The 57,508-nt window shown below is 71.6% G+C and carries 50 protein-coding genes and 1 tRNA gene (2 of these 51 running past the window's edge); 39 read left to right on the forward strand and 12 right to left on the reverse strand.

Annotation, left to right across the window (positions count from 1 at the left end):
* The 3 genes from ACFYL4_RS22460 to ACFYL4_RS22470 form a co-directional block, all read right to left on the reverse strand.
* Positions 1-478, reverse strand: the 5' portion of a protein-coding gene (locus ACFYL4_RS22460; RefSeq protein WP_387520644.1) for a hypothetical protein. 248 nt of this gene lie to the left of the window's left edge; only the first 478 of its 726 coding nucleotides appear in the window; the start codon lies at positions 476-478; its stop codon lies off the left edge, out of view.
* Positions 479-602: 124 nt separating this feature from the next.
* On the reverse strand, positions 603-1,256 hold the full coding sequence (locus ACFYL4_RS22465; RefSeq protein ID WP_387520647.1) for a phosphotransferase: 654 nt from the start codon (positions 1,254-1,256) through the stop codon (positions 603-605).
* A gap of 17 nt (positions 1,257-1,273) precedes the next feature.
* On the reverse strand, positions 1,274-1,681 hold the full coding sequence (locus tag ACFYL4_RS22470; RefSeq protein ID WP_387520650.1) for an RNA-binding S4 domain-containing protein: 408 nt from the start codon (positions 1,679-1,681) through the stop codon (positions 1,274-1,276).
* Positions 1,682-1,780: 99 nt separating this feature from the next.
* Here ACFYL4_RS22470 and ACFYL4_RS22475 point away from each other — a divergent pair.
* Both ACFYL4_RS22475 and ACFYL4_RS22480 read left to right on the forward strand, forming a co-directional pair.
* Positions 1,781-1,855 (forward strand) — tRNA-Asp (locus ACFYL4_RS22475).
* A gap of 67 nt (positions 1,856-1,922) precedes the next feature.
* On the forward strand, positions 1,923-2,654 hold the full coding sequence (locus ACFYL4_RS22480; protein WP_387520652.1) for an rRNA methyltransferase: 732 nt from the start codon (positions 1,923-1,925) through the stop codon (positions 2,652-2,654).
* A gap of 193 nt (positions 2,655-2,847) precedes the next feature.
* Here ACFYL4_RS22480 and ACFYL4_RS22485 read toward each other — a convergent pair whose 3' ends face one another.
* The gene (locus ACFYL4_RS22485) at positions 2,848-4,041 is read right to left on the reverse strand and encodes a nitrate/nitrite transporter (RefSeq protein ID WP_387520655.1); all 1,194 of its coding nucleotides are present in this window, start codon (positions 4,039-4,041) and stop codon (positions 2,848-2,850) included.
* A 162-nt stretch (positions 4,042-4,203) separates the two neighbouring features.
* On the opposite strand from ACFYL4_RS22485, the gene ACFYL4_RS22490 reads away from it, so the two are divergent.
* From ACFYL4_RS22490 to ACFYL4_RS22580, 19 genes are all read left to right on the forward strand, one after another.
* Positions 4,204-7,887, forward strand: coding sequence for a nitrate reductase subunit alpha (locus tag ACFYL4_RS22490; RefSeq protein WP_387520657.1), 3,684 nt, complete (start codon positions 4,204-4,206; stop codon positions 7,885-7,887).
* Positions 7,887-9,674 carry a nitrate reductase subunit beta gene (gene narH, locus ACFYL4_RS22495; RefSeq protein WP_387520660.1) on the forward strand — a complete coding sequence of 596 codons (1,788 nt, stop codon included), beginning with the start codon at positions 7,887-7,889 and terminating at the stop codon, positions 9,672-9,674. The genes ACFYL4_RS22490 and narH overlap by 1 nt, the downstream gene beginning before the upstream one ends.
* On the forward strand, positions 9,671-10,498 hold the full coding sequence (gene narJ / locus ACFYL4_RS22500; RefSeq protein WP_387520662.1) for a nitrate reductase molybdenum cofactor assembly chaperone: 828 nt from the start codon (positions 9,671-9,673) through the stop codon (positions 10,496-10,498). Before narH ends, narJ begins: the two co-directional genes overlap by 4 nt.
* A 95-nt stretch (positions 10,499-10,593) precedes the next feature.
* Complete coding sequence (gene narI, locus ACFYL4_RS22505; protein WP_357760421.1) at positions 10,594-11,322, forward strand: respiratory nitrate reductase subunit gamma; 729 nt, start codon at positions 10,594-10,596, stop codon at positions 11,320-11,322.
* A 74-nt stretch (positions 11,323-11,396) separates the two neighbouring features.
* Entirely contained in the window at positions 11,397-12,335 is a 939-nt protein-coding gene (locus ACFYL4_RS22510; RefSeq protein WP_357760221.1) for a DUF5996 family protein, read from the forward strand.
* Positions 12,336-12,441: 106 nt separating this feature from the next.
* Positions 12,442-12,729, forward strand: a complete 288-nt coding sequence (locus ACFYL4_RS22515) for a GNAT family N-acetyltransferase (RefSeq protein WP_387520665.1) — start codon at positions 12,442-12,444, stop codon at positions 12,727-12,729.
* Positions 12,730-12,869: 140 nt separating this feature from the next.
* Positions 12,870-14,369, forward strand: a complete 1,500-nt coding sequence (locus ACFYL4_RS22520; RefSeq protein ID WP_357760218.1) for an alanine/glycine:cation symporter family protein — start codon at positions 12,870-12,872, stop codon at positions 14,367-14,369.
* A 241-nt stretch (positions 14,370-14,610) separates the two neighbouring features.
* Positions 14,611-15,210: a GNAT family N-acetyltransferase gene (locus ACFYL4_RS22525; RefSeq protein WP_387520669.1), complete on the forward strand. Its 600-nt coding sequence runs from the start codon at positions 14,611-14,613 to the stop codon at positions 15,208-15,210.
* Positions 15,211-15,641: 431 nt separating this feature from the next.
* Complete coding sequence (locus ACFYL4_RS22530; RefSeq protein WP_357760213.1) at positions 15,642-15,851, forward strand: cation transporter; 210 nt, start codon at positions 15,642-15,644, stop codon at positions 15,849-15,851.
* A gap of 1 nt (position 15,852) precedes the next feature.
* The gene (locus ACFYL4_RS22535) at positions 15,853-16,056 is read left to right on the forward strand and encodes a hypothetical protein (protein WP_357760210.1); all 204 of its coding nucleotides are present in this window, start codon (positions 15,853-15,855) and stop codon (positions 16,054-16,056) included.
* Between the two features lie 16 nt (positions 16,057-16,072).
* Complete coding sequence (locus ACFYL4_RS22540; protein WP_387520672.1) at positions 16,073-18,361, forward strand: heavy metal translocating P-type ATPase; 2,289 nt, start codon at positions 16,073-16,075, stop codon at positions 18,359-18,361.
* A gap of 265 nt (positions 18,362-18,626) precedes the next feature.
* On the forward strand, positions 18,627-19,916 hold the full coding sequence (locus tag ACFYL4_RS22545) for a cytochrome P450 (protein WP_387520792.1): 1,290 nt from the start codon (positions 18,627-18,629) through the stop codon (positions 19,914-19,916).
* Complete coding sequence (locus ACFYL4_RS22550; protein ID WP_387520674.1) at positions 19,913-21,010, forward strand: cytochrome P450; 1,098 nt, start codon at positions 19,913-19,915, stop codon at positions 21,008-21,010. The genes ACFYL4_RS22545 and ACFYL4_RS22550 overlap by 4 nt, the downstream gene beginning before the upstream one ends.
* Before the next feature lie 237 nt (positions 21,011-21,247).
* Positions 21,248-22,969 carry a serine/threonine-protein kinase gene (locus ACFYL4_RS22555; RefSeq protein ID WP_387520677.1) on the forward strand — a complete coding sequence of 574 codons (1,722 nt, stop codon included), beginning with the start codon at positions 21,248-21,250 and terminating at the stop codon, positions 22,967-22,969.
* Between the two features lie 574 nt (positions 22,970-23,543).
* Positions 23,544-24,101 carry a YqcI/YcgG family protein gene (locus ACFYL4_RS22560; RefSeq protein ID WP_387520680.1) on the forward strand — a complete coding sequence of 186 codons (558 nt, stop codon included), beginning with the start codon at positions 23,544-23,546 and terminating at the stop codon, positions 24,099-24,101.
* 20 nt (positions 24,102-24,121) lie between these two features.
* Positions 24,122-24,460, forward strand: coding sequence for a hypothetical protein (locus ACFYL4_RS22565; protein WP_357760196.1), 339 nt, complete (start codon positions 24,122-24,124; stop codon positions 24,458-24,460).
* A 46-nt stretch (positions 24,461-24,506) separates the two neighbouring features.
* Positions 24,507-25,847, forward strand: coding sequence for an acetyl-CoA carboxylase biotin carboxylase subunit family protein (locus ACFYL4_RS22570; protein ID WP_387520683.1), 1,341 nt, complete (start codon positions 24,507-24,509; stop codon positions 25,845-25,847).
* A gap of 33 nt (positions 25,848-25,880) precedes the next feature.
* Entirely contained in the window at positions 25,881-27,113 is a 1,233-nt protein-coding gene (locus ACFYL4_RS22575; protein WP_357760190.1) for a multidrug effflux MFS transporter, read from the forward strand.
* Between the two features lie 259 nt (positions 27,114-27,372).
* A complete protein-coding gene (locus ACFYL4_RS22580; RefSeq protein ID WP_357760188.1) occupies positions 27,373-28,005 on the forward strand; it encodes a LuxR C-terminal-related transcriptional regulator in 633 nt (210 codons plus the stop codon).
* 199 nt (positions 28,006-28,204) lie between these two features.
* On the opposite strand, the gene ACFYL4_RS22585 is transcribed toward ACFYL4_RS22580, so the two are convergent.
* The 3 genes from ACFYL4_RS22585 to ACFYL4_RS22595 form a co-directional block, all read right to left on the reverse strand.
* Positions 28,205-29,617, reverse strand: a complete 1,413-nt coding sequence (locus ACFYL4_RS22585) for a glutamate decarboxylase (protein WP_387520686.1) — start codon at positions 29,615-29,617, stop codon at positions 28,205-28,207.
* Between the two features lie 97 nt (positions 29,618-29,714).
* Positions 29,715-30,410, reverse strand: a complete 696-nt coding sequence (locus ACFYL4_RS22590) for a response regulator transcription factor (protein WP_357760182.1) — start codon at positions 30,408-30,410, stop codon at positions 29,715-29,717.
* Complete coding sequence (locus ACFYL4_RS22595; RefSeq protein ID WP_387520689.1) at positions 30,407-31,582, reverse strand: sensor histidine kinase; 1,176 nt, start codon at positions 31,580-31,582, stop codon at positions 30,407-30,409. The genes ACFYL4_RS22590 and ACFYL4_RS22595 overlap by 4 nt, the downstream gene beginning before the upstream one ends.
* Positions 31,583-31,759: 177 nt before the next feature.
* On the opposite strand from ACFYL4_RS22595, the gene ACFYL4_RS22600 reads away from it, so the two are divergent.
* Both ACFYL4_RS22600 and ACFYL4_RS22605 read left to right on the forward strand, forming a co-directional pair.
* Positions 31,760-32,002, forward strand: coding sequence for a hypothetical protein (locus ACFYL4_RS22600; protein ID WP_357760176.1), 243 nt, complete (start codon positions 31,760-31,762; stop codon positions 32,000-32,002).
* A gap of 93 nt (positions 32,003-32,095) precedes the next feature.
* Positions 32,096-32,911 (forward strand): NAD(P)H-binding protein, encoded by an 816-nt coding sequence (locus ACFYL4_RS22605; protein ID WP_357760173.1) that lies wholly within the window; start codon positions 32,096-32,098, stop codon positions 32,909-32,911.
* Between the two features lie 99 nt (positions 32,912-33,010).
* Here ACFYL4_RS22605 and ACFYL4_RS22610 read toward each other — a convergent pair whose 3' ends face one another.
* On the reverse strand, positions 33,011-34,165 hold the full coding sequence (locus ACFYL4_RS22610; protein WP_387520692.1) for an acyl-CoA dehydrogenase family protein: 1,155 nt from the start codon (positions 34,163-34,165) through the stop codon (positions 33,011-33,013).
* 134 nt (positions 34,166-34,299) lie between these two features.
* On the opposite strand from ACFYL4_RS22610, the gene ACFYL4_RS22615 reads away from it, so the two are divergent.
* The 4 genes from ACFYL4_RS22615 to ACFYL4_RS22630 all read left to right on the forward strand — a co-directional run bounded on the left by ACFYL4_RS22615 (position 34,300) and on the right by ACFYL4_RS22630 (position 39,833).
* The gene (locus ACFYL4_RS22615; protein ID WP_357760168.1) at positions 34,300-34,992 is read left to right on the forward strand and encodes a helix-turn-helix domain-containing protein; all 693 of its coding nucleotides are present in this window, start codon (positions 34,300-34,302) and stop codon (positions 34,990-34,992) included.
* 88 nt (positions 34,993-35,080) lie between these two features.
* A complete protein-coding gene (locus ACFYL4_RS22620; protein ID WP_357760165.1) occupies positions 35,081-36,706 on the forward strand; it encodes a peptide chain release factor 3 in 1,626 nt (541 codons plus the stop codon).
* A 768-nt stretch (positions 36,707-37,474) separates the two neighbouring features.
* Positions 37,475-38,761 carry a citrate synthase gene (locus tag ACFYL4_RS22625; RefSeq protein WP_357760161.1) on the forward strand — a complete coding sequence of 429 codons (1,287 nt, stop codon included), beginning with the start codon at positions 37,475-37,477 and terminating at the stop codon, positions 38,759-38,761.
* A gap of 223 nt (positions 38,762-38,984) precedes the next feature.
* A complete protein-coding gene (locus tag ACFYL4_RS22630) occupies positions 38,985-39,833 on the forward strand; it encodes an HdeD family acid-resistance protein (protein ID WP_357760158.1) in 849 nt (282 codons plus the stop codon).
* Between the two features lie 43 nt (positions 39,834-39,876).
* On the opposite strand, the gene ACFYL4_RS22635 is transcribed toward ACFYL4_RS22630, so the two are convergent.
* Positions 39,877-40,194, reverse strand: a complete 318-nt coding sequence (locus tag ACFYL4_RS22635) for a putative quinol monooxygenase (RefSeq protein WP_357760155.1) — start codon at positions 40,192-40,194, stop codon at positions 39,877-39,879.
* A gap of 201 nt (positions 40,195-40,395) precedes the next feature.
* Between ACFYL4_RS22635 and ACFYL4_RS22640 the strand changes: the two genes are divergently transcribed.
* Complete coding sequence (locus tag ACFYL4_RS22640) at positions 40,396-41,628, forward strand: macrolide family glycosyltransferase (RefSeq protein ID WP_387520696.1); 1,233 nt, start codon at positions 40,396-40,398, stop codon at positions 41,626-41,628.
* A 168-nt stretch (positions 41,629-41,796) separates the two neighbouring features.
* Positions 41,797-42,336 carry an AAA family ATPase gene (locus ACFYL4_RS22645; RefSeq protein WP_357760149.1) on the forward strand — a complete coding sequence of 180 codons (540 nt, stop codon included), beginning with the start codon at positions 41,797-41,799 and terminating at the stop codon, positions 42,334-42,336.
* 6 nt (positions 42,337-42,342) lie between these two features.
* Here the strand turns inward: ACFYL4_RS22645 and ACFYL4_RS22650 are convergent, their stop codons facing one another.
* On the reverse strand, positions 42,343-42,540 hold the full coding sequence (locus tag ACFYL4_RS22650) for a hypothetical protein (protein WP_357760146.1): 198 nt from the start codon (positions 42,538-42,540) through the stop codon (positions 42,343-42,345).
* Between the two features lie 209 nt (positions 42,541-42,749).
* Here ACFYL4_RS22650 and ACFYL4_RS22655 point away from each other — a divergent pair, with 209 nt between their 5' ends.
* From ACFYL4_RS22655 to ACFYL4_RS22700, 10 genes are all read left to right on the forward strand, one after another.
* Positions 42,750-44,003, forward strand: a complete 1,254-nt coding sequence (locus ACFYL4_RS22655; protein ID WP_387520701.1) for a hypothetical protein — start codon at positions 42,750-42,752, stop codon at positions 44,001-44,003.
* Positions 44,004-46,517: a tetratricopeptide repeat protein gene (locus ACFYL4_RS22660; protein ID WP_387520704.1), complete on the forward strand. Its 2,514-nt coding sequence runs from the start codon at positions 44,004-44,006 to the stop codon at positions 46,515-46,517. It abuts the gene before it with no gap.
* 17 nt (positions 46,518-46,534) lie between these two features.
* Positions 46,535-47,953, forward strand: a complete 1,419-nt coding sequence (locus ACFYL4_RS22665; protein ID WP_387520707.1) for a PP2C family protein-serine/threonine phosphatase — start codon at positions 46,535-46,537, stop codon at positions 47,951-47,953.
* On the forward strand, positions 47,937-49,286 hold the full coding sequence (locus ACFYL4_RS22670) for a VWA domain-containing protein (RefSeq protein ID WP_387520710.1): 1,350 nt from the start codon (positions 47,937-47,939) through the stop codon (positions 49,284-49,286). Before ACFYL4_RS22665 ends, ACFYL4_RS22670 begins: the two co-directional genes overlap by 17 nt.
* Before the next feature lie 8 nt (positions 49,287-49,294).
* Positions 49,295-50,017, forward strand: coding sequence for an FHA domain-containing protein (locus tag ACFYL4_RS22675; RefSeq protein WP_357760134.1), 723 nt, complete (start codon positions 49,295-49,297; stop codon positions 50,015-50,017).
* A gap of 9 nt (positions 50,018-50,026) precedes the next feature.
* Complete coding sequence (locus ACFYL4_RS22680; protein ID WP_387520712.1) at positions 50,027-51,604, forward strand: hypothetical protein; 1,578 nt, start codon at positions 50,027-50,029, stop codon at positions 51,602-51,604.
* Positions 51,605-51,663: 59 nt separating this feature from the next.
* Positions 51,664-52,545 (forward strand): transporter substrate-binding domain-containing protein, encoded by an 882-nt coding sequence (locus tag ACFYL4_RS22685; RefSeq protein WP_387520715.1) that lies wholly within the window; start codon positions 51,664-51,666, stop codon positions 52,543-52,545.
* A gap of 115 nt (positions 52,546-52,660) precedes the next feature.
* A complete protein-coding gene (locus ACFYL4_RS22690; protein WP_357760126.1) occupies positions 52,661-52,960 on the forward strand; it encodes a DUF6221 family protein in 300 nt (99 codons plus the stop codon).
* A 166-nt stretch (positions 52,961-53,126) separates the two neighbouring features.
* Positions 53,127-53,606 (forward strand): hypothetical protein, encoded by a 480-nt coding sequence (locus tag ACFYL4_RS22695; protein WP_387520718.1) that lies wholly within the window; start codon positions 53,127-53,129, stop codon positions 53,604-53,606.
* 92 nt (positions 53,607-53,698) lie between these two features.
* Entirely contained in the window at positions 53,699-55,867 is a 2,169-nt protein-coding gene (locus ACFYL4_RS22700; protein WP_387520720.1) for a tetratricopeptide repeat protein, read from the forward strand.
* Between the two features lie 46 nt (positions 55,868-55,913).
* Here the strand turns inward: ACFYL4_RS22700 and ACFYL4_RS22705 are convergent, their stop codons facing one another.
* Complete coding sequence (locus tag ACFYL4_RS22705) at positions 55,914-56,603, reverse strand: haloacid dehalogenase (protein ID WP_387520723.1); 690 nt, start codon at positions 56,601-56,603, stop codon at positions 55,914-55,916.
* A 55-nt stretch (positions 56,604-56,658) separates the two neighbouring features.
* A protein-coding gene (locus ACFYL4_RS22710; protein ID WP_387520726.1) for a helix-hairpin-helix domain-containing protein crosses the window boundary here: on the reverse strand, positions 56,659-57,508 show its 3' portion. The gene runs 71 nt beyond the window's last position; only the last 850 of its 921 coding nucleotides appear in the window; its start codon lies off the right edge, out of view; it ends in the stop codon at positions 56,659-56,661.

The raw sequence follows: 57,508 nt of genomic DNA on the forward strand, positions 1-57,508 counted from the left end.
ACCGGTGCGCGTGGAGGGCCAGGGCCGTCCCCAGGGCCAGCACGGAGCCGCCCGTGACACCGGAGGCGAGCATGGCGGGCGCGGAACCGGTGTCGGCCGAGGTGATCAGGGGGAGAAGCAGGCCCAGTACGACACCGAGCCCGATGACCAGGGCGCCGGTCCCCATGACGACCATGCTCATCCGGAACGAGTCGTTCGCGTGGCGCAGCGCCTGTTCGTTGACACTGACCAGGAAGTCCTGGGCACGGCGCCGCCGGTCCGGGGGTGGTTGACCGGGCATGGCGAGGCTCGGTCCGTAGCTGAAGTAGACGTTTCCGTGCACGTCGCCCACGCTGGTCTGTGCGAAGGTGCCCGACCCGTCTCGTACGCGGGGCGCCCGCTCGGGACCCGACGCGGTCGTGTCCGGGGCGGGTGCGGCGGGCGGGCGGTGGGAGGGGAGGTTCTCCGGGGGGTGTTCGGGAGGATCTTGTCTGTCCACGGCTCCTGGCTTCCGAAGGGAGTCCTTCTCATCCTGACTCAGGGACCCGGGTGACACCAGGCCTTTCCGAGCGGATGGACGCCACGGCGCGGGCGAGGTGGTGGCGGGCGACCGGGTCCTTCGCTCAGGCGCGTACCGGAACCGCCCGGACGAGGGCGGCGGCCCGGGGCAGCCGGGCGACCTCCTCCGCGGTCAGGTGCGGGTCGTCCGCGCGCAGGGCGACGGCCGCGTCGACGAACCTCCCGGGCCTGCCGCCGGTGTGCCGGACGTAGGGGGCCAGACACGCCTCGGCCAGGGGAGCGAGGTCGGGCGGTCCGCACAGCCCGGTCAGCGCCAGCAGGAGCGCGGTGACGGCCAGGTCCAGCCCCGGGTCGCCCTCACGCGCGTTGGTCCAGTCCACGACCATCGGGCCCCGACGGGTGAGGATCACGTTGCCGGGGTGCAGGTCCAGGTGCAGCAGGCGGCCGCCGGACCCTTTGGGGACCGCGTGCAGGCGCCCGTGGAGCCGTGCCAGCTCCCTGCCGGTCTCCTCGGGGGTGAGGCGCTCCTCCGACGCGGCGTCGAGCATCGTGGGCCCGTGCAGCCGCTCCATCTCCAGTTCGCCGTGGACGGCCCGGTACACCCTGGGCACGGGGTAGCCGTCGTCCGCGGCGCGGGCCATGGCGGCGGCCTCGGCGGTGGTGTCGCGCGCGTGGCGGTAGCGGCGCAGCACCCGGGCGCCGTCCAGGGCGAACACCTCGGCGTCGCGCCCGGAGGCCAGGGGGACGGGGGTGGTCACCGGGCCTCCTGTGGTTCTCAGGCCTGGGGCGGGAACTCCGTGCGGAGCCGGTCCAGCTGCCGGCGGTCCCGCTTGGTGGGCCGTCCCGCGCCCCGGTCCCGGCGAATCACCGGTGCGGTCGCCTGGGTCGGCTGCGCGGGGGTGCGGTCCACGTAGCAGCGGACGGCGACGGGGGCGCCGACCCTCTTCGCGATGACGTGGCTCACGTCGACCACGCGGGTGGTGCCGTGCAGGCGCACCCTGACCTGGTCGCCGACCGTCACCGCCGTGGCGGGTTTGGCCGGGCGGTCGTTGACGCGCACGTGCCCGCCCCGGCAGGCCTGGGCGGCGTCGGCCCGGGTCTTGGTGAGGCGTACCGCCCACAGCCAACGGTCGACCCGTGTGGAGTCGGGGCCGGAGGGCAGGGGGGCGGACGAGTCGCTCACGCGGGGGTCCTCTCACGGGTTCGGGTGCGTCGTGAGCCACTCTAGGTCGCTTCCGGTACGAAGTGCTCCGAAGTCGCGCTACAGTTGTTCTTGCAACGAGGTCCTGTGGAGCAGTTAGGAGTGCTCGCCACCCTGTCAAGGTGGAGGCCGCGGGTTCAAATCCCGTCAGGACCGCATCATCGAAGGCCCGGTGTCCCCGACACCGGGCCTTCGGCGTTGTCGCGTGACAGGGGAGACGGTTGTGAGTTACCGGTATGCCACGGAGCGTGCGGACCACTCGGCTTTGGCCAGCGGACAGGTGCTGCGGTCCGCGCCCGGATACCCCGGTTTTCCGGTGCGGTTGGCGAGCGAACTCCTCCAACGGGCGATGGTGCACGTGGAGGGCGACCGGGTCCGCCTGTGGGACCCCTGCTGCGGCAGCGGGTACCTGGCGGCGGTGCTCGGGCTCCTCCACCGCGAACACCTCACGCACGTGCGCGCCACGGACGTGGACGGGGACGCGGTGGCCATCGCCGCCCGCAACCTGGAGCTGTTGACCGCCGAGGGGCTGGCCGAGCGGGAGCGGGAGCTGCGCCGGTCGGCCCGCGACTTCGGCCGGGTGGCGTTCGTGGAACGCGCCGAGGCCGCGCGGGACCTGGCCGCCGGGCTGGCCGCCACGGGCGGAGACCTCCCGCACGAGGCCGGTGTGGCCGACGTCTTCACGCTGACCGACCCGGTGGACGCCGACCTCGTGGTCACCGACGTCCCCTACGGGGAGATGACGCACTGGGAGGGCAGCGTCCCCGAGGGCGACCCGATCCGGGCGCTGCTCGCCTCGATGGGTCGGGTCCTGCCGCGCCACGCGGTGGCGGTCGTGGCGGCGCGGACCCGGCGGGTGCCGCTGCCGGAGGGGGTGCGGGCGTTGGAGCGCGTGAGGGTCGGCAACCGGTCGGCGGTGCTGGTCCGTGCCAGGGACCTCGCCGCCGCGCTGTGAACCATGGGGGCGGGGCCGTCCACAGCCTGTGGACGGCCCGTGCCACCCGCACGGAGGGCCGACCCGGACACGGACTTCCCTGACACGGGCGCCCCGAGCGCCCCTGACACGGACTTCCCTGACACGGGCGCCCCGAGCGCCCCTGACACGGACTTCCCTGACACGGGCGTCCCGGACGACCGCCCGCCCACGCTCAGGTGACGTCGCGGAAGGCCTTGGTCGTGTACAGCGCCACGACCAGAGCGATCACGGCCAGGAGGACGAACCCCAGCGTGTAGGCCCCGGTGGCCTGGTACACCACGCCCATGAGCAGCGGCGGGAAGTAGCCGCCCAGCCCTCCGGCGGCGCCCACCAGACCGGTGAGCGTGCCCACCCGGGACGGGTCGACCAACTTAGCGACGAGGGCGAACACCGCACCGGTGCCCAGGCCCAGGGTGAGCGCGATCAGGACGAACGACAGCCCGGCCGGGAACTCCGCCGGCGGGTGCAGGGCGAGGACCACGGCGAAGACGCAGGTGCCGAAGAACGAGATGAGGCAGACCCGCACCGGACCGATCCGGTCCGACAGGATGCCGCCGACCGGGCGGGCGATCACGGCCGCCACCGCGAACCCGGCGGTGCGCATGCCCGCGTCGGTCTGGGCGTAGTCGTAGGCGGTGGTCAGTAGGGTCGGCAGATAGGTCGAGAAGGCCACGAAGCCGCCGAAGACCAGCGCGTACAGCGCCGAGGCCTGCCAGGTCGCCTTCAGGGCGAGCGCCTCGCGCATCCGCGGCAGGGCGGGCTCGGTCCGGGGCGTCCACCCCGGCGCGTCGCGGGCGAGGAGCCACATGACGGCCGCCATCACCGCGAGGGCCGCGCACATGAGCAGGTGGGTGGTGAGCACGCCCGTCGCCTCGACCAGGCGGGGGGTGAGGAAGGCGGACATCGCGGTGCCGCCCATGCCCGCGCCGAACACGCCGGTGGCGAACCCGCGCCGGTTCGCCTGGTACCAGGCGTTGACGAACGGGATGCCGATCGCGAACGAGGTGCCCGCGATTCCCAGGAAGAACCCCCAGAGCAGCAGCATCGGGTAGGAGTTCGCGGACAGCCCGACCAGCAGGGTCGGCACGATGCTCAGCAGGCTCACGGCCGTGAACATCACCCGCCCGCCGTAGCGGTCGGTCAGCGTGCCCACCGGAATGCGCCCCAGCGAACCCACCAGCACGGGGAAGGCCACCAGGATCGAGGTCTGGGTGGGGGTGAGTCCCAGGTCCTCGCTGTAGCTCCGTGACAGCGGGCCGATGAGGTTCCAGGCCCAGAAGGTCAGCGCGAACGCCGCCGTGGCCAGGGCGAGGTTGCCGCCCGCGGTCCCGGAGCGGGTCGTCCGCTCCCCAACTTCCGCACGCATGAGGGCTCCTTCGTCGGTCGGTCTGCGCCGATTGTCACCCCCAGCGGTGTGGGAAACGTGACATCCGTGCCGGAGCAGGCATATTCATTAACGGAATGTGGTCGGGGTCGGGCTTTTTTCCTGCCCTTCGGGTAACGGGCGGGCAAACGAGGTGTATTCCTTATGGCGGCACGGAGCAAAAGTACGGGGGCCGGGGACGGTCTTCTCCGGCTGGGAAACTACCTGACCCGTTCGGAGCCGCTGGACGGGAACCGTGCCCAGGTCAGACATGGTGGACGTGAGGGTGACGTCTTCTACCGCGACCGCTGGAGCCACGACCGCGTGGTGCGTTCCACGCACGGCGTGAACTGCACCGGCTCCTGTTCCTGGGATGTTTATGTCAAAGACGGAATCATCACCTGGGAAACCCAGGCGACGGATTATCCGTCGGTCGGTCCGGACCGTCCCGAGTACGAACCCCGGGGTTGTCCTCGCGGTGCCGCCTTTTCCTGGTACACGTATTCGCCCACCCGGGTGCGCTACCCGTACGCGCGCGGCGTGCTGGTCGAGATGTACCGGGAGGCGCGGGAGCGTCTGGGCGACCCGGTCCTGGCGTGGGAGGAGATCACCACCGACCCCGAGAAGCGGCGCCGCTACCAGCGCGCCCGGGGCAAAGGCGGCCTGGTCCGCACGACCTGGGAGGAGGCGCTGGAGATCGCGGCCGCCGCGCACGTCCTCACGATCCGCGAGTACGGCCCGGACCGGATCGCTGGTTTCTCGCCCATCCCGGCCATGTCGATGGTGTCCCACGGCGTGGGGGCCCGCTTCGTCAACCTGATCGGCGGCTCCATGCTGTCGTTCTATGACTGGTACGCCGACCTCCCGGTGGCCTCTCCGCAGGTGTTCGGCGACCAGACGGACGTACCCGAGTCCGGCGACTGGTGGGACGCCGCCTACCTCGTGCTGTGGGGCTCCAACGTCCCGGTGACCCGGACGCCGGACGCCCACTGGATGGCCGAGGCCCGCTACCGGGGGCAGAAGGTCGTGGTGGTCGCCCCCGACTTCAACGACGCGGCCAAGTTCGCCGACGAGTGGCTGGCGCCGCACCCGGGTACGGACGGCGCGCTGGCCATGGCCATGGGTCACGTGATCCTGCGGGAGCGCTTCGTCGAACGGCCCACCCCGCGTTTCACCGAGTACGCGCGCTCCTACACCGACCTGCCCTTCCTGGTGTCCCTGGACCGGCGGGACGGCCGGTTCGTGCCCGGCAAGTTCCTCACCGCCGCCGACCTCCCCGGCGGCACAGAGGAGGCCAACCCCGAGTGGAAGCCCGTGTTCTGGCCGGAAGGGGAGGACGGGCCGGTCGCCCCCAACGGCACGGTCGGCCACCGCTGGGGCGAGGACGGCGAGGGGAAGTGGAACCTCGACCTGGAGGGCAGGGTCCCCGAACTCACCTTCTACGCCGAGGGCGCCGAGGCCGCCGAGGTCGCCCTCCCCAGGTTCGACACCCCCGACGGCTCGGCCGAGGTCGACGTCCGGGGCGTCCCGGTGCGCAGGGTCGGCGACCGGCTGGTCACCACCGTGTTCGACCTGGTCCTGGCCCAGTACGGGGTGTCGCGCCCGGGTCTGCCCGGGGTGTGGCCCGCGGGGTACGACGACCCGGACGCGGCCTGCACCCCGGCCTGGCAGGAGACGCTGACCTCCGTGCCCGCCGACCGGGCGGTGCGGATCGCCCGCGAGTTCGCCGACACGGCCGAGGCCAGCGGGGGCCGGGCCATGATCGTCCTGGGCGCGGGGACCAACCAGTGGTTCCACGGGGAGAACGCCTACCGGGCCTTCCTGTCGCTGCTGCTGCTCACCGGCTGCCAGGGGGTCAACGGCGGCGGCTGGGCGCACTACGTGGGCCAGGAGAAGTGCCGCACCGCCACCGGGTGGGCCGCCTACGCCTCGGGGATGGACTGGTCGCGGCCGCCGCGCTTCATGGCCGGGACGGCCTACTGGTACTCCCACACCGACCAGTGGCGCTACGACACCTACCGTGCCGACGCCCTGATGTCGCCGCTCGGCCCCGGCCGGGTCCGGGGGCAGCACACCGCCGACCTGGTGGCGGCCTCCGCCCGCATGGGGTGGATGCCGTCCTACCCGACCTTCAACCGCAACCCGATCCAGCTCGGCAAGGAGGCGGCCGAGCGCGACCGGGACCCCGCCGAGTACGTGGCCGACCAGCTCCAGGACGGCACTCTGCGGTTCGCCGCCGAGGACCCGGACGACCCGAAGAACTGGCCGCGTACCCTCACGCTGTGGCGGTCCAACCTGTTCGGCTCCTCCGCCAAGGGCAACGAGTACTTCCTCAAGCACCTGCTGGGCACGCACTCCAACCTCCAGTCGGAGCCGGCGGGGCCCGACGACCGCCCCGAGGACGTCACCTGGCGGGACGAGGCCCCCGAGGGCAAACTCGACCTGCTGCTCACCCTGGACTTCCGGATGACCAGCTCCACGCTGCTCTCCGACATCGTGCTGCCCGCGGCCACCTGGTACGAGAAGCACGACCTGTCGACCACGGACATGCACCCCTACGTGCACGCCTTCAACCCGGCGATCGACCCGCCGTGGGAGACCCGCACCGACTTCGACACCTTCCACGCGCTGGCGAAGGTGTTCAGCGCGCTGGCCGCCGACCACCTCGGGGAGGTCACCGACCTGGTGGCGGTGCCCCACCAGCACGACACCGAGGGCGAGCTGGCCCAGCCGCGCGGGGTGCCCTTCGACTGGAAGGCGGAGGGGGAGCGGCCGGTCCCGGGCAAGACCATGCCGGGCATCGTCCCGGTGCGCCGCAACTACTCGGCGGTGGCCCAGAAGCTCGCGGCGCTGGGACCGCTGGCCGAGGGGAAGGGGCTTCCGGTGAAGGGGGTCTCCTTCACCCCCGACGAGGAGGTCGAGTGGCTGCGCCAGCGCAACGGCGCCGTGCGCGGCGGGGTCGCGGACGGCCGTCCGTCCCTGGACACCGACGTCAAGGCCTGCGAGACGATCCTCGCGCTGTCCGGCACCAGTAACGGGCGCCTGGCCGCGCAGGGGTTCGAGCGGCTGGCCGCGCGCACCGGCACCGACATGGACGAGCTGATCCACCACGCGGCCGAGCGCAGGGTGGTCTTCGACGACGCCCGGCGCGGGCCGACACCGGTGGGTTCCAGCCCGGAGTGGTCGGGCAAGGAGGCCGCCGACCGCCGGTACTCGCCCTTCACCATCAACGTCGAGCACGACAAGCCCTGGCACACCCTCACCGGCCGCCAGCACTTCTACCTGGACCACGACTGGATGCACGAGTTCGGGGAGGCCCTGCCGGTCTACCGGCCGCCGCTGGACATGGGCCGCCTCTTCGGGGAACCCAGGATCGGTCCGACCGGGCAGCGTGAGGTGGTGGTGCGCTACCTGACCCCGCACTCCAAGTGGTCGATCCACTCCGAGTACCAGGACAACCTCCTCATGCAGACCCTGTCCCGGGGAGGGCCCACGATCTGGATGAGCGTGGCCGACGCCGAGGCGATCGGGGCCGTCGACAACGACTGGGTCGAGGCGGTCAACCGCAACGGGGTGGTCGCCGCCCGCCTGGTGGTCTCGCACCGTATGCCGACCGGGACCGTGTACATGCACCACGCCCAGGAGCGCACCATCGACGTGCCCAGGACCGAGACCACGGGGCGGCGCGGCGGCATCCACAACTCACTCACCCGCCTGATGGTCAAGCCGACCCACCTGATCGGCGGTTACGCGCAGCTCACCTACGCCTTCAACTACCTCGGCCCGACGGGGAACCAGCGCGACGAGGTCACGGTCGTGCGCAAGCGGACCACGGAGGTGCGTTACTGATGACGGAGCGGAGCCCGGACCGGGCGGGCGGCGCGACCAGGGGGTCGGGGGAGCGGCTGATCGGACGGGTCATGGCGCAGGTCGCCATGGTCATGAACCTCGACAAGTGCATCGGGTGCCACACCTGCTCGGTCACCTGCAAGCAGGCGTGGACCAACCGCGGCGGTGTCGAGTACGCGTGGTTCAACAACGTCGAGACCCGCCCCGGCCAGGGGTACCCGCGCACCTACCAGGACCAGGAGCGGTGGAGGGGCGGCTGGGTCCGGCGTCCGGACGGCAGGCTCGTGCCGCGCGCGGGCGGTCGGATCAAACGGTTGGCGACCATCTTCGCCAACCCGGTCATGCCCTCGATCCAGGACTACTACGAGCCCTGGACCTACGACTACGAGACCCTCACGAACGCGCCGCTGGGCGACGACTTCCCCGTGGCCAGCCCGCGTTCGGCGCTCACCGGCAAGCCGATGCGGGTGAGCTGGAGCGCGAACTGGGACGACGACCTGGGCGGCGGCCCCGAACTGGCCTCCCAGGACCCGATCGTGCGCAGGCTCGGGGACCGGGTGAAGCTCTCCTTCGAGGAGACCTTCATGTTCTACCTGCCGCGCATCTGCGAGCACTGCCTCAACCCCACGTGTGTGGCGGCGTGCCCGAGCGGAGCGCTCTACAAGCGGGTCGAGGACGGCATCGTGCTGGTGGACCAGGACCGCTGCCGGGGCTGGCGCATGTGTGTGACGGCCTGCCCGTACAAGAAGATCTACTTCAACCACAAGACCGGCAAGGCCGAGAAGTGCACGTTCTGCTATCCGCGTGTGGAGGTGGGCATGCCCACCATCTGCTCGGAGACGTGTGTGGGGCGCCTGCGGTACCTCGGGGTCGTGCTCTACGACGCCGATCGGGTGGGCGAGGCGGCCTCCGTGGAGGACGAGAGGGACCTGTACGAGGCGCAGCTCGACGTGTTCCTCGACCCGGCGGACCCGGCCGTGCGCGCGGCCGCCCGCCGCGACGGCATCCCCGACCGCTGGGTGGAGTCGGCCGACCGGTCGCCGATCCTGGCCCTGGCCAAGCGCTTCCGGGTGGCGCTGCCGCTGCACCCGGAGTTCCGCACGATGCCGATGGTCTGGTACGTGCCGCCGCTGTCGCCGGTGGTGGACGCGCTCACCACGACCGGGCACGACGGCGAGGAGGCCGACCACCTGTTCGGGGCGATCGACGCCCTGCGCATCCCGGTCGAGTACCTCGCGGAGCTGTTCACGGCGGGGGACACCGGGCCCGTCGACCTGGTGCTGCGCAGGCTCGCGGCCATGCGCTCGTACATGCGCCGGATCAACCTGGGCCAGGAGCGCGACGAGTCCGTCGCCGAGGCGGTGGGGATGACCGGAGCCGAGATCGAGGACATGTACCGGCTGCTGGCCCTGGCCAAGTACGACGAACGCTACGTGGTGCCCACGGCGTTCGGCGTGGACGAGAGCGACCGGGGGGTCATCGAGGAGGTCGGGTGCGACCTCGACTTCGAGGGCGGCCCCGGCATGGGCGGGATGGGTCAGGTGCCCTTCGGGGAGGCCTCGGGGCGCCCGGACGCGGCCACCGTGGAGACCTTCCACGCCCTGCGCGACCGGCAGACCGGTGAGGGCGGCGCCTCCGGGCGGTCCGCCACGGACGGCCGCGTGAACCTTCTGAACTGGGACGGCAACGGCCGTCCGAGTGGGCTCTTCCCACCCCGGCGGGGTGGCGGTAGCGACGGCGGCGACCGGGGCGCGGGCCCCGGACCGCGTGAGGGGGATCGACCATGAGCACCGACACGAACGGCACGGGCGCGGCGTCCGGCGAGGGCGCGGGCTTCCCGGGGGCCGCCTCCGGGGGCGCGCGGGAGGCGACCGATCCGCGCGTGGTGGTTCCGAGCCAGGACGGCCGGGACCCGGACGGTCCGGGGCGGGCCGGCTGGCTCGGCGCGGGCCGGGCCGAACGCAGGGCGCACGCGCTGGCGGTGACCCACCAGGCGGCGTCGGTCCTGTTGGGCTATCCGGACGCGCTGTTCTTCGAGCGGCTCCCGCTGGCCGCGCGGGCCGCCGCGGAGCTGCCCCGGAGCCAGTCGCGCACCCTGCTGCTGGAGTTCTGCGAACACGCCTCCAGCACACCCGAGCTGGAACTGGCCGAGCACTACGTGGAGGTGTTCGACCTGCGACGCCGCCGCGCGCTGCACATGACGTACTACACGGACGGCGACACCCGGCGCCGGGGCCACGCGCTGGCCGAGATCAAACGGGTGTACGCCGAGTCGGGGTGGCGGGTGCACGCGCGCGAGCTGCCCGACCACCTGGCGGTGATGCTGGAGTTCGCGGCCCGGGGGGACGCCGACGCCGGGCAGGAGCTGCTGGTGGACTTCCGGGCGGGGCTGGACCTGTTGTCGCGGTCCCTGGGGGAGCACGGTACGCCGTACGCGCGGGTGGTCGACGCGGTCCGGTCCACGCTGCCCTCGCCTCGGCGCGCGGACGAGGAGCGCGTGCGCCGCCTGGCGCGGGAGGGGCCGCCCGCCGAGGACGTGGGCATGGAGCCCTACGGCGCGCGCCCGAGGATGCCGCTGCCGTTGACCGACGTCACGAGGAGGCCGCGGTGAACCGCGTCGCGGCCGTGAGCGGCGGGGCGGGCGGTGGCGCGTCTCACGCGGCCGCCGAACCGGCGGCGGGGGCGGGCGGGTACGGTCCGGCGGACCTGATCCTGTGGGGCGTGCTGCCCTACGTGGTGCTGGTGCTCGTGGTGGGCGGGCTGGTGTGGCGGTACCGCTACGACCGGTTCGGCTGGACCACCCGGTCCTCGGAGCTCTACGAGTCGCGGTTGCTGCGCGTCGGCAGCCCGCTCTTCCACTTCGGTCTGCTCGTGGTGATCGTCGGCCATGTGGTGGGCCTGCTCGTGCCTGAGGCGTGGACCCGGGCGCTGGGGGTCTCCGACACCGCCTACCACGTGACCGCGCTGTCGCTGGGGATCGTGGCGGGGGTCTGCACGCTCGCCGGTGTCACCCTGCTCATCTGGCGCAGGCGCACGACCGGACCGGTGTTCAGCGCCACCACCCGCAACGACAAGCTGATGTACGTGGTGCTGGTGCTGGCGATCGTGACCGGCCTGGGCATGACCGTCTACTTCGCGGGCGTGGCCCTCGCGGGCGGGCACTCGGGCGACTACCGGGAGACGGTCTCGCCGTGGTTCCGGTCCATCTGGTACCTGCGCCCGGACATCACCGCGATGGCCGCCGCCGAGGCTCCCTACAAGCTGCACGCGCTGATGGGGTTGGCCCTGTTCGCCCTGCTGCCGTTCACCCGGCTCGTGCACGCGTTCAGCGCGCCGGTCGGCTACCTGTTCCGTCCCTACGTCCTCTACCGCACGCGCGACCCGGGCTCGCCCGCTTCTGGACAGGCGGTACGGACCGCCCGCCGGGGCTGGTGAACGCGGCCCGGCCGCGCCACCCGAACCGGCCTCCGAGAACCGTCACCGCGTGACCCGACCAGGAGAACGTCACCATGGAGCTGTTCCCCGCGTTCCCGCTCGACGAGTGGTACGACACGAAACAGACCCTGCACCGCTTCGAGCAGATCGTCGGCAAGGTGCGGCTGGCCCACAGCCCCCGGCGCAACCACTGGTGGAACGTGCCCTTCCACCTCACCGGTTCCGGTATCACGTCCCGCCCGATGGGGTTGTGGGACGGCAACCCGGTCTTCACGGTGGACTTCGACTTCGTCCGCCACGAGCTGGTCGCGTCGAACCTGGAGGGGCACACGGCGGCCTTCCCGCTCCAGGGACACAGCGTGGCGTCGTTCTACCTCCAGTTCCAGTCCGCCCTGGACAGCCTGGGGGTGGACGGCAGCATCCCGCTGGCGACCCCCTTCGACCTGCCGGACACGGGGCGCCCCTTCGCGGAGGACGTCCAGCACGCCACCTACGTGCCCGAGCACGCCAACCGGTACTGGCGTGTCCTGAGCCAGGTGAACCTGGTGCTGGAGGAGTTCGCGTCCTCGTTCTCGGGCAAGACCAGCCCGGTGCACCACTTCTGGCACACCTTCGACATCGCGGTCACCCGGTTCTCACCCCACACGGTGCGGCAGCCGGAGCGGGCGGGCGGTCTGGTGCGCGAGGCCTACTCGCGCGAGGTGGTCAGCTTCGGGTTCTGGTTCGGCGACGACTCCGTTCCCGAACCCTGCTTCTACGCCTACGCGGCACCCGAACCGGAGGGGCTCACCGAGCGGCCGCTCCGTCCCAAGGAGGCGGAGTGGGCGCCCAGTGGTCAGGGGCACCTGGCCCTGTTGCGCTACGCCGACGCGCGAGAACAGCCCGATCCCCGCGCGGCGGTGCTCGACTTCATGGAGAGCGCCTACCGGGCCGGGGCCGAGCGCCTGGGCTGGGACGTCGACGCCCTGGGCTGCCCCGGCGGGATCACCGACCCGTACCTGGCCGGCCGCTGAGTCCCGCCCGAGGGTGCGCGCGGAGCGGGAGCGGGAACATGACATCCTGTGGGGCCCACCGCGCGCACCGGGCGCGCGTGACACGCACCAGGCAGGGGAAGTGGCCATGGAGTTGTCCGTCGTCGACGTGCCCGAACGATCACGCTACGAGGTGAGCGCGGACGGCCGGGTGGTCGGTTTCTCCGCCTACCACCTCATCTCCGAGGGGGTACTGGCCCTGCCGCACGTGGAGGTGGAGCCGGCCTTCGAGGGGCGGGGCGTGGCCAGCGAGCTCATGCGCCGGTCCCTCGACGAGATCCGCGAGCGGGGGCTGCGGATCGTGCCCGTCTGCCCGTTCGCCCAGGCCTTCCTCAAGCGGAACCCGGACTACGCGGACCTCGTGCACCAGGGGTGAGCGGGGGAGGAATCGCCCGGACGATCCAATAACGGAAGCATCACCATCCGAGCACAGTGAGTGCCGGATGGTGTTTCGTGTCCGTTCCGGGGGCATGGGGTGGCGGTTGTCCACGTATGGAGCGAAGGAGCCCCACCCCCGTGATACTGGCAGACGCACCACCCACCCTCGACGCCCGCGTCACGGACGCGATCGGCACCTTCAACGACGACTTCTTCTGGGCCTGGGTGCTCATCCCCCTCCTGGTGGTGGTGAGCCTCTACATCACCGTCCGCAGCGGGCTCGTGCAGTTCCGCCTGTTCCCGGAGATGTTCCGGGTGCTCAGGAGCAAGCCCGAGATCGCCCCCGACGGCAAGAAGGCCGTCTCCTCGCTCCAGGCGTTCTTCATCTCGGCCGCCGCCCGGATCGGTACCGGCAACATCATCGGCGTGTCCATCGCGATCTCCCTGGGCGGCCCGGGAGCGGTGTTCTGGATGTGGGTGATGGCGCTGGTGGTGTGTGCCGCCAGCTTCGTGGAGTCCACGCTCGCGCAGCTGTACAAGGTCCGCCACCCCGCCGGGTACCGGGGCGGGCCCGCGTACTACATCGAGCGCGGCCTCGGCCAGCGCTGGCTCGCGGTGGTCTTCGCGATCATCCTCATCATCACCTTCCCGATGGTGTTCAACGCGGTGCAGAGCAACACCATCACCAACACGATCGCCAACTCCGCCGGTGAGCTCGGTGCCGAGACCAACCTGATGTTCTCGGCGGTCATCGGCGCTCTGCTGGTGGTCCTCACCGGCCTGGTGATCTTCGGCGGCGTGCGCCGCATCGCGCACACCGCGCAGGCGCTGATCCCGTTCTTCGCGGGCCTGTACGTCGTCCTCGGCCTCATCGTCATGGCGCTGAACTGGCAGCTGGTGCCGGGCATGTTCGCCTCGATCGTCCAGAACGCGTTCGGGCTGGGCGAGTTCGCCGCCGCCGCGCTGGGCGTGGTGATCATCCAGGGCGTCCGCCGGGGCATGTTCTCCAACGAGGCGGGTCTGGGTTCGGCGCCCAACGCGGCGGCCAGCGCCTCGGTCACGCACCCGGTCAAGCAGGGTCTGGTGCAGACCCTGGGCGTGTACCTGGACACCCTGGTGGTCTGTTCGGTGACCGCCTTCATCGTCCTGCTCGGCTACCAGGGCACGCTCGACGGCACGATGGAGGGCGACCTCACCCAGCTCGCCCTGATGTCGATGCTGGGGCCGTGGGCGCTGCACCTGATGACGCTCATCATCTTCCTGGTGGCGTTCACCTCGGTGCTGGGCAACTACTACTACGGCGAGTCCAACGTCGAGTACCTGACCTCCAGCGGCAACGTGCTGTTCGGCTACAAGGTGGTCTTCCTGGTCGCCACCTTCCTCGGCTCGCTGGGTTCGATCGACCTGATCTGGACCCTGGCCGACACCACGATGGGCATGATGGCGCTGGTCAACCTGATCGCCATCACCCCGCTCACGGTGATCGCCTGTCGTCTGCTCAAGGACTACACGGACCAGCGCAGGCAGGGTCTGGACCCGGTCTTCACCCGGGACCGGCTGCCGGGCGTGCGCGGGGTGGAGTGCTGGGAGCCCCACGACGAGGCGCAGGCGGCCGAGAGGGACCGGCTCCCCTCCTGACCGGGGCGGGCCCCTGTGCGGGGTCGACGGGGGGCGTGTCCGCGCGGAGCGGACGCGCCCCCCGCGCGTTCGTCACGGGGGTGACGACGGTTCAGGAGGCGCGCGGTTCACACGGGAAAGCACACAAATCGCTAACGGTAGGAGCTTTCAGGCATCCGTGTTCTTTCGGTCACCGCGGATCATCGCTAGTGTGCTGCATCACAGTCGTGGCGGTCAGAGTTGTGTCTCGCGAGGGAGTCCGATGTCCATCGTCTCAATCGAGCCCGCCACCGCCGAGCGGTGGGATGACCTGGAGAACCTGTTCGGACCGACCGGAGCGTACGGGCACTGTTGGTGCACGTTCTTCCGAAGACGCGCCAAGGACCACACGGCGAGCGTCTCCTGCGACCGGTCCACCCGTGGTCTGGACAACAAGGAGGAGTTGCGCCGCTTGACCCTGGACGGGCGCGTGCCGGGGCTGATCGCCTACGACGGGGAGGGGCCGTGCGGGTGGGTCTCCGTGGCACCCAGGGAGGACTTCATCCGCCTGTCCCGCTCGCGGACGCTGCGCCCGGCCGACCCGGAGGAGCCGGGGGTGTGGTCGCTGGTGTGTTTCTGGCTGCCGCCGCGCAGGCGCAAGCGCGGCCTGGGCAGCCGTCTGCTGGACGGCGCGATCGAGTACGCGCGTGCGGGCGGGGCGCGGGTCCTGGAGGCCTACCCCGTGGACACGGCGGGCGGTCGCGCCCCCAGTGCCGAGGTGTACACCGGGACGGTCGAGATGTACCGCCGGGCCGGGTTCGCGCTGGAGGGCCACCACCTGAGTGAGCGGGTCGTGGCCCGGCTGGAGCTGAAGCCGGGGTAGCCCCGCCGCCCTCGTCGCTCCCCTTCTCCTCCTCCCCATCCCCCACCCCTTCCGTCCCGTCACTGTTCTCCGGCCGCCCGAGGTGGAGCCCGGGAACGGGGGGAGGGTATCCGGAGCCCGCCTCCTCCCGGCGCTCACGGGTGTGTCGCCGCCACGGCGGCCCCCGGGTGTCCGATGATCCAAGGGGTCCCCGTGCGTGTCGCGGGGGCCCCGCTCCCGTGGTGCGGCTCACGCGTGTCCGGTGGGGGCGTGTCTGTCCTGTTCTGGTGGGGGCTTTGTCTGCCGTTGGTACCCCCCTGGGGTAATGTGGGCTGCGCGTTCCCGAGTGAAACGCCGTGGGGGTTTGACACCGGCATACCCCAGGGGGGTATATTGAAGCTCGTTGGAACACGGACCGCGCACCGGCGCGGCAGAACCACCAGGAGGCAGGAATGGCCAGCACCGCCGTCTACACCGTCGAGGGCATGAGCTGCGGACACTGCGTCAACTCCGTCACCCAGGAGGTCGGCGGGGTCTCCGGCGTCACCGACGTCAAGGTCGACCTGGAGGCCAAGAGGGTCACCGTCACCGGTGAAGGACAGATCGACGACGCCGCCGTGCGCGCCGCCATCGACGAGGCCGGGTACGAGGTGGCGAGCTGACATGGGAGTGACCACGAAACTCGCGTTGTACGCGGTGGGTCTCGTGGTCGTGTTCGCCACGGCGTTCGGGGTCGGCACACTGGTCGGCCCCGTCCTGCCGGACCAGCCCGGGACGCACGCGGAGAGCGCGGAGCCACCGGCCCACGGCGAGCAGGAGCACGACAGCACCGAACGGGACCGCGTCGGCGACGGCGCCGACCACTAGCCCTCCTGGAGCGGCAATGAGTAGCAGCAAGACGGCGTCCGCCGCGGTGGAGCCGGTGGAACTGGCCATCGGCGGAATGACCTGCGCGGCCTGTGCCAACCGGGTGGAGAAGCGCCTCAACAAGCTGGAGGGCGTCACCGCCACCGTCAACTTCGCGACGGAGAGGGCCCGGGTCGCCTTCGAGGGTGAGACCCTCCCCGTCGAGGACCTGGTCGCCCAGGTCGAGAAGGCGGGGTACACCGCCACCGTCCCCCGTGCCGACCCCGAGGCCGCGGCCGAGGGGGCCGCGCCGGACGACCCGACCCGGGCGCTGTGGAACCGCGCCCTGGTCTCCATGGTGCTGTCCGTCCCCGTCATCGCGATGGCGATGGTCCCCGCGCTCCAGTTCACCTACTGGCAGTGGGCGTCTCTCGCCCTGGCCGCGCCCGTCGTCGTCTGGGGCGCGCTGCCCTTCCACGTCGCCGCGTGGAAGAACCTCAGGCTGGGCACCGCCACCATGGACACCCTCGTGTCCCTCGGCGTCACCTCGGCCTTCCTGTGGTCCCTCTACGCCCTGTTCCTGGGCACGGCGGGCACCCCGGGCATGACCCACCCCTTCGAGTTCACCATCGCCCGCACCGACGGTTCGGCCAACATCTACCTGGAGGTCGCGGCGGGCGTCACCTCCTTCATCCTCCTCGGCAAGTTCTTCGAGGCCCGCTCCAAGCGCCGCGCGGGCGCCGCCCTGCGCGCGCTCCTGGAGATGGGGGCGAAGGAGGTCGCCGTGCTCCGGGGCGAGGGCCCCGCCGCCCGCGAGGAGCTCGTCCCCGTGGACCGGCTGGCGGTCGGCGACCGCTTCGTGGTCCGTCCCGGAGAGAAGATCGCCACCGACGGCACCGTCGAGGAGGGCACCTCCGCCGTCGACATGAGCATGCTCACCGGCGAGTCCGTGCCGGTCGAGGTGGCACCCGGCTCCGCCGTGGTCGGCGCCACCGTCAACGCGGGCGGGCGCCTGGTCGTGCGGGCCTCGCGGGTGGGCTCCGACACCCAGCTCGCGCAGATGGCGCGCCTGGTCGAGGACGCCCAGAACGGCAAGGCCGCCGTGCAGCGGCTCGCCGACCGGGTGTCCGGGGTGTTCGTCCCGGTCGCCATCATGATCGCCGTGGCCGCCCTGGGCTTTTGGCTCGGCACCGGCGACCCCGCCGGAGCGGCCTTCACCGCCGCCGTGGCCGTGCTCATCATCGCCTGCCCCTGCGCCCTCGGCCTGGCCACCCCGATGGCCCTCATGGTGGGCACCGGGCGCGGCGCGCAGCTCGGCATCCTGATCAAGGGCCCCGAAGTCCTGGAGAGCACCCGGCGGGTCGACACCGTCGTGCTGGACAAGACCGGCACCGTCACCACCGGCAAGATGGCCCTGGCCGGGGTCACCGTCGCCGAAGGCGAGCACGAGGACGAGGTCCTGCGCCTGGCGGGAGCCCTGGAGAACGCCTCCGAGCACCCCATCGCCCGCGCCGTCGCCACGGGGGCCGCGGCGCGGGTCGGTGACCTGCCCGTCCCGGAGGACTTCGCCAACGTCGAGGGCCTGGGCGTCCAGGGGGTCGTGGAGGGCCGCGCCGTCCTGGTGGGCCGGGTCGCGCTCCTGGAGGAGTGGTCCCAGCCGCTGACCGACGACCTCGCGCGGGCCATGGCGGCCGCCGAGGCCGAGGGCCGCACCGCCGTGGCGGTCGGCTGGGACGGCCGGGCCCGCGGGGTCCTGGTCGTGTCCGACACGGTCAAGCCCACGAGCGCCGAGGCGGTCCGCCAGTTCCGGGACCTCGGGCTCACCCCGATCCTGCTGACCGGTGACAACGAGGCCGTGGCCCGCTCGGTCGCCGCCGAGGTGGGCATCGACGAGGTCATCGCCGAGGTCCTGCCCAAGGACAAGGTGGACGTGGTCACCCGGCTCCAGTCCGAGGGCCGCACCGTCGCGATGGTCGGAGACGGGGTCAACGACGCCGCCGCGCTCGCCCAGGCCGACCTGGGGCTGTCCATGGGCACCGGCACGGACGTGGCCATCGAGGCCAGCGACCTCACCCTGGTGCGGGGCGACCTGAGGGCCGCCGCCGACGCGGTCCGGCTTTCCCGCCGCACGCTCGGCACCATCAAGGGCAACCTGTTCTGGGCCTTCGCCTACAACACGGCGGCGCTGCCCCTGGCCGCGATGGGCCTCCTGAACCCGATGCTCGCCGGTGCGGCGATGGCCCTGTCGAGTGTGTTCGTGGTGACCAACAGCCAGCGGCTGCGGAGGTTCCGGGCGCTGACCGGAACCGGTCATATCAACACCTAGTAGCGACAATGTGACGCAGGTCTCGCTCGGGGGGCCGAAGGGCCGCTAGGGTTGCGCGGAGCCCCACAGCCGTGGGGCTCCGCGTCGATCCGGGCGGCCCGCCCGTGTGCCGTGGAAGCCGCCGGACCGGTGCCCCGCGCCGCGCACACGAGAGAGGACGTCCGCTCCGCAGCCGCCCCTCCCCGCACAGCCGAGGTACCCCGTGACACCTGGATGCCCCCGCGCGAAGCTGTACCACCACGAACCGCGACCGGACCCCTACGCCGTGTACGCGCGTATGCGCGCCGACCACGGCCCCGTCGTCCCGGTGGAGCTCGAACCCGGTGTGCACGGGTGGCTCGTCACCGACTACACCACCCTCATCTCGTGGTCGCGGGACACCACCACGTTCGGGCACGACGCCCGCCTGTGGAAGGACTTCCACGAGGGTCGGATCAGCGCCGACGCCGCCGTCCTGCCCATGATGGCCCCCCGCCCCAACGCCCTCTTCGTCGACGGCACCGAACACCAGCGCTACCGCCGCGCGATCACCGACAGCCTCGGCGCGATCAGCGCCGAACGGTGGGCCGGGGTCACCGAACGCTACGCCCACGGGCTCATCGACCAGTTCTGCGAGCGCGGCCGGGCCGACGTCCTCAACGAGTACGCGCGCATGCTGCCCCTGCTGGTCATCAACGAACTGTTCGGGTTCGACCGCGACCAGGGCGTGCGGTTCGTGGAGGCCATGCGCAACCTGTGGCTGGGCGTCGACACGGAACGGTCCAACGCCCAGGCCGAGCGGGCGCTGTCCGGGGTGGTCACCGCCAAGCACCGCGACCCCGGCGACGACGTCACCACACGGCTGATCAGCCACCGCGCCGCGCTCACCGACGAGGAGGTGATCATGCAGCTCCTGCTGGTGGTCGCCGCCGCCAACGAGCCGACCGCCAACCTCATCAACGCGGGCGTACGCGAGGTGCTGGCCGACCCCCACCTGCCCACCGACCGGGCGCCCTCGCCCACCATGCTCGCCGACATCGTCGACCGGGTGCTGTGGCACGACCCGCCCATCACCAACTACCCCGTCATCTACCCCCGCGTGGACGTGCCGCTCGGCGGCGGCCGCACCATCGAGGCGGGTTCCCCCATCCTGCTGGGCTTCGCCGCGTCCAACCGCTTCTACATGGAGGAGAACGCGGAACGCATGGAGGAGTCCCGCAACCGGGCCCACGTGGCCTGGGGCGCCGGGCCGCACCGCTGCCCGGCGCGTGAGGAGGCCACCACGATCACCATGGTCGCGCTGCGCACCCTCCTCGACCGGCTGCCCGGGCTCACGATCGAGGTTCCCCCGCAGGACCTGCGTTGGCAGCTGTCGGCGCTGTCCTGGATACCCGTCGCCCTCCCGGTGCGGTTCACCCCCCAGAACCCCCCGCCCCCCACACCGGTGGAAGGAAACCCCCCTTGGACCGCGTCAGACTCGCACCCGGAAACCTCCGCGCACAGAGCACCCACCTCAGGAAGATCGCCCCTGTCGTCCCTGTCGAACTTCCTGGTGAGGTTGACGCGTGGGTCGTGACCACCCACGAGGCCGTCAGCGCGGCCCTGGCCGACCCGCGTGTGCGGAAGGACAAGAAGTACTGGACGGCCTTCAACGCCGGGGAGATCCCGGCGGACTGGCCGCTCATCTCGTGGATCATCAACGAGAACATGCTGGCCAAGGACGGTGACGACCACACCCGGCTGCGCCGGCTCGTCTCCAGGGCGTTCACCCCGGGCCGGGTCGAACTCCTGCGCGAGCGCGTCGTCGCCGTCGTCGAGTCGCTCCTGGACGACCTGGAACGGGCCGAGGAGGAGAGCCCGGACGGGGTGGTGGACCTGCGCGCCGTCGTCTCCCAGCCGCTGCCGCTCACCGTGATCAGCGAACTGTTCGGCGTGGACGAGGAGACCCGGCCCCGGCTGCATCGGCCCGTCGGCGTCTTCTTCGACCAGAGCGTCACCCCCGAAGAGGCGATGGCGACCTTCTTCGAGCTGTGGGGCGTGCTCACCGAACTGGTGGAGACCAAGCGCGCCCGGCCCGGGGACGACCTCACCACCGCCCTCATCGCCGCGCGGGACGACGAGGACCGGCTCACCGAGGACGAGCTGATCTGGAACCTGGTGCTCTTCGTCAGCGCCGGTTACGAGACGACCATGAACCTGATCTCCAACGCCGTGCGCGCGCTCACCCGCCACCGCGACCAGCTCGACCTGGTCGTGGCCGGAAAGTTGGAGTGGTCCAAGGCGGTGGAGGAGGTGCTGCGCTGGGACCCGCCCGGCCAGTACGTGCCGATGCGGTACACCACCGAGGACATCGAGCTCGCCGGTGTGCCGATCCCCAAGGGGGAACCCCTGCTGCTCGGCTACGGCTCGGCCAGCCGGGACGACGCCCGGCACGGGCCCACCTCCGAGGAGTTCGACATCACCCGTGAGGACAGCTCGCACCTGTCCTTCTCCCACGGGCGGCACTACTGCCTGGGCGCCAGCCTGGCCCGCATGGAGATGAACGAGGTGCTCCCGCGCCTGTTCGCGCGCTTCCCCGACCTCGACGTGGCGGTGGACGACGCCGACCTGGTTCCGGCCCCGTCGATCATCGCCTCCGGAGTGGAGGCGCTCCCGGTCCGGCTGCGCTGACCGGACGCTCCCCGTCCCGCCGGAGGTCACACCGACGGCCTCCGGCGGGATTCGTGCACCTCAGGGAGGGTTGCGGGCGGTTCGTGACCCGTGGGAACGGGGTTGGCACCTTCGGGAGAGCACCAAGGAGCGGGGCGGCATCCTAGACTCGGCACGGTCCCCCGGCCCTCTCGACCCCTGCCCTGTCCCGCCCTCCTCCCACGGAAGGGCACCTCCCCCGAAGAGGATCGCGCGCACATGAACAGTTCGGAATCCGACCCCGGCCGTGTCCTGGCCAACCGGTACCGCCTGGACGAGGTCATCGGCGCGGGCGGCATGGGCCGGGTCTGGCGCGGCACGGACACCCTGCTCGACCGCCCGGTCGCGGTCAAGGAGCTGACCACGCCGCCGAACCTGCCCCCGCACGAGGTCGACGTCCTGCGCACCCGCATGATCCGCGAGGCCCGCAGCGCCGCCCAGCTCAGCCACCCCTCCATCATCACGGTGTTCGACGTGGCCGAGGAGGACGGCCGCCCGTGGATCGTGATGGAGCTCGTCCGGGGGCCGTCCCTCGGGGACCTCATCAAGGACGAGGGCGCGCTGGAGGTCCCCCGCGCGGCCAACGTCGGTGAGCAGATGGCCGCCGGGCTGGCCGAGGCGCACGACCGCGGCATCGTGCACCGCGACATCAAGCCCGGCAACGTGCTCATCGCCGGGAACGACCGCGCCGTCCTCACCGACTTCGGCATCGCCCACCTGGACGGTTCCACCCACCTGACCAGCACCGGACTGCTGATCGGCTCACCGAGCTACCTCGCCCCGGAGATCGCGCACGGGCGCGCGGCCACGCCCGCCTCCGACATGTGGGCGCTCGGCATCACCCTCTACCAGGCGGTGGAGGGCTCGCTGCCGTTCGACCGCCCCACCCCGATGGCGACCCTGACCGCCATCGTCACCCAGGACCTGCCGGAGACCCCCAACGCGGGCGCGCTCCGACCGGTCCTGGAGGCCCTCACGGAGAAGCGTCCCGAGGACCGGCCGTCGGTCCTCGAGGTGCGTGCCCTCCTGCGGGAGATCCGGGACTCCGGTTCGACGAGCACCACCATGCTGGCTCCCTCCCTGGAACCGGCCCCGGAGGCCCCCTCCGACTGGAACCGGGTCACCGACCAGGGCACCGTGCACCGCGCGGTCAGCGCCGCCGAGGCCGCCCCGGCGCCCGCCCCGGCTCCGTCGCCCGCCCCGGCACCGCGGCCACCGGCTCCCCGGCGTCCCCGTGAGCACGCGGCCGGATCGCGCCGGCGCGCGCTGCTCGCGGCGGCGGCCGCGCTCGCCCTGCTGCTCGTAGTCGGCGCGACCACCCTGTTCGTGAGCATGAACCGGTCGGACGACGCCGACGCCGGGCTGGCGGGCTCCAGCGAGGAGACCTCCGACGGCGGCGCGCCGGAGGGGGCGGGCGACGACTCCGAGGCCTCGGCGGGCGGCGGCGAGGACGGTCCGGACGAGGGAGCGGCGGAAGAGGAGGAGCCGGAGGAGGACGACCAGTGGGACTTCCTGGTCCGGCACGACGACTCCAGCGGCTTCTCCGTGGACGTCCCCGAGCACTGGGAGGTCGACCGCCAGGGGCACATGGTCTACTTCCGCAACCCGGACGGCGGCTACCTGCTGGTGGACCAGACCGACAACCCCAACGCCGACGCCGGTGACGACTGGCGCGACTTCGAGCCGACCGGCCGCCAGAACTTCGGCGGCTACTCGCTGATCGGGATCGAGGACGTCGACGCCGACTGGGCCGACGACTACGTCAGCGCCGCCGACTGGGAGTTCACCTTCCGTGGGCGCAACGGCGAGATGCACGCCGTCAACCGGGGCTTCCACACCGAGGACGTCGGTTACGCCCTGTTCCTCGTGAGCGCGGACGAGCGGGACTACAATCACGAACTCCTCGACCGCATCTCCGAGTCCTTCGAACCCGCCTCCTAGGTGAGGGGGTCCGATGTCCTCAGTGGTCGCGCTCGCCGATCCTGGGGTGGGCCAGTCACCACGTGACGGGCGTGCCTCGGTCTGGTGGCCAGGTACAGGCGAAACCCCTGATCTCCTCAGGATTCCCTGACCAGGGAGCACACACCCCTCTGGCGACTTCGTAGCAGCCCTGCCCCGTCTCGGGTCGAGGTCGGAACCGTTCTCCGGGAGGGTGTTTTTCCGGGAGTGCTTCGGTAAATTCTTCTCCGAAGCACTTGGCCCGGATCGATCTGATTTCTGCTGAAAAAGCAGTGGCGGCATGGATTCTCCACGATCGCCATTGGTCCGGCGGCTGTGGTGCATCCGACTTGCGCCAATTTTCTTTGTCGAGAAATCTATCGATCCCGGGATGTGACTGTATTGCAGACGCTTTTAGAACCAGGAAAAAGACCCGGTGGGTCATGGGAAGCCCTGGCTGTGCAATTTTTCGAGGAACGGATGCTGAGAACTGACAGCCCGTTCCCCTGTGTCTTCGGATCTGACGCCGTCCGCAGCGGCACCCTGCGCTACGCCTTCGTCCCGGTGGGCGAGGGGCGTGTCGAGGCACTGGCTGACGCGCTCCGCGTCTATACGGGGATCGCCGAATCCTTGGGGAATCCGGACATCCCTGGTCTGCTTCTTCGAACACGACCCCCGCATCTCGACGCTGGACGCGTGCGAGGAGCACTTCTGGGACCTCCTGCGCGGGCTCAGGGAGCAGGACGAGTGCCCATGGCCCGAGGGAATCTCCTCCGACACCGAGGCGGCCGACTGGGAGTTCGCCTTCAACTCGACCCCGATGTTCGTGGTGGCGAACACCCCCTTCCACTACAAGCGCAGGAGCCGTTTCTTCGAGTACTTCGCGGTGACGTTCCAGCCCAGGTTCGTCTTCGACGGTCTCGCCGCTGGGACGAGGACCGGGGACAACGCGAGGAAGATCATTCGGAGACGCCTCTCCGAATACGACTCGGTGGCGCAGACCCCCTTGCTCGGTAGTTTCGGTGAGCACGGAAACAAGGAATGGCACCAGTACTTCCTCGACGAGGAGAACGAGGTTCCCCTCCCCACCGACCGGTGCCCGCTGCACCGTTCGGCCGCCACCGTCTCCCTCTGACACGCGTTCAGGAGCAGCACATGCCCACGCCCACCATCACCACCGGACCGGTACGCCCCCTCGCCGAGATCTACGAGGACCTGCTCCCCGAACAGGGGAGTTTCGAGATCCAGCACGACCAGGCCGGCAAGACCCACGACTGGCACCGGCACAGCCTTCACGAGACCCTCGCGATCCTCAGCGGCTCCGTCGAACTGTTCTGGCGCGACGGCGGAGTCACCCACCGCAGCGAGTGTGGCCCCGGGGCGCGTGTCTCCCTGCCCGCCCACACCGAGCACGGTTCCACCGCAGGCCCCGAAGGCTGCGTGTACGTGATCGCCCCCGAGGATGGCCGGACCGCCGAGACCACCTTCCTGTGAGACCCCTCAACCGGGGCCGACTCGGATGACTATCAGGAGAGGAACCATGGCTACACCTGGGACCCCGGTCGTGCTCGCCATGCGGGACGGCTTGCGCATCAGGGACGACCACGTCGACACGCTTCGGCGCCTCGATCTGGCGATCCACCTGTTGACCGAGGAGGAGCAGGCCCGTGACGACGCCCGCTACACCACCGTGCACCTGCTCCCCGAGGCCACCACAGACCGTGAGCTGGAGGAACGGATCACCGAGGCACTGGTGAGCACCGGCTCCCCCTTCGCCCTCACGTTCCAGGAGACCGACATCGTTGCCGTGGGGCGCGCCAACTCGCGTCACGGCGTTCACTGGAGCCGACCGGACGCCGACGCCGTAGCCCGGGACAAGTCGCGCCAGCGCGCCTACCTGACCGCCAACGGTCTTCCCGCACCCCGGTACCGCGCGGTGGGCGCCCGTGGCGCCGATCCCGAAGTCCTGAACCACGTGGGCCTGCCCTGTGTCGTCAAACCGACGCGGGGCGCCAGCAGCTCCCACGTCGAGCTGGTTCGCACCCCGGAGGAGGCCGGGGCGGCCCTCGACGCCGTCGAGCGACTGGCCCGATCCGGGGCACACCACTTCTACGACGTCCTGCCGGACGAATGGGCCCTGGTCGAGGAGTACCTGTCCGGGGAAGAGGTCACCTGCGACGGTGTGGTCATCGACGGTCGCTTCCACCTTGGCGGTGTGCACACCAAGGTCCTGCCCGACAGCCCCTGGTTCGAGGAGGACCTGTACACCCTTCCTCACGGCGACCCCGGGGTCGAGGACGAGATCACCGCGATGGTACAGGCCATGGTGTCGGCTCTGGGCCTGGAGGTGTCCCTGTTCAACGTCGAGCTCCGGCGAGATTCCCAGGGGCGGTTCCGGGTGGTGGAGTTCAGTACCCGCATCAGCGGCGGACATGTGTACCGCAACATCCGCGACGTGCACGAGATCGACCTCGTCGAGCTCTTCGTACGGGCCGCCTTCGGGGAGGGAGGGATCGCCGAGCGCGCCCGTGACCGACACCCGGGTGCCTGTGCGACCTGCATCAAGTTCGTCTACCGAGACGGGATCGTCGTGAGCAACGGCGTCGGCCGTGCCGAAGCCTCCTCCGCGTTCGCCGCCTACTACCCGCTCGCCGAGCCGGGCCAGGAGGTCAGGAGCGCGCCTGAGGGCTTCGACCTGTGCGGTCTGTTGTCGGTACGGGCCCCCTACGAACCCCGGCTGCACCCGGCGCAGGTGCACCGCGTGGCCGATGAGGTGCTCAGAGAGCTCGACGTGGTGGTAGCCCCCTTCGGAGCGAGGGCGGACGGCACTGGACGCCTCGACACCGCCCAGCCCGCCGAAGGTGGCGCCGCCAGGCACTGAACGGCTGAGCCCGTACGTAGAGAAGAGGAAGCCGTGCCCACCCAGCGTTCCGGCGACGTCCGCCGAGGCGAGTACCATCGCCGTGTCCCGCTCGGGATCGTCGCCGCCCTGAGTGGTGTCGCGCTTACCGGTCCGTTGGCCACGGACCTCTATCTCCCCGCCTTCCCACAGATGTCGCAGGACCTGGGCGCATCCGAAGCCCGGGTCCAACTCACCCTGACCGCGATGATGATCGGGATGGCCTTGGGCCAGTTGCTGCTGGGACCCTGTAGCGACGCCCTCGGTAGACGCCGACTCCTGCTGTCGGGCGTCGGCCTGTTCGCCGTGGTGTCCTTCCTGTGCACCCTGGCGACCTCCGCCGAAGTACTCGTGGTGCTCCGTTTCCTACAAGGAACGGCCGGGGCCGCGGGAGCCGTGCTGTCCCGCGCCGTGGTGCGCGACCTGTACACCGGGGACGACGCGGCCCGCCTCTTCACGCGGCTCATGATGATCACGAGCCTGGCTCCCGTGATCGGGCCGCCGCTGGGTGCGCAGATCCTGACCGTGGGGTCGTGGCAGCTCTGTTTCGTCGTGCTCGGGCTGCTCGGGGCGGCCAACTTCGTGATGGTGTGGTTCGGGATTCCCGAGACCCTGCCGCGCGACCGGCGGACCCCTCTGCGGTTGGGCCCGCTCCTCTCGAACATCGGTCGCCTGTCGAGCGATCCGCGCTTCCTCGCACCGATGTTCGCGCTCGGCCTGAGTTACGCGGCGATGTTCACCTACATCTCCAGTTTCTCGTTCGTGTCGCAGAACGAGTTGGGGGCCACCCCGACGCAGTTCGGGCTGATCTTCCCCCTCAACGCGGCCATGTTGATCCTGGCCAACCAGATCAACTCCGTGCTCATCGGCCGCATGAACACCGCCGCGCGCCTGCGGATCGGTTTGGTCCTGGGGCCGACGGCGGTAGCCGCTTTGACCGCTCTTCAGATGTTCGGGGAACCGACGCTGGTTTCGGTGTCAGGAATCCTCCTTCTGTTGATGTTCTCGATGGGGTTCGTCTTCCCCAACGCGACGACCTTGGCGCTGTCGGAGCAGCCGGCCTCCGTCGCCGGAACCGGTTCGGCTCTCATGGGCACGATGCAGTTCGCACTGGGCGGGGGACTCTCCGCCCTGGCCGGTCTCACCGCCACGGGCGGTGCGACGCTGGTGAGTATGACCGTCGTCATGGCCGCGACGGGTGTCCTCGGCACAACACTCTTCGTGGTTCTGCGGCGAGACGGGGTCTGAACCGCCCACCGCCCTTACTCACCGCCCGCGCCACCGGCGCGGGCGGTTCGTGTTGTCCCTGGTCACGTCTGTGCTCGTGGCCGGTTCCGGCCGTGCGTCGCGCGAGGTTTGTCCTGCGCATCGCTGCTTCTGTAGCGTCAAAGACGCATAAAGAAGGTTGTCACGGGGCCGTGCCGACGACTCCGGGCAGGACCCGTCGGTCCGTTCCCGTCCCGCCGGACCGCTTGACCACCCGATGATGTGAAGGTGAGGAAGAGCGATGTCGTTCAAGGTCGTGGTCTCCACCAGTTGCTCCGCACTGAACCGCAGGATTCACTACGCGGCCGAGGCAGCGGGCTGGACCGCGGTCCCCGCCGTGACCGACGACGAGCTCTCCGGGACCGCCGCCGCCGTCATCGAGTCCGATCAGTTCGGTGAGGCCATCCGCTACACCGAACGTGGGATACCCGTCATCGGCATCATGTACGGCACCGACGACCGCATGTGGAACGCCCCCGAAATCGGAGAGCTCTCCGGCTTGGTCGACCGGGACGACCGGGAATCCGAGTACACGGCGGCACTGCGCTCGGCCCTGGGCGGACGCAGCCACGTATCCCAGGAATTCGCGGCGCACATCATCTCCATGGTCGCCTCCCGCAACGCCCTCGCCACCATGGACTACACCGACCTCGAGCGGCTCAGTGCCAGGGAGGGCGAGGTCGTGGAGCTCGCCGCACGGGGCGCGGACAATGCCGAGATCGCGGCGACGCTGACGATCGAGGTCAGTACCGTCAAGTTCCACATCTCCAACATCCTGCGCAAGCTCGAGTTCCGGGATCGCACCGAGCTCATCGCCCGTCTCGGCGCGAGCCTGGCCTCCGGGGCCTGGCCCGAAAGGGCCATGTCCAAGTGAGGCCCGGAGCTGGAGGTGTCGTCGACGCCATCAAAGGCCAGCTCAGCCTCGAACGGCACGGCGGACCACGCCCCGGCCGGAGAGTTCTCCGCACGGCTCAGTGCCTGCTTGCCGTGGCGGCGGCGACCCGGCACACCTGGGAGCCCAACGCACCGGTCAAGCGGTTCTGATCGCCTACGACCACTGAAGACTCCATCACCTAGGAGTCCGGGGGCAGGACGGTCGATCCGGCGCCGTGGTTGAAACCGCCCGCCTCGTCCCGCGTGAGCGAGGGCGTGGGCGGGTGGCCGCGCAGGTGCTCGATCGCCCGCTCCAGGTCGTCCAGGAACAGGTCCGCCATGTCGTGGCTGAACCCGTGCCGGACCAGCACGCGCTGGATGACCTCGTCCTGGCGGTCGGCGGGCAGCGGATAGGCCGGGACCAGCCACCCCCGGGTGCGCAGGCGGTCGGCCAGGTCGTACAGGGTGAAGGGTTCGTCACCGACCAACCGCCACGCCACGGCGCTGATGCCCCGGTCCGGGTCGCCGCCGTGGATGATCTCGAACGGACCCATCGCGGCCACCCGCGCCGCCAGGTGCCGGGCGGTCTCCAACTGGGCGCCGTGCACGCGTCGGTAGCCCTCGCGACCCAGGCGGACGAAGTCGTAGTACTGCGAGATCACCTGCCCGCCGGGGCGCGAGAAGTTCAGGCTGAAGGTGGCCTCGTGTCCGCCCAGGTAGCTGACCTGGAACACGAGCTCCTCCGGCAGGTCCTCGGGGGTGCGCCAGACCGCCCACCCGGCGCCGAGCGGGGCCAGGCCGGTCTTGTGCCCGGAGGCGTTGATCGAACGGACCCGGGGCAGCCGGAAGTCCCACACCAGGTCGGGGGTGGAGAACGGGGCGACGAAAGCGCCGTTGGCGCCGTCCACGTGGATGCGGATGTCGTGGCCGGTGCGCTCCTCGAACGCGTCGAGGGCCTCGGCGATGCCCCGCACGTCCTCGTACAGGCCGGTGAACGTCTGGCCGAAGTTGCAGACCACCATGATGGTGTTCTCGTCGCAGTGGCGGGCGACGTCGTCCGGCTCCATCAGGTACCGGTCGCCGCTCAGCGGGACCTGCCGCAGTTCGACGTCGAAGTAGCGGGCGAACTTCTCCCAGCACACCTGGACCGGACCGCAGACCAGGTTGGGCCGGTCCGCGGCCTTCCCCGCGGCCGCGCGCCGCTCGCGCCAGGCGAACTTCGCCGCCAGCCCGCCGAGCATGGCGGCCTCGCTGGAACCGGTCGTGGAGGTGCCAGGGGTCCCCGCCGGGTCGGGGGAGTGCCACAGGTCGGCGAGCATGCGCACGCAGCGCCGCTCCAGCTCGGCCGTCTGCGGGTACTCGTCCTTGTCGATCATGTTCTTGTCGAGCGACTCGTCCATGAGCCGGTGCACCTCGGGCTCCACCCACGTGGTGCAGAAGGTGGCGAGGTTCATCCGCGAGACGCCGTCCAGCATGAGCTCGTCGTGGACCAGCTGGTAGGCCACGCGCGCCTCGGTCCCCAGGCGCGGGAACCCCTCCTTGGGCGCGCCGTGCCGCATCAGCCGTTCGGCGTAGACGTCGCGGTCGTTGTCGCCGCCCTCGTTCCTGCCCATCCGCGCCCCCGAACCCTCTGTGATGACCTGATCACCACCAGTATGCGATCCGAGGGGGTGCGCGGCGTGGAGGACCCGCACGGCACCCGGCGCGGCCTCACCCCTGGTCCTCGTCCAGGAGTCGGGCGTCGTGCACCATCAGGGCGATCTGCACGCGGTTGTTCAGGTCGAGCTTGGTGAGGACGCTGGACACGTGGGTCTTGACCGTCGGCACGCTCAGGAACAGGCGCGCGGCGATGTCCGCGTTCGACCGCCCCTCGCCGACCGCCACCGCCACCTCGGTCTCGCGCGCGTTCAGCGCCGACAGCCGGGCCCGGGCGCGGGCCGCGCGGTCGCCCGGGTCGTTCTGCACCACCCGGGCCATCAACCGCCGCGTCACGTTCGGGGACAGGACGGGGAACCCGCGCGCCACCCGCCGCACCGACTCCACGATCTCCTCCGGCGGGGTGTCCTTGAGCAGGAACCCGGCCGCCCCCGCGCGCAGGGCGCGCAGCACGTGCTCGTCGGCGTCGAAGGTGGTGAGCACCAGCACCTCCGGCGGGTCGGGCAGGGCGCGCAGGCGCTCGGTGGCGGTGAGGCCGTCCACCGTGGGCATGCGGATGTCCATCAGCACCACGTCGGGGGAGTGCCGCTCGACCAGCTCCTGGACGGCGCCGCCGTCCTCGGCCTCGGCGAGCACCCGCACGTCCGGGGCGCCGCCCATCATCATCACCAGGCCCACCCGCACCAGGGCGTCGTCGTCGACGATCACCACACCGATCCGACGGTCCACGTCCGGCTCCGTTTCGCTCATGAGGGCCACGGTAGCCACGCGGACAGCAGCCAGCCACCGTCGGCGGCCGGGCCGTACTCCAGACGCCCCGAGGCCAACGAGACGCGCTCGGTGAGACCCACCAGGCCCTGCCCTCCGCCCGGCGCCTCGGGGGCGGTCTCCGGCGCACGCGCGGGCGGGCCGTTGCCCACCTCCACGTTCAGGCCCCGGCCCGGGGTTTCCGAGATCCGCACCGTCGTCCGGGCCCCGGGGGCGTGCTTGCGGGCGTTGGTGAGCCCCTCCTGGACGATCCGGTAGGCGGTGCGACCGGTGCGTTCGGGGATCTGACCGGAGTGCTCCTCCACGAGCTCCACCTCCGACCCGGTGTCACCGGCCTCCTCCACCAGTTGGGCCAGGTCGGCCATGGTGGGCTGGGGCAGTTCGCCCACCGGAGCCCGCAGCACGCCGATCACCTCGCGCAGGTCCTGGAGCGCCTGGTGGGCGCTCTCCCTGATCACCCCGGCCGACCGGGCGATCTCGTCGGCGGGGGCGTCCGGGCGGTACTCCAGCGCTCCCGCGTGCACGCTCAGCAGCGACAGCCGGTGGCCGAGCACGTCGTGGATCTCGCGGGCGATCGACTCGCGGACCCGGTGCTGGGCCTGTTCGGCGCGCAGCTGCGCCTCGGCCTCGGCGTGCGCGGCCCGCTCCCGCAGCGAGTCCAGGAGCTGGCGCCGGTGCTGCACCGACAGGCCCCACCCGGCGGCCGCGGTCAGGAAGACGGCGCTCAGCATGAACGTCATCAGCACCGGTGTGTCGTACGGGTCGGGGTGGACGAGCGCTCCCACGTAGGAGGCCAGGAAGCTCAGGCCCAACACCGTCAGGCCCACCCTCGGCGGGCGGTGGACGCACAGGGAGAAGAGGGCGGCGAGCATCGCCCCGCCGGCCAACGAGACGAAGCCGGAGATCGCGATCAGGGCCACGGCGATCCCCACCGGCCAGCGGCGGCGCCACCACAGGGCGCCGCAGCAGGCCAGGGCGATCAGCTGTTCGGTGACCCGCCACGGGTCGGGCGGCTCCGGGGGAGGGGGTTCGCCGGGCAGGGTCACCGCGCCCATGAGCCCGAAACCCACCGCGACCAGGAACATCATGGTGTCCACGACCCAGTCCCGCGCGCCGCGCCGGTACCGCTGCCGGGAGGTGGTCGTGTCGTTCATCGTCTCGGAGTCTAGGCAGTGGGCGGCCGTGGGGAGCCGGTGGAGGGGAGAGTCGATACCGAAGGCCGCGGGGACGCTACTTTGGTCGCTTTCCGAGGTCGGAGGGGGAGACCTCGGTTCGTAGGGGGAGGCCGCACGGCCGATCCGGGACCGGGGGCGGGTCCCTAGGCTCCCCCCATGAGCAGAGCACTCCAGGGCCTGGGAGCCCTCCTCGTCCTCATGGGGGTCAGCGGGGCCGTCGACCACCTGTGGGCGCAGCCGGTCTTCGGGATCGTGCTGAACGCCTTCAACCGCCTCGTGGTGGGTCACGTCGACGTGCTCCGGGAGAACGCCCTCCTCGCCAACCTCGGGTTGGCCGTGTGCGGGGTGGTCCTCGTGATCGCCGTGGAGTCGTTGACGTCCGCGCGGCGAGGCCGCTGAGGAGCGGGTACGCCGTTTCGCGCTCGTTCGACCCCCGGGAGTGGGTACCGTCAGCAGGCGGAGCACCCGCGCGTGAACCTGGGGGATCACCCGATGAGCACACTGGTCACCGGCGCCACCGGACAGGTGGGCCGACGTGTCCTGACCGAACTGCGCAGACGCGGCCTGCCCGCCGCCGGTGCCTCCAGGGACGGTGAGGTGCGGTTGGACTGGACCGACACCACCAGCTGGGAACCGGCGCTGGAGGGGGTGGAGGGCCTCTTCGTCACCGTGCCGATGGCCAGTGGTCTGGCCGACCGGGCGGGGGCCTTCCTGGAGAAGGCGGCCGGGTCCGGGGTGCGGACGGCGGTGCTGACCACCGCGATGGGGTCCGAGAACGGGCCGCCCGACTCCGAGCAGCGCGTGCTGGAGCGCCGAGTGCGGGAACTGTTCGACCGGTGGACGGTGGTGCGTCCGAACTGGCTGGACCAGGACTTCACCGAGGGGTTGTTCGCCCGGTTGGCGCGCTCCCGGAACGGGCGCCTGGAACTGCCGTTGCGCAAGCACGCGACGGTGAGCTTCGTGGACGCCCGCGACGTCGCCCACACCGTCGTCGCGGCGTTGACGGACGAGTCGCTGCACGGCCGGGAGTACACGCTGACCGGCCCGGCGCCGGTGAGCTTCCGCGACGTCGTGCGGATGACGAAGGGCACCGAGAGCCCGGTGTGGCGGTACAAGAGGGTCGACGAGGCGGGGTTCTACTTCCGGGCGACCAACATGGGCTGGTCGGACCGGTACGTGGACACGCTCAACGAGCGGTTCCGGGCGGTCGCCAACGGGCAGGCGGCCGTGGTGACCGACGACGTGCGCCGGGCGCTGGGGCGGGACCCGGTGCCCATGGCGAAGTTCGTCCGCGAGTCCGTGCACTGACGGCGGCGGTGCGCGCGGCGGGGTGCCGGTTCCCGGTCCACCTCGGCGTCGCGCTCACCGCGTTCGGGGCCCTGCCCTCGTGGGGCAGGGCCGTACCGCCTACTTCAGGAGCTGGCGGGCCATCACCATGCGCTGGATCTGGTTGGTGCCCTCGTAGATCTGGGTGATCTTGGCGTCGCGCATCATGCGCTCCAGCGGGAAGTCCTTCACGTACCCGGCGCCGCCCAGCAGCTGGACGGCGTCGGTGGTGATCTCCATGGCGGCGTCGGAGGCGTAGCACTTGGCGGCGGCTCCGTAGAAGGCCAGGTCGTCGTCGCCGCGCTCGGACTTGGCGGCGGCCACGTAGACCATCTGCCGTGCGGTCTCCAGCTTCATGGCCATGTCGGCGAGCATGAACTGGATGCCCTGGAAGTCGGCGATCGCCTTGCCGAACTGCTTGCGTTCCTTCACGTAGGCCACGGCGTGGTCCAGGGCGCCCTGGGCGATGCCGACGGCCTGCGCGCCGATGGTGACGCGGGTGTGGTCCAGGGTGCGCAGGGCGATCTTCAGGCCCTCGCCCGGCGCGCCGACCATGCGGTCGCCGGGGATGGCGACGTCGTCGAAGAACAGTTCCCGGGTGGGGGAGCCCTTGATACCGAGCTTGCGCTCGGGCTCGCCCAGGGTGAACCCGGCGTCGTCGGCGTGGACGACGAACGCGGAGATGTTGCGGCCCCTCCTGCCCTCGGGGTCGGTGACCGCCAGCACGGTGTAGTACTCGCTCACACCGGCGTTGGTGATCCAGGACTTCTGGCCGTTGAGGACCCAGTCGTCGCCCTTGGGGGTGGCGAGGGTGCGCATGGCGGCGGTGTCGGAACCGGCCTCGCGCTCGGACAGCCCGTAGGAGAACATCGCCTCGCCGCGCGCGACCGGCGGCAGGTAGCGCTGCTTGACCTCCTCGGAGGCGCCGAGGATCAGCGGCATGGTGCCGAGCTTGTTGACCGCGGGGATGAGGGAGGAGGAGGCGCACACGCGGGCGACCTCCTCGATGATGACGCAGGTCGCGAGGGCGTCGGCGCCGACGCCCTCGTAGTCCTCGGAGATGTGGGCGGCGTGGAAGTCGGTGGCGACCAGGGCGTCGAGCGCGTCCTGGGGGAAGGAGGAGGTCTCGTCGACCTCGGCGGCGTGCGGGGCGATCTTGTCCTCGGCCACGGAGCGGACCGCCGCCCGCAGCTCCTCGTGCTCCTCGTTGGTCTTGAACAGGTCGAAGTCGCCCATCACGCTCTCCTCGCTCTGGCACCGCGTGCCTGGATATGGCATTCGGTGCCAGGGTAGGAGATCATCGGTGCGAAGTACACAGACGGGGTCGTATACCTTGGCGCCGGACGAGCCGCCGGGAAAGAGCGGGGGAGGTGGACGTGGCGACGACGCGTGTGTCGACCCGCGAGGCCGTGCTGGCGGCGGTGCGACTGTTCGCCGCCGAGGGCTTCGACGGCACCACGATGGACGGCATCGCCGCCGCCACGGGGGTGAGCCGACGCAGCCTCTTCCGCCGGTTCGGTTCCAAGGAGGACCTCCTCTTCGCCGAGCACGACGAACTCTTCGAGACGGTCGTGCGCTACATGGAGGCGTCTCCCGAGCCTCCGACCGCCACGGTGGTCGCCGCCGCCCGCCTGGTCTTCCAGGGGTACGTGCGCGACCCGGAGATCACGGTGCCCCGCTACCGGCTGGTCCGCGCCCATCCGCGCCTGCGCGACCGCGAGGTGGCGATGACCGCCCGGTACCAGGCCGCGTTCAGCCGCTTCCTGGCCCAGAGCACCGGCGCCGACCGCCCCTCGTTGGAGGTGGAGGTGGTCGCGGCCGCCGTCATCGCCGCTCACAACCACGTGCTGCGCGGGTGGCTGCGCGAGCCGGGCGACACCCGGGTCTGGGACCGCTTCGACCGGGCGATGTCCCGGGTCGCCGACCTCGCCGAGCCGCTGTTGGGCGGCGGGGCGCGGCGCGAGGCGGGCCGGGAGAGGGTGCTGGTGGCGGTCTACCCGAGTGACTCCGACCCCTCCGACCTGCTGAGACGCGTCTCCGAGGCGGTCGAGGGCGACCGGTGACCCGATCGGGTCCCGGGTGCGTCCGCGCGCGCGTAGGCTGGACGGGGCCGAAAGCAGGGCAGTAGACGAGGCGGGGCGGACAGCGCAGATGAGCGTGGACACGGCGGGAGCGACCAAGCAGGAGTCCGAGGTCGCCCAGGAGGCGGAGCGGCGGCGGACCTTCGCGGTCATCTCCCACCCCGACGCCGGTAAGTCGACGCTGACCGAGGCGCTGGCGCTGCACGCGGCCGCCATCTCCTCCGCGGGTGCGGTGCACGGCAAGGGCGACCGCAAGGGCGTCACGTCGGACTGGATGGAGATGGAGCAGGACCGCGGGATCTCCATCACCTCGGCGGCGCTGCGCATCGACTACGACGACCGCGTCCTGAACCTGCTGGACACCCCGGGCCACGCCGACTTCTCCGAGGACACCTACCGGGTGCTCTCGGCGGTCGACTGCGCGATCATGCTGCTGGACTCGGCCAAGGGCCTGGAGCCGCAGACCCTCAAGCTCTTCGACGTGTGCCGGGCCCGGAAGATGCCCGTCATCACGTTCGTCAACAAGTGGGACCGTCCCGGGCGTGAGCCGCTGGAGCTCCTCGACGAGATCGAGCAGCGCATCGGCCTGCGCCCGACCCCGCTCAACTGGCCGGTCGGTATCGCGGGCGACTTCCGCGGCCTGGTCGACCGCACGAGCGGCACCTACACCAAGATGACCCGTACGCCGGGCGGCGCCCAGAAGGCGATCGAGGAGGTCCTCGACGCCGACCGCGCCGCCGAGGTCGAGCTGGACGCCTGGGAGCAGGCGCAGGAGGAGATCGAGCTCCTGGAGGCGCTGGGCGCCGACTTCGACCACGAGTCGTTCATGGCGGGGGAGTCGTCGCCGGTGCTGTTCGGTGCCGCGTTGTCCAACTTCGGGGTGGGCCAGCTGCTGGACACCGTCGTGGGCCTGGCGCCCGCGCCCTCGGCCAAGGTCGACGACAGGGACAGGCCGCGTCGGGTGGAGCAGCCGTTCTCCGGCCAGGTCTTCAAGATGCAGGCCAACATGGACAAGAACCACCGGGACCGGATGGCGTTCGTGCGGGTCAGTTCGGGCCGGTTCGACCGGGGCATGGTGCTCACGCACGCGCCCACGGGGCGCCCCTTCGCCACCAAGTACACCCAGGCGGTGTTCGGGTCGGACCGCTCCACCATCGACACGGCCTTTCCGGGCGACGTGATCGCCCTGGTCAACGCGCAGGCGCTGGCGGTGGGCGACACCCTGTTCGACGGCCCGAAGGTGTCCTTCCCGCCGATCCCGAGCTTCGCGCCGGAGCACTTCGTGGTTGCGCGCGCGGTGGACGCGGGCAAGTACAAGCAGTTCCAGCGGGGTATCGCCCAGCTCGACGCCGAGGGCGTGGTGCAGGTCCTCACCTCCGACGTGCGCGGTGAGCAGGCTCCGGTGCTGGCGGCGGTGGGCCCGCTCCAGTTCGACGTGGTCAAGCACCGCATGGAGCAGGAGTTCCGCAGCCCGATCGAGGCCTCTCCGCTGGAGTACTCGGTGGCCCGCCGTACCGACGAGGAGTCCGCGCCGACCCTGCACGGGCTGTCCGGCGCCGAGGTGTTGCGCCGGCGCTCGGACGGCGAGCTGCTGGTGCTGGTGCACAACAAGTGGCGGCTGCGGGTGATCGAGCGGGACCACCCGTCCCTGTTCATGGAGGCCCTGCTCGCCGGTGGGGTCGACGAGGGGGCGTAGACCACGGCCCCCTCGGGGGTCGGATTTCCCGGCAATGCGCGCACGTATTGTTTACCGGCGGTGAATGCCGGTCACCCGTTGTCGACTTCGGTCCCGTTCTGCGGGGCCTTTCGGCGTGCCCTGGGAGCGGGGCCGTACGGCGGGTGAACAAGAGGGACCAATGACACGTCCGTGAAACGTGTGAACTCCCGTGCTCGGGGCACATACTCAGGTCCCTGGAGCGTCGGGGAGGGCGCTGGGCGCGGTCTCCGCTGGCGCCTCCCAGGGGTGGCAGAGGCCAAGATCACCGAGTGGGGAGGCCCCGCCTCAGCCCCGGTGATCAGGGCGAAGGTACTCTGACAGTAGGCCGCTAGGGCGTGTTCGGGCACCTGGCCGCACGGGTTCCACCCGAGTCTGTCCGCATCTGTGAAACGCGGGCCGAGGGGCGGCGCGCGGGCGTCCCACGGGGTGTTCGCCGCGTTCAGGGGACCGGTTCGGGAGGCCAGGGCCCACGGCGGGAGAACCCCGCCGGTGGCCGTGATGTCTCAGGGCGATCACGGCGTTATCGATGTTCGGCAAAGTCTGTAAATCTTCACCTCACGGTAATTCTGATCACGTCTGGGTATGTGTTGCATGTCACCTGTTCGTGAATCGGTGAAACTTATATGATTTTGCTTAACCTTCGTTTAACAAAACAGAACAATAACGAGTGAAGAGGATCGCGGCGGCGGATCGCCTCGCGTCCGACGCACCTCACGTATCCCCCGCCTGGAAAGGTTGACCTCGGGCATGAGCGATGACAAAGAGCGCACGGTGGAGCTCCACTACGAGGGCGGCGTGCTGAAGCTGCCGGTTTTCACCGGTACCGAGGGTGAGAGCACCATCGAGCTGAAGACCCTGCTGGGGTCGACCGGTATGACGACCCTGGACCCGGGGTTCGGCAACACCGCTTCGTGTAGCTCGAAGATCACCTACATCGACGGGGCCGCGGGCATCCTGCGCTATCGCGGGTACCCGATCGAGGACCTCGCCGTACACAGCACCTTCCTTGAGTCCGCCTACCTCGTGATCTACGGCGAGCTGCCGGAGCCCGGCGAGCTCAAGGAGTTCTCCGACAAGCTGCGCGACAACTACGACATCCCGGCCGAGATGGCCGCGTTCATCGACGCGATGCCCCGCAACGGCCACCCCATGTCGCTGATCGCCAGCGCCGTGAACACCCTCGCCGCGTACTACGACGACAGCGTGGACCCGGACGACGAGGCCCAGGTCGAGCTCGCCACGATCCGGCTGATGGCCAAGCTGCCGACGATCGCGGCCCGCATCTACCGCAACTCCATCGGTGAGGCGCCGATCGAGCCGGACACCTCGCGCGACTACGTCGACAACTTCATCCGCATGACCTTCGGCGACAAGGCTCCCACCGGCGAGCTGGAGGAGCTGTTCAACAAGGCCGTCGGCATGCTGCTGGTGCTGCACGTCGACCACGAGCTGAACTGCTCCACCGCCACCGTGCGCGTGGTCGGTTCCTCCAAGGCCGACATCTACGCCAGCGTCGCCTCGGGCATCAACGCCCTGTCCGGCCCGTCCCACGGCGGCGCCAACCAGGCCGTCCTGGAGATGCTGGAGGAGATCCGCGACTCCGGGATCTCCATCGAGGACTTCCTGGAGAAGGTCAAGGCCCGCGAGATGCGTCTCATGGGCTTCGGGCACCGGGTCTACAAGAACTTCGACCCGCGCAGCAAGGAGATCAAGGTTCTGGCCAGCCAGATCCTCGACAGCGACGAGAACCCGGACGAGCTCTTCGCGCTGGCCCTCAAGCTCGAGGCCGCCGCTCTCCAGGACTCGTACTTCACGGACCGCAAGCTCTACCCGAACGTCGACTTCTACACCGGCGTCATCTACCGCACCATGGGCTTCCCGACCAACATGTTCACCGTGTTGTTCGCGATCGGCCGCCTGCCCGGCTGGGTCGCCCACTACCGCGAGCAGCTGCACGACCCGGCCTTCCGGATCGCCCGCCCGCGCCAGCACTACATCGGTTCCGCCGAGCGCCGCTACCCCGGCCAGGGCTGATCCCACCGGAGTGCCGAGAACGCCCGCCCGCGTCACCGACGGGGCGGGCGTTCGCGTGCCCGGGGGCGCGCGGCCGGGGCTTCGGAACCCGATCCCGATTCCGGTGCTGAACCTCCCTTTTCCCGTATTTTGCGTACTTTCTGTCATCGGTATGCGACGTTGAGGGAAGTTGCACAGGGTGACCCGCACACGAGCGGGACCACGCGAGGAAGGGAGCCTGGTCATGGTTCGGTACGCGTTGACAGGCGACATACTCGGCGATCTGAGTCGGCACTGGTGGGTCCTGGTCGTGCGCGGCGCGGTCGCGGTGATCTTCGGTCTGCTGGCCCTCGCCTGGCCGGGCGAGAGCCTCCTGGCACTGGCGATCATCTTCGGTCTCTTCGCCCTGGTGGACGGTGTGGCGCTCGCCTTCACCGCCTACCGGGCGGCTCCGGGGACACGGATGCCGCTGGGCGTGCAGGCGGGCGTGAGCATCGTCCTGGGTCTGCTGGCCCTCACCTGGCCGCTGGCGGCGGTCCTGGCCATCGTCTTCCTGATCGGCGCCTGGGCGATCGTCACCGGCGTGGCCGAGATCGTCACCGCCGTGCGCCTGCGCGCCCAGGTGAGCTCCGAGTGGCTGCTCATCTTCGTCGGCGCCCTCTCGGTGATCTTCGGTCTCATGGTGTGGTTCTGGCCGCTGGTGAGCGCGGCGGCGATCATGCTGGTCGTCGGTGTGTACGCCATCGTGTTCGGTGTCGTGATGGCGGTCGCGGGCTTCCAGCTGCGCGGGGCCACCCGCGGCGCGCTGTCCACGACGGAGCAGGACACCGTCGCCGACGCCGACCTGGGAGCGGACGACGACGAGGAGGTCGCCGGGGAGCCCGGCGGCGCCCCGACCGGAGAGGCCGACGACGGGGGCCGTCCGGTGAGCGCGTTCGACGAGGGGTACGCGGGCGGCTACTCCGACGGGTTCCGCGGCGCGGGCACGGACGGCGGGCAGACGCCGGGCGGCGCCGACGACGAGGCGGCCACGCACCGGGGCGGCCGCCACCGGGCGCCCAAGGAGGGCCCGAACGGCTCCGACACCCCGTAGAGCCGCTCCGCCCGGGACCGGCGCCGCCGGTCCCGTGGGGCTCTCAGCCGCCGCTGACGACGAGGGGGCCGCGCCGGTCGACCTGGCTTCCGGGGACGACCAGCGCGGCCTTCTCGCGCTGCCACGCCAGGAAGTGCGGGCTCCGGCGGTGCGCGTCCAGGGCCGCCTCGTTCGCGAACACCTCGTACACCCAGAAGGAGTCCGGGTCCTCGGGGTCGCCGACCACGTCGAAGCGCAGGCACCCCGGTTCGTCCCGCAGCGCGTGCGCCGCGTTGCGGGAGATCCCGGCGAGGAACGCCTCGCGGCGCCCCGGGAGGGTGCGGATCGAGATGACCAGGGCGAGGGGGCTGCCGGAGGACACGGGGCGGCTCCTGGGGCTGGGGTCGTGGCGGTGCCGGAAAAAGGGTTGTACCACGCGACCCCGCTGCCGTAGCTTGGGCGGCATGTACTTCCAGCACCAGATCTACGGCTAGGACGCCGGCGTCCCCGGACGCCCCGCGCCGCCCCGCAGGGGGCAGGCGCTCCCGAGTCCTACCCGTGGAACGTTTCTGGAGAAGTACACATGCACCGCACCCGACGCGCGCACATCGCCATGGTCGGAGTCCCCGCCGTGAGCCACGTCCTGCCCAGCCTGGAGATCATCCGCGAGCTGGTCGACCGCGGCCACCGCGTCACCTACGCCAACGACCCCGTCGACGGGGTCGGCGAACTGATCGCCTCGACCGGCGCCGAACTCGTGCGCTTCACCACCACGCTGCCGACCGGCGACGAGGAGTGGCCCGAGGACCCCGTCGAGGGCATGGACACCTTCCTGGACGACGCGACCAACGTCCTGCCCGTCCTGCGGGACTCCTACGAGCACGACCGCCCCGACCTCTTCCTGTACGACATCGGCGGGTACGCCGCGCGGGTCCTCGGGGTCAACTGGGGCATCCCCGCCGTCCAGCTGTCCCCGACCCACGTGGCCTGGGCGGACCACGCGGACACCGTCATGGAGTGGCTGCGGTCGCGGCCCGGCGCCGCCGAGTACTTCGCCAGGTTCGACGCCTGGCTGGCCGAGAACGGCGTCACGGGGTTGGACCACGCGTCCTTCCCGGGGGAGCCGGAACGGGCCCTGGCCATGATTCCCCGGGAGATGCAGCCCTTCGCGGACACCGTCTCGGACGCGGTCACCTTCGTGGGGCCGTGCCTGGGAGCCCGCGCGGACCAGGGCGTCTGGCGGCGGCCCGCGGACGCCGAACGGGTGCTGCTGGTGTCCATGGGGTCGGCGATGACCCGGCTGCCGGAGTTCTACCGTGAGTGCGTCCGCGCCTTCGGCGACCTGCCCGGGTGGCACGTGGTGCTCCAGATCGGCCGTTTCGTGGACCCCTCCGAGCTCGGCGACCTCCCGGGCAACATCGAAACGCACCCGTGGGTTCCGCAGCTGGACGTCCTCCGACAGGCCGACGCCTTCGTCACCCACGCGGGCATGGGCGGCTCCAGCGAGGGCCTGTACACGGCCACTCCGATGATCGCGGTGCCGCAGGCCACCGACGGATTCGACAACGCCGACCGCATCCAGGCCGCCGGGGCGGGACGCCGGATCGACATGGCGGACGCCACCGCCGAGGTGTTGCGTTCCACCCTGCTGGAACTGACCCGCGACCCGAGGGTGGCCGCGTCCCTGGCGGCGATCAGCGCCCGGCTCCAGGGAGGCGGCGCCGCGTACGCGGCCGACCTCATCGAGGCGGAGCTGGCCGGGGCGCTGGAAGCCGACCCCGCCGCCGACGGGTCCGGGGTTCTCCCCTCCGCCTGATCCGCCCGGGGCCCCTGCCCGGCCCGACCCGTCCGTCACCGGTACGCCGTCCTCCTCGCGGCTCCCACCGCACCCTCCGCGACGCCCGCGCCGCACCCGCACCGGGTGCGGCGCACCGCGCCACCCATCCCTTTTCCGTGTCACGTCCGCTCCCCACCTGGAGGAACCATGGATCACCTCGTCGTCGTCACCGGCGGCCCCGGCTCGGGGAAGACCACCCTCATCGACCACCTGGTCGGGCTGGGCCACCGGCGCACGGTCGAGGCGGGCCGGGCGATCATCCGCGACCAGCGGGAGATCGGCGGGCCCGGCCTCGCCTGGCGCGACGACGCCCTCTTCGTGGAGCTCATGCTCGCCTGGGAGATGCGCTCCCACCGCGAGGCCGCCGGGCACGGCGGCCTGGTCCTGTGCGACCGGGGCGTACCCGACCTGGTCGGCTACCTCCGGCTGCGCGGACTCCCGGTCCCCGAACACGTGTGGGAGGCGACCCGCCGCTTCCGGTACCGGCGCACGGTGTTCGTCGCTCCTCCCTGGCCGGAGATCTACTCCGGTGACACCGAACGCCACCAGTCGCCGGAGGAGGCCGAACGCACCTTCGAGGCGATGTGCCGGGCCTACCCGGACTGCGGGTACGACCTGGTCGTCCTGCCCCGTGTGCCCGTCGCCGACCGCGCCCGCCTCCTCCTCGAGCACCTGGGCCGACCGTAGGGCTCCCTAGGGTTCCAGGGACATGCCCCGGGCGTTCAGGAGGTCGCTCAGGATGTCGGTCCCGGTCGGACCCATCCCGTGCAGTCGCAGCAGGTCGGTCTCGCTCACACCGTCGAGCTGCTCCAGACGCGTGTACCCGGCTCGGGTCAGGGCCCTGCGGGCCGGGGCACCGATACCGGGGAACTCTTCCTCTGTTCTGTCCATGCCGTTGTCGTACCCAGAGCTTGGGACGCGTGAGATGACATGTGTGTTGCGTTTGTGGCCGCTCGTGGCCGGATCATCCGGACTCCCTTGTGGTTCCGGGTGGTCCGGGCCACACTCTTGTCCTAGACAAAGGGAGAAATCGGGAGCGGTCAGGTCCGCTGGAGGTGATTCGTCGGGTGGGCAGGGACGCGGAGCCAGGTGCGGCACCGATGAGCTGGGAGGTGCTCGACCACGCCCTGAACCTCGTACGGGGCGAGGCGGACCGCATCAAGCTCCGTCTCGCCGACCTCGACCAGCACGTGGGGCACCGGCTGCTCAGGGACGCCGACCTCGTGGGCGGCACCCGCGAACGGTGGGAGCGCGCCGCACGGCACCTGCATGGGCTGTGGACGGTCCACAGCGCGTTCGCGCTGGTGGTGGACCGCGCGCTGCTGGTCCGTGAACGCGGCGGGGACGACCCGCAGGACGAACTCGCGTACCTGCTCCGGGGCGCGTCCGTCGTCCTGCCGCTGGAGGGCGAAGGCCTGGGCGGACGCGGCCTGCTCGACCCCGACACCGAACGGATCACCCCCGCCACGGCCGTCGCGCGGATGTCGGCCCACTACGAGGAGGCCACCGAGGTCATCGCGGCGGTGGAGACCGCCTGGGACGTCCTGCACCCCCGCCTCGCCGAGCTGGAGACCATGTGGCAGGAGGTCTGCACCCTCTCCGACCAGGTGGAGCTGCACGAGGACGAGCACGAGGGGCTGCGCGAACAGCTCTTCCGGGTGGGCGAGACGGTCCGCCGGGACCCGCTGGCCCTCGTCGCCGGTTCCAGGGTGGACACCTCGTCCCTCGAGCACGTGAGGGGGCTCCTGGTCCGGACCCGGGGAGAACTCCGCGACGCCCTGCGGATGCGCGACTCCTACGCGGAGAGCGTGGCCCACCTGGTCTCGACCATCGACGACGTCGAGGAGGTGCTCCAGCGCGCCCGCGAACTGCGGGAGCGGGTGGTCGCGAAGATCTACTCGCCCGTGGCCGTGAGGGTCCCCGACCCGGTGCCCCGGCTGCGCTCGGTCCTGGACGAGATGGACGACCTGCGCGCCCGTGGCGACTGGAGGGGGCTGGGTACCCGCCTGGGTCGGGTCCAGCACGACGTGCACGAGGCCGGTGACACGGCCCACGCGTGCGAGCGGAACCTGGCGGAACTCCTCCAGCGCCGGGCCGAGCTGCGCGGCCGACTGGACGGCTACCGGGCCCGGGCCGTCCGCCTGGGTCTGGCCGAGCACGAGCACCTCGCGGGGCTCCACGGGCAGGCGCACTGGGAGCTGTGGAAGGCGCCGTGCGACCTCCGGGCGGCCACCGTGGCGCTCGCCGCCTACCAGCGGGCACTCCGGGAGCTCTCCGGTGACGAACCCCCCGCGGACGGGACCCCGCCGGGCGGGGGAGCGTCGGACGGCACGACTGATGGTGGTGTGACCTAGATGACCATGTGCGCTTCCCCCGGCTGCCAGGGCCACATCGAGGACGGCTTCTGCGTGGTGTGCGGCCTGGCTCCCGTCGACGCGTCACCGGCCTCGACGCGGACGGTCGCGTCCTCGGCGGCCGACCGGGCGCTGCCCCCCGGTTCCGGTCCTCGCGTGCCTTCGGGAGGCGGGGTCCCCCCGGCGTCCGTCCCGCCGCCGGGCCCGGGCTCCGGTGCCAGTGCGCGCGGACCCTCCGGGGCAGGCCCCTCCGGCGGTCCGGCGTCCGGGCCCACCGCCGGTCTCCGCGCCGACGGCTCCGGCCTCGACCAGTGGCTGGGCGCCGCGCCCTCCGGGGACTCCGGCGGTCACGACATGGCCGTCCACTCCCACCCGATCAGCTCCGGCGACATCCGCCTGTCCGGCCGTTCGGGCCCGGGCAGCATCTCCGGGATGGTCGGGAGCTCACCCGCCGGTTCCGGCGGTTCGGGACGCTCCCACCGGCGGGGCATGCTCGGCCTCGGCATGGTGCAGGTGCCCCTGGTGCCCGCCCACGACCCCTCCGACGCGATCATGACCAACCCGGTCGTGTCGGAGAAGAACCGGTTCTGCGGCAACTGCTCCGAGAAGGTCGGCCGGTCGCGCGGTGAGCAGCCGGGTCGCACCGAGGGGTTCTGCCGCCAGTGCGGGACCCAGTTCTCCTTCACCCCGAGGCTGGCCGCGGGCGAGGTGGTGGGCGACCAGTACGAGGTGATCGGCTGTCTGGCCCACGGCGGTCTCGGCTGGATCTACCTGGCCCGCGACCTTAACGTCAACAACCGATGGGTGGTGCTCAAGGGCCTGCTCAACGCCGGAGACGCCGAGGCGCACAAGGCCGCGGCGGCGGAGCGCGCGTTCCTCTCCGAGGTCGAACACCCCAACATCGTCAAGATCATCAACTTCTCCCGGCACCCGGACCCCCGCACGGGCATCCCCGCCGGCCACATCGTCATGGAGTACGTGGGCGGGAAGTCGCTGCGGGAGCTGCTCGTCGAACGCCGGGAGAACGGCACCGGGGAGGAGGTCCTCCCCCTCGACCAGGTGATCGCCTACGGCCTGGAGTGCCTGCGCGCCCTCGGCTACCTGCACTCCCGGGGCCTGCTCTACTGCGACTTCAAGCCGGACAACGTCATCCAGAGCGAGGAGCTCATCAAGCTCATCGACCTCGGCGGCGTCCGGCGCATGGACGACACGCTCAGCCCCGTCTACACGACCCCCGGCTACCGGGTGCCCGAGGACGAGCTGCGCGGTCCGGGCCCGACCGTCAGCGCCGACCTGTACTCGGTGGGCCGGGCCCTCGCGGTGCTCAGCTTCCACTTCAGCTTCATGCGCCAGCACCCGCACAGCATCCCGCCCCGCGACGAGGTGCCGCTCCTCCAACGCCACGAGTCCTACGACCGCTTCCTGCGCCGGGCCACCCACTGGGAGCCGGAGTCGCGCTTCCACGACTCCGGCGACATGGCCGACCAGCTCACGGGTGTGCTCCGCGAGGTGATGGCCGACCTGGAGGGCACCCCGTACCCGGCCGCGTCGGTGCTGTTCGGCGGTGAGAGCTTCACCTTCGCCTCGGGCGTCGGCACGCACAACGCCGACCGTCTGCTGAGCCCGCCCGCGCCCACCGAGGCCGCCGGGCTCCTGCCCGCCCCGCTCGTGGACTCCTCCGACCCCGCCGCCCAGCTCCTGCGGAGCTTCGTCGGTATGCCCCCGGCCGAGCTCGTCCCCACGCTGCGCGCCGCCCAGGCACCGTCCCCCGAGACCCTGCTGATGCTGGCGCGGTCCCTCATCACGGTCGGCCAGCACAACGAGGCCCTGGACGCGCTCCAGCAGTTCGGCGCCGCGGTCCCCGGCGACTGGCGGACCATGTGGTACCTCGCCGTCGCCGAACTCAGCACCGGCAGCTTCCACAACGCCCGGGGCCACTTCGACGAACTGTACGACCACCTCCCCGGGGAGGTGGCGCCCAAGCTCGGCCTGGCGCTGGCCTGCGAGCGCACCGGCGACCTCGACACCGCCGCCCGCCAGTACTCCACGGTGTGGTCCACCGACCACTCGTACGTGAGCGCCGCCTTCGGGCTGGCCAGGGTCCGGCTGGCCCAGGGGGACCGGGCCGCCGCCATCAGGGTGCTGGACACCGTGCCCGAGCTGTCCAGCCTGTACGTGCACGCCCAGACCGCGCTGATCGCCGTGCTCGCCACCGGCGCCACCGACGGTGCCGACCTCGTACGGGCCGGGGAGCGACTCGACCGGATCGCGCTGGACAGCGACTCCGCCGACCGGCTGGCCGTCCGCGTCCTGGAGTCGGCGCTGGGCTGGCTCCGCACGGGCGCCGCGGCCCCGGACGGTGGGCGGCTCCTCGGCGGCGACCTCGACGAGGAGGGCGTCCGCGCCAACCTGGAGCGGCGGTACCGGGCCCTGGCCCAGCGCACGAGCCGCACCTGGGAACGCCACGAGCTGATCGACAGGGCGAACTCGCTCCGCCCCGTGACACTGCTGTGAGAAGTGAAGGAACGGCGATGACCAAGGTACGGACCTGCCCTACCTGCGCCGACATGGTGTCAGAGGGCGACGTCTACTGCGAGGGCTGTGGTCGTCCCCTTCGGGCGGGCGCGCGGCCCGGTGAGGGGGAGGGCGGCGCGTCCGACGGCGTCCCCACCGAACCCCAGGCGAGCCTGTCGGGCACCTTCCGCAGGACGGCCGCCGAGGACGAGACGGTGACGGTCGAGCGTCCCGGGCTCGTCCCGGCCGAGGGAGCCCCGACCGCGCCCCAGGTGAGCCTTCAGGGCCTCGTCGCCGACCCGCCCGGACACCCCGACCCGCCTGGTCATCGCGGGCCCGCCGCCCGGTCCGCCGCCACGGCGGCGCCGCCGACGGCGCGCACCGCGGACGAGCCGCCCGGGTCGGACTGGGACGACGCCGACGCGCTCACCACCCAACCGGTCCGCCGCGACCCCGTGGCCGCCCCCGACGAACCGACGAGCCCGGTCCCCGGCTGGCCGCCGACCGCGCCGGGCGACCCGTCCGGCACGGCCGAGCCCGGCCTGTGCGTGTGGTGCCCCGGCCGGGTCGTGGACGGGTACTGCGAGAAGTGCGGGTTCCTCCAGCCCACCGGCCGCGACCACGTCGAGGTGCGCACCCGTCGCGCCTACGGGGTCAGCGACCGGGGTCTGCGGCACAGACGCAACGAGGACGCGATGGCGATCCGGGTCGTGGAGGACGACGCGCCGCACGCCGCCGGAACCGTCGTGGCCGTCGTCTGCGACGGCGTCTCCAGCTCGCCCCGGTCCGACGAGGCCTCCAGGGTCACCGCCGAGACGGGCGCGGCCGTGCTCGCCGAACGCGTGCGCCAGGGAGCCGACCCCCGGGAGGCCACCGGCGCCGCCATGACCCGCGCGGCCGAGGCGGTCGCCCGGATCGCCGACTCGCCCAGCTCCGCTCCCGCCTGCACCTTCGTGTCCGCGGTGGTGGACCCGGTCACCGGTTCCGTCACGGTCGGCTGGGTCGGCGACAGCCGCGCCTACTGGATCTCCGGCGGGCCCGCCTCCAGCGCCTCGGCCCTGCTCACCAGGGACGACTCCTGGAGTGAGGCGATGGTGCAGATGGGCGCCCTGTCCCGGGAGGAGGCGATGCGCTCCGCCAACGCCCACGCCCTGATCGCCTGGATGGGAGCGGACTCCGGTGAGATCGAGGCGCACGTCTCGACCGTCACCCCGACCGGCCCCGGCGCGGTCCTGCTGTGCAGCGACGGCCTGTGGAACTACTACCCCGAGGCCCGGGACCTGGCCGAGGCGGTGCCCGAGGCGTCGGCGTCTCCCTGGGAGGCGTCCCGCTCCTACGTCAGCCTGGCCCTGAGGGCGGGTGGCAAGGACAACATCACCGTCGTCGTCATCCCCGTCCCCACCGACCAAGGGGGTTCCCGTGAAGAACGCGACTGACCACTCGGCCGAGCCCGACTTCCGGGTCGAGATCGACCAGAACCCCTACCTCCCCCTGGGCGGGACGGAGGTGCACGCGGTGGTGAGCGTGACCTCCGACAACCCGGTGGTGGCGGGAGCCTCCGTCCGGGCCGCCGAGGTGATCATCATCGACACCTCCGGTTCCATGTACGGCGAGAAGATCAACGCGGCCAAGCAGGCGGCGCGCGCCGCCATCGAGACCCTGCGGGACGGGGTCCGCTTCGCCGTGGTCGCCGGTCACCGCGAGGCCGAGATGATCTACCCGGACTCCGCGCGCCTGGTGGAGGTGAACGCCACGACCCGGGCGGCGGCGCTGGAGGCGGTGGGACGCCTCCGCGCGGACGGCGGCACCCGGATGGGCGCCTGGCTGCTGAGGGCGGCCGAACTCTTCGCCACCGCCGGCGACGGCGTCAAACACGCGATCCTGCTCACCGACGGCCAGAACAACGAGATGTCCGACGTCTTCGAGCGCGTGCTCACCCGGCTCCAGGGCAGTTTCGTGTGCGACTGCCGGGGCGTGGGCACCGACTGGAAGGTGGAGGAGCTGCGCCGGATCGACGCCGCGCTGCTCGGCGGGGGTCCGGGCATCATCGCCGACCCCGCCGACATGGCGGCCGACTTCCGCGCCATGACGCGGGCCTCCATGGGCAAGGCGGTGGCCGACGTGGTCCTGCGCCTGTGGACCCCCCAGAACGCCGTGGTGCGCTACGTCAAGCAGGTGGCACCCACGGTCCAGGACCTCACCCACCGGGCGGTGGGGCGGGTCGCGCAGGCCGTGGACCATCCCACCGGCTCCTGGGGGGAGGAGAGCCGCGACTACCACGTCTGTGTGGAGGTGCCCCCGGGCGACCCCGGCCGCCAGCTGCGCGCGGGCTGGGTCCGGGTGGTGCTGCCGGGCGATGACGGAGCCGAGGACCAGGTCCTGGCCTCCGGCAACATCCTCGCCGAGTGGACGTCGGACGAGGACCGGGCCACCGAGATCAACCCCCGGGTGGCCCACTACACGGGCCAGGCCGAACTGGCCCGGGCCATCCAGGACGGGCTCGACGCCCGTCGGGAGGGGGACGACCGGACCGCCACCACCAGGCTGGGCCGGGCCGTCGCCCTCGCCCACGAGTCGGGCAACGAGGAGACCGCGAGGCTCCTGGGCCGTGTCGTCGACGTCGTCGACGCGGCCACCGGAACGGTCCGGCTCAAGACCAGTGTCGACAAGGTCGACGAGATGACCCTCGACACCAACTCGACCCGGACCGTACGGACCCGCCCCCGCCCGAGTGGCCCGGGGTCCGGCGGTACCCCCGGCCCCGGGTAGGAGGGACCATGCCGAGCTGCCCCTCAGGGCACCACTCCGCGGCCGACGACTTCTGTGACGTCTGCGGGCTGCGCCTCCAGGCGCTGTCCGTGCCGCCCCCCGTACATCCCCGACCGTCGGCGCCGCCGCCCGCTCCGCGCCGGACCCCGCCACCGGTCCCGCACCGGAGCCCGCCCCGCCCGCGACCGGAGACCCGGGGCGGCCCCTGCCCGGAGTGCGGTACGTCCAGGGCGGGACGCTTCTGCGAGGAGTGCGGTTACGACTTCGCCTCCCAGTCGGGCAGCCACGTGCGGCGCGACTCCGGGCCCGGCAGCGGACCCACCGCCGTGCGCTGGCGTGCCGTCGTGGCCGCCGACCCCGCCTACTACCAGTACATGGTCGACCAGGGCATGCTCGACCCGCGCCGGATCAGCTTCCCCACCGGGGGCAAACCGCGCCGGGTGAGCCTTCAGGGCGACCGCGTGCACATCGGTCGCCGGAGCCAGTCGAGGGGGTTCACCCCCGAGATCGACCTCGGCGGCCCGGGGGGAGACCCGGCGATCTCCCACATCCACGCGATCCTGCTGGCCCGCCCCGGCGACACCTGGTCCCTCCTCGACCCCGGGTCGACCAACGGGACCACCGTCAACGGGACGGCCAACCCCATCCCCCACCACGTGGAGGTTCCCCTGAATGACAGTGACCGGATCTACGTCGGCGCCTGGACCGTCGTCATCCTCCAGAAGGGGTGAACCCCGTTGATGACCCCCAACCCCGATCCGGGGACCCGGCCCCCGGGTCCCGGCGGCTCCGTGGCGGAGGCGGCCGACACCGCCCCGGCGCGGCCCGGCCACGACGGTCCCGGGGGCGGACGCCTCCGGTCCTGGTGGCCGCGCGTCCGCGCCTCGGCGCGGACCACGCCCGTCCGCGTGTGGGCCCTGTCGCTCGTGTGCGTGCTGGCCGTCGCGAGCCTGTTCGGGTCCGCGGCCTCCACCCTCAACCAGGCGCGTGACGGCCTGGCGGTCCTGGGAGAGGGGGCCGGACAGCAGGCCCTGAACACCACCGACCTCTACCTGAACCTGGCCGCCATGGACGCCAGCGTCGCCGACATCCTGGTCATGGGGACCGACCACGACCTCGGCTCAGGGCGGGAGGCCGCCCTGGAGCGCTACGAGTCCAGCCGGGAGGAGGCCAACGAGGTCCTGCTCGACGTGGCGTCACTGACCAGCGAGGACCCCACCGCCCAGGCGAACGTCCAGGCGCTCCTGAACGGGATGGGCACCTACGAGCAGGCCGTGGGCCGGGCGCTCCTCACCAACGACGAGGCCCAGGCCCCGCCGGGCGAGACGGACGCCGGTGCGCTCGACGCGTACCGGTCCGCCACGCTGCTGATGCACACCGAGCTACTGCCCAAGGCCTTCAACCTGGGGCTGGAGTCGTCGGCGATCGTGCGCGAGAGCCACGAGGACGGCCGGAAGGCGGTCACGGCCGGGCGGCTGTGGGTCGGCGCGGCGGGTGTGGCGACGGTGGGCTCCCTCCTGGCCCTCCAGCTCTACCTGCGGGTGCGCTTCCGCCGCCGGTTCAACGTGCCGCTGCTGGCCGCGACGGCCGGTGCGGTGGTGCTGACCGCCGGGGTCGTGCTGTCTCTGAGCAGTGGCGAGTCCCACGAGGTGGCCGCCAAGAACGAGGGCATGGACCCCGCCATGGCGCTCTTCCGGGCCGAGGCGATCGCCACCGACATGCAGGCCGACCAGAGCCGGTACCTGATCGACGACGAACGGCGCGACACCTACCAGCAGGTGTACCTGGAGCGGGCCCAGCAGGTGCTGTTCCGCGACGTCCGTACGCTGCCGGATTACTACGCGGCGGTCGGGGAGGTCCCGGGCTCCTACCCGCGCCTGCCGGGGGCCGACGTGCCCGACAAGGACGACCCGGGCACGCTCGGCTACCTGGGGGAGAGCGCCCAGGACGCGCTGCTCAGGGACGGGGACGGCGAGGTCGTCCCGCAGGCCGAGGAGGCCCTGGGACAGGTGCTCGCCACCTATGTCGAGGTCCAGGACGCGGACGAGCGGATGAGGGAGGCCGTGGCGGCCGGCGACACGGAGGCCGCCATCGAGATCCGTATGGAGGTGGCCGCCGACACCGGTGGCGGACTCTTCAGGCGGCACACGGACGCCCTCGGCGAACTGGCGCGGATGCACACGGAACGGTACGAGGCGAGCATCGACCGGGGCCAAAGATCCCTGTCGCCGTGGGTCTGGGGGCTGCCCGTCGGCTCCCTGGCGCTGTTCGCCCTGGTCGTGGTGGGGGTCCGCCCCCGGTTGGCGGAGTACCGGTGAGCCCGGCGGCGACCGGTCCGGTCGGGCGCGACGTCGCCCCGCGAGAGAGGAACGGGTCGATGTGGACGCGAGGAGGCCGCGGCAGGACCGTGGCGGCCCTGGGCGCGGTGGCGGTGCTGGCGCTGCCCGCCTGCTCGGCGGAGGGGGGCGCGGAGGCGCCCGTGGAGTCCCTGCTCGACAAGACGTCGGTCACGATCGGGGTCAAGGCCGACCAGCCCGGTGTGGGGATCGGCGGGGACGGCGTCTACGAGGGGTTCGACGTGGACGTGGCGAACTACATCGTCGAGGAGCTGGAGCTGCCGAACGTGGAGTTCGTGTCCATCACGTCGAACGAGCGCGAGGCACGGCTGGGCGGCGACCCGGACCTCCCCCCGGGCACGCCGGTGAAGGACCCCGTCGACATGGTCGTGGCGACCTACTCCGTCACGCCCGCGCGCAGCACCCTGGTGACCTTCGCGGGCCCCTACTACGTGGCCAAGCAGGACATCCTCGTGCGCAAGGACGACCCGCGGGTGAAGGGGGTCGCGGACCTGGCCGGGCTGGAGATCTGCCAGGGGGAGGGCTCCAACTCCGCGGACCGGGTCGTGACGGAGCTCGGCATCGATGCGAACGTGCTCGACGTACCGGACTCCTACACCTACAGCGACTGCGTCCAACTCCTCAAGGAGGGCGAGATCGACGCGGTCACCACGGACGACCTCATCCTCGCCGGGTTCCTCGACGAGGACCCCGAAGCCTTCCAGTTCGTCAACAGCCCGTTCACCGAGGAGAGGTACGGGGTGGGGCTGCCGCACGGCGACGTCGCGGGCTGCGAGGCCGTGAACAGGGCGATCGACAAGATGTTCCAGAGCGGTGAGGCCGAGAGGAGCCTGGTGCGCTGGTTCGGCGAGACCGACCTGGACCTGGTCATGTCCGTGCCGCAGTTCGAGGGCTGCGGGTAGGGGCCGGGGGCCGTCCGAGGAGAACGCGAAGGGGCCACCGAGTGGCCCGAAAGGGGTGTTTGTCGGGATACTGAACCCCGTACGGGGCCCTGGGGCAGAACAGAGGAGTTGACCGTTGACCATCGTCGAGTTCCTGAACGCGCGCCTGGACGAGGACGAACGCGCGTCCAGGGCCGTCCCCGTGGGCTCACGCGGCCGGGAGCGGGCGCTGGCCGAGGTCGCGGCCAAGCGGGGTATCGTCCGCGGCTACACCGAGGCGCACCAGGCGAGCATGCGTGCCATCGACCCCTCCGCCCCGGCGCCGAGCGTCGGTGGTGACCCCTGGTCCGAGCTCCTGGCCTGGCGGCTCGCGGTGAAGCACCTGGCCGGGGTGTACCGGGGCCACCCCGAGTACGACCGGGAGTGGGAGGGCTAGCGCCCGGGCTCGTTCCCTCCGAGCGTCGCCGGGGGGCGGTGGGGGACATGTCCGCCGACCGTTCCGGCTTTGTCGGTCTTCACCGTTGGAACGGTTCCCGGAGCGGGTAGGGCACCGGGTACCCGGCAGCTCCGTTCTCCTCGCCCCCAACGGAAGGGCTCGACCCATGCTCCCCGAACCTCTCATGACCGCGGTGACCGCAGGCGCGGGCGTGATCGCCCGAGCGGCGGGAAGCGGCCTGTGGAACGGCATCCGCCCCCGTATCGAGGAATGGTTCGCCCGTCTGGGCGAGCGACGCGCACACGTGCTCGGCGTACAGCTCGACGCCACTGACAAGGCTCTGGAGGCCGCGTCCGAGGACGACGCCGTCAGGCGGGACGCCGAGAACACCTGGACGACCCGCCTCCAGGACGTCCTGCTGGAGCTGGACGAGGCCGAACAGGCCGAGTTCGCCGGATTTCTCACCCGGTTGCGCGACGAGGTCGACGCGGCCTCGTCTGCAGACGGGATCTCGACGGGGGACCACGCCGTGGTCACCGGTGGTGACATCAACATGAACGTCCGGGATGGCGCGGTCGCCGTCGTCCGCAACGAGGGCGGGTTCCAGGTGAACCCTACCCGGCCGGGGCCGGACACCGAGAGGTAGCCTCCGACCCCGGGGCCGCGCACGCGACCGCTCACGGACCGGGTGCCACTGCCATCTCCGCTTCGGGCCGTGGAGTGGCGGTCGGCCGGAACGTGACCTACGCGGTCCACCACCACGGGCCGCGGACCGTGGCCTGGCCCGTGGTGGTGGGTGTCGTGCCCAACGAGCCCGAGCACCACCAGGTCCGAGAACTCTCCGGTCGGCTCTCGCGTGCCTTCGACACGAACCCGACCGTCGTGGTGGGTCAGGTGCTGTCGGGGTTGGGCGGTGTCGGCAAGACACAGCTCGCCGCGGAGTACGCCCGGCGGGCGCTGGGCGAGGGTGAGGTCGACCTGCTCGTGTGGGTCCCCGCTTCCGAACGGATGTCGATCGTCCACACCTACGCGGACGCCGCCCGCAGGGTCGTCCCGGGCTGGGTCGACGACGCGCCCGAGCGAGCGGCCGATCAGTTCCTCTCCTGGTTGCGCACCACCGACCGCCGCTGGTTGATCGTTTTGGACAACGTGGACGTCCCCCACGTCGTACGCGGCCTGTGGCCACCCACCACGACCACGCCTCCGGGGTCCGTCGGGGGCGGTGCGCGTGGAGGGTCACGTCTTCGGTCCCTGTTCCCGAGCGGGAAGCGGGAACGGAGCTCGGGCCCGCCGCCACCCCGCGGCCGTGTGCTGATCACCAGCCGCCGCACCGACACCGCCCTGACCGGCCACGGTCGTCGGTTCGTCGAGGTCGGTATCTACAGCCCTGGAGAGGCTCGTGCCTACCTCACCCGGGCCTTGGCCGACCTGCCCACGCCCGCCGCCGTCGGGCAGATCGATCGGCTCTCCGAGGAACTCGGACACCTGCCCCTCGCGCTCGCCCACGCCGCCGCCTACATTCGGGACCGGCGCGGCGGTGTCACCTGTGCCGACTACGTCGAGCTGCTCCGTGACAGGCGCCGTCACGTCGAGCGGCTCTTTCCGGAAGAAGGGAGCCTTCCCGACGACTACCCCCGGACCGTGGCCGCGACGTGGACGGTATCCGTCGAACACGCCGACGCCCTGACCCCTCGGGGACTGGCGTCGCCCATGATGGGGCTCGTCGCCCTGCTCGACCCGGCGGGCATCCCTCTTCGGGTCCTGACCTCCGCTCCGGTGCGGGGCTATCTGCACCGGTTTCGGGAAGGCGACGAACCACTTACCGCACAGGACGCGGACGAGGCCCTCTCCGCGCTGGAACGGCTCAGCCTCCTCGCTCGCACGGGTCAGGGGGACGCGACCCTGGTGACGGCGCACCGGCTGGTCCAGCGCACCACACGTGAGGCCGGTGGGTCGCACACCGGGTGCCATGCGGCACTCGCCGTCGCGGACGCTCTGCTGGAGGAGTGGCCGGACGCGGTGCACGCCTCGCCGTACGGGGAGCGGTTACGCGCCAACACCGCCGCGCTCGCCGCGCACGCCGGGTCGTGGCTGTGGGACGGCGGGGGACACGAGGTGCTGTTCCGGGCGGGGACGAGCCTGGGGGAGTCCGGAGCCACCTCCCGGGCCGTCGTGTACTGGCGGTCGATGGTCGCGACTTCGAGGGGGCATCTGGGAGCCGACCATCCCGACACCCTGACCGCGCGTGAGCGGCTGGCGTTCCACCGGGGTGCGGCCGGGGACGCGGCCGGTGCCGTACGGGCCCTGGAGGCGGTTCTCCGTGACCGTCTCCGTGTCCTCGGGCCCGACCACCCCGACATCCTCACCACACGCGGGACCCTCGCCCTCTGGCAGGGCGGGGTCGGGGACGCGGCCGGTGCCGTACGGACTCTCGAGGACCTTCTCCGTGACCGTCTCCGTGCGACGGGTTGCGATCACCCCGGCACTGTTGTCACGCGTATCAACCTCGCCCACTGGCGGGGGAGGGCGGGGGACGCGGCCGGTGCCGTTCGCGCCTTCGAGGAGATCCTCCCCGAATGCCGACGTGTTCTGGGGGCCGATGGGCCCGACACCCTCAGCGCACGGGGGGTTCTCGCCCACTGGCAGGGGGAGACCGGGGACCACCCCGGTGCCGTGCGTACGCTCGAAGAGCTTCTCCCTGACCTGTCACGTGTCTTCGGCGCCGACCACCCGAACACGCTCACCTCACGTGTCAACCTCGCCCTCTGGCGGGGCAGGGGCGGGGACACAGCCGGTGCGGTCGGGGCCCTGGAGGGGGCCCTTCCCGACCTGCTCCGGGTGCTGGGTCCCGACCACCCCAGCACGCTCGACGCCCAGGAGAACCTCGTGGCCTGGCGAGAAGCGTGACGGTTGGCACCCGTGCCGCTCGCCCTCTCCGCTCCCACCGCACGCCCTAGCCGGGCGCGGGCAGGGCGAGGAGGCGCTCCACCGTCTCGGCGAGGTCCCGGCCCTGCGCGTCGGGGCGCGGGAACACCGAGGGGAAGCGCCCCTCCAGGTGCGACGACCAGCCGGTCACCAGTCCGGCCCGGCGTCCTCCGGCGGCGTCCCACCCGTGTGCCGTGACCAGCCCCAGACGCTGCGCAGGCACTCCGAGGTCGTGTGCGGCGGAGAGGTAGGCGGCCTCGGCCGGTTTCCACTCCGTGGGCCCCCCGCCCCCGGTGAGGGCCTCGGTCGGCAGGCCGGAGCGCTCCAGCAGCAGGCGCACCCGCTCGCCGCCGCCGTGGCCCAGCACGGCCGTGCGCAGCCCCGCCGCGTGCGCGGTGTCCAGGGCCCGCGCGGCCTCGGGCCGGGGTTCGAGCCGTGCGAGGCCGTCGATGATCACGTCTTCGGCGGCCGGGGCGATCTGGTTCCCGGTGATGTCCCTCAGGGACCCCCGCGCCACGTCCTCGAAGGTGCGCTCACCACCCAGCAGGGACAGCGCGAACGCGTCCCGCAGCAGGTGGTCGCACCAGCGGGTCATGAGGACCCGGGGGATGCCCGCCTCGCGGAACCGCCACTCCAGCGGGCCGAGGGGGAACAGGGTGTCGAAGGCGTCGAAGACGAGGGCGGCGGGGCGTACGGGGCCGTGTGCGTGAGGGGGCATGCGGTGCGCTCCAACTCTGTGGGGGGTGCGCTTCCTACCTACCCCGCCGCCGGTGTCAGAAGACGACGTACCCGGAGACGTCGTCCTCCAGGTGGGCCGGGAGCCCGGAGCGGATCAGCGCGTCCGGCAGGGAGACGAACGGTGCGGCCGCGCGCGCCTCGACCAGTGTCCGGGCGTGCTCCGGGGTCAGCCCGGGCAGCGACGCGATCGCCTCGGCGGAGGCGCGGTTGAGGTCCACCAGGCCGCCGTCGTCGTAGCCGGTGTCGAGGTCGGGGCGGCCGATGCCCAGCTCTCGCGCGAGCACGGGTTCGTCCCTGAGCAGGGCCCGGGACTCCTCCCTGCGGCGGGCGCGGTCGGCCGCCATGGCGCGCAGCTCGGCGTTGTCCCGTCCCGTGCGGGCCCCCGCGGCCGAGGCGGGTGCCGGTCCGGCCTCGGGGCGCTCGGCGGGTTCGCCGCGCAGGCGCCGGTTCCGCTTGGAGTTCGCGTTGTAGACGTCGTGGAACAGGTAGGCGGTGGCGACGAACGCGTAGACGATGAGGACGCCGACGCTGACGTTCTCCAGGACGCTGTCCTCGGCGCTCGCACCGAAGACGGCGAGCAGCGGCAGGATCAGCAGGGCGAGGACACCCGCTGCGCCGGACCGGTGCCGCACCGCCACGTAGGCGAAGGCGAACACGCTCAGGGCACCGCAGGAGAGCAGGTTGGTGAGCAGGAAGCCGGTCCCGCCCGGCAGGATGTCGCCCCCCGCCTTCGGTGAGGGCTGGGGGTGGGCGGGCGGCGGGGGTGCCTGCTGTCCGTGGTGGGGCGGGTGACCCTGGGGACCGGTCGGCCCGTGGTGCGGCCCGTGGTGCGGATGGTGTGCCGGACCCGGCTGCCCTTGGTGGGGCGGAGCCTGTCGCTCCGCG

The organism is Nocardiopsis sp. NPDC006938 (assembly GCF_042869555.1).
Taxonomy (GTDB): domain Bacteria; phylum Actinomycetota; class Actinomycetes; order Streptosporangiales; family Streptosporangiaceae; genus Nocardiopsis.

What these genes read in the sequence shown, in the direction of transcription:
- ACFYL4_RS22485 (WP_387520655.1), bottom strand. Translation starts at nt 4,041, where the DNA reads ATGCGTGCGGAAGTTGGGGAGCGGACGACCCGCTCCGGGACCGCGGGC.
- ACFYL4_RS22490 (WP_387520657.1), top strand. Translation starts at nt 4,204, where the DNA reads ATGGCGGCACGGAGCAAAAGTACGGGGGCCGGGGACGGTCTTCTCCGG.
- narH (WP_387520660.1), top strand. Translation starts at nt 7,887, where the DNA reads ATGACGGAGCGGAGCCCGGACCGGGCGGGCGGCGCGACCAGGGGGTCG.
- narJ (WP_387520662.1), top strand. Translation starts at nt 9,671, where the DNA reads ATGAGCACCGACACGAACGGCACGGGCGCGGCGTCCGGCGAGGGCGCG.
- ACFYL4_RS22510 (WP_357760221.1), top strand. Translation starts at nt 11,397, where the DNA reads ATGGAGCTGTTCCCCGCGTTCCCGCTCGACGAGTGGTACGACACGAAA.
- ACFYL4_RS22515 (WP_387520665.1), top strand. Translation starts at nt 12,442, where the DNA reads ATGGAGTTGTCCGTCGTCGACGTGCCCGAACGATCACGCTACGAGGTG.
- ACFYL4_RS22525 (WP_387520669.1), top strand. Translation starts at nt 14,611, where the DNA reads ATGTCCATCGTCTCAATCGAGCCCGCCACCGCCGAGCGGTGGGATGAC.
- ACFYL4_RS22530 (WP_357760213.1), top strand. Translation starts at nt 15,642, where the DNA reads ATGGCCAGCACCGCCGTCTACACCGTCGAGGGCATGAGCTGCGGACAC.
- ACFYL4_RS22535 (WP_357760210.1), top strand. Translation starts at nt 15,853, where the DNA reads ATGGGAGTGACCACGAAACTCGCGTTGTACGCGGTGGGTCTCGTGGTC.
- ACFYL4_RS22540 (WP_387520672.1), top strand. Translation starts at nt 16,073, where the DNA reads ATGAGTAGCAGCAAGACGGCGTCCGCCGCGGTGGAGCCGGTGGAACTG.
- ACFYL4_RS22555 (WP_387520677.1), top strand. Translation starts at nt 21,248, where the DNA reads ATGAACAGTTCGGAATCCGACCCCGGCCGTGTCCTGGCCAACCGGTAC.
- ACFYL4_RS22565 (WP_357760196.1), top strand. Translation starts at nt 24,122, where the DNA reads ATGCCCACGCCCACCATCACCACCGGACCGGTACGCCCCCTCGCCGAG.
- ACFYL4_RS22570 (WP_387520683.1), top strand. Translation starts at nt 24,507, where the DNA reads ATGGCTACACCTGGGACCCCGGTCGTGCTCGCCATGCGGGACGGCTTG.
- ACFYL4_RS22580 (WP_357760188.1), top strand. Translation starts at nt 27,373, where the DNA reads ATGTCGTTCAAGGTCGTGGTCTCCACCAGTTGCTCCGCACTGAACCGC.
- ACFYL4_RS22585 (WP_387520686.1), bottom strand. Translation starts at nt 29,617, where the DNA reads ATGGGCAGGAACGAGGGCGGCGACAACGACCGCGACGTCTACGCCGAA.
- ACFYL4_RS22590 (WP_357760182.1), bottom strand. Translation starts at nt 30,410, where the DNA reads ATGAGCGAAACGGAGCCGGACGTGGACCGTCGGATCGGTGTGGTGATC.
- ACFYL4_RS22595 (WP_387520689.1), bottom strand. Translation starts at nt 31,582, where the DNA reads ATGAACGACACGACCACCTCCCGGCAGCGGTACCGGCGCGGCGCGCGG.
- ACFYL4_RS22600 (WP_357760176.1), top strand. Translation starts at nt 31,760, where the DNA reads ATGAGCAGAGCACTCCAGGGCCTGGGAGCCCTCCTCGTCCTCATGGGG.
- ACFYL4_RS22605 (WP_357760173.1), top strand. Translation starts at nt 32,096, where the DNA reads ATGAGCACACTGGTCACCGGCGCCACCGGACAGGTGGGCCGACGTGTC.
- ACFYL4_RS22610 (WP_387520692.1), bottom strand. Translation starts at nt 34,165, where the DNA reads ATGGGCGACTTCGACCTGTTCAAGACCAACGAGGAGCACGAGGAGCTG.
- ACFYL4_RS22620 (WP_357760165.1), top strand. Translation starts at nt 35,081, where the DNA reads ATGAGCGTGGACACGGCGGGAGCGACCAAGCAGGAGTCCGAGGTCGCC.
- ACFYL4_RS22625 (WP_357760161.1), top strand. Translation starts at nt 37,475, where the DNA reads ATGAGCGATGACAAAGAGCGCACGGTGGAGCTCCACTACGAGGGCGGC.
- ACFYL4_RS22630 (WP_357760158.1), top strand. Translation starts at nt 38,985, where the DNA reads ATGGTTCGGTACGCGTTGACAGGCGACATACTCGGCGATCTGAGTCGG.
- ACFYL4_RS22640 (WP_387520696.1), top strand. Translation starts at nt 40,396, where the DNA reads ATGCACCGCACCCGACGCGCGCACATCGCCATGGTCGGAGTCCCCGCC.
- ACFYL4_RS22645 (WP_357760149.1), top strand. Translation starts at nt 41,797, where the DNA reads ATGGATCACCTCGTCGTCGTCACCGGCGGCCCCGGCTCGGGGAAGACC.
- ACFYL4_RS22650 (WP_357760146.1), bottom strand. Translation starts at nt 42,540, where the DNA reads ATGGACAGAACAGAGGAAGAGTTCCCCGGTATCGGTGCCCCGGCCCGC.
- ACFYL4_RS22655 (WP_387520701.1), top strand. Translation starts at nt 42,750, where the DNA reads ATGAGCTGGGAGGTGCTCGACCACGCCCTGAACCTCGTACGGGGCGAG.
- ACFYL4_RS22660 (WP_387520704.1), top strand. Translation starts at nt 44,004, where the DNA reads ATGACCATGTGCGCTTCCCCCGGCTGCCAGGGCCACATCGAGGACGGC.
- ACFYL4_RS22665 (WP_387520707.1), top strand. Translation starts at nt 46,535, where the DNA reads ATGACCAAGGTACGGACCTGCCCTACCTGCGCCGACATGGTGTCAGAG.
- ACFYL4_RS22675 (WP_357760134.1), top strand. Translation starts at nt 49,295, where the DNA reads ATGCCGAGCTGCCCCTCAGGGCACCACTCCGCGGCCGACGACTTCTGT.
- ACFYL4_RS22680 (WP_387520712.1), top strand. Translation starts at nt 50,027, where the DNA reads ATGACCCCCAACCCCGATCCGGGGACCCGGCCCCCGGGTCCCGGCGGC.
- ACFYL4_RS22685 (WP_387520715.1), top strand. Translation starts at nt 51,664, where the DNA reads ATGTGGACGCGAGGAGGCCGCGGCAGGACCGTGGCGGCCCTGGGCGCG.
- ACFYL4_RS22695 (WP_387520718.1), top strand. Translation starts at nt 53,127, where the DNA reads ATGCTCCCCGAACCTCTCATGACCGCGGTGACCGCAGGCGCGGGCGTG.
- ACFYL4_RS22705 (WP_387520723.1), bottom strand. Translation starts at nt 56,603, where the DNA reads ATGCCCCCTCACGCACACGGCCCCGTACGCCCCGCCGCCCTCGTCTTC.